General features: G+C 64.8%; 39 protein-coding genes. 19 read left to right on the plus strand and 20 right to left on the minus strand.

Features of this window, described 5'->3' with window-relative positions; translation table 11 throughout:
• The first annotated feature begins 1,107 nt into the window (after window positions 1-1,107).
• The 3 genes from CAG31_RS26845 to CAG31_RS26855 all read left to right on the plus strand — a co-directional run bounded on the left by CAG31_RS26845 (window position 1,108) and on the right by CAG31_RS26855 (window position 7,861).
• Entirely contained in the window at window positions 1,108-4,560 is a 3,453-nt protein-coding gene (locus tag CAG31_RS26845) for a GMC oxidoreductase (protein ID WP_085586766.1), read from the plus strand.
• A gap of 162 nt (window positions 4,561-4,722) precedes the next feature.
• The gene (locus CAG31_RS26850) at window positions 4,723-6,591 is read left to right on the plus strand and encodes a hypothetical protein (protein WP_085586767.1); all 1,869 of its coding nucleotides are present in this window, start codon (window positions 4,723-4,725) and stop codon (window positions 6,589-6,591) included.
• A 25-nt stretch (window positions 6,592-6,616) separates the two neighbouring features.
• Entirely contained in the window at window positions 6,617-7,861 is a 1,245-nt protein-coding gene (locus CAG31_RS26855) for a metallophosphoesterase (protein WP_085586768.1), read from the plus strand.
• A gap of 107 nt (window positions 7,862-7,968) precedes the next feature.
• On the opposite strand, the gene gbcA is transcribed toward CAG31_RS26855, so the two are convergent.
• A complete protein-coding gene (gene gbcA, locus CAG31_RS26860) occupies window positions 7,969-9,261 on the minus strand; it encodes a glycine-betaine demethylase subunit GbcA (RefSeq protein ID WP_085586769.1) in 1,293 nt (430 codons plus the stop codon).
• A 281-nt stretch (window positions 9,262-9,542) separates the two neighbouring features.
• Here gbcA and gbcB point away from each other — a divergent pair, with 281 nt between their 5' ends.
• Window positions 9,543-10,643, plus strand: a complete 1,101-nt coding sequence (gene gbcB / locus CAG31_RS26870; RefSeq protein WP_085586806.1) for a glycine-betaine demethylase subunit GbcB — start codon at window positions 9,543-9,545, stop codon at window positions 10,641-10,643.
• A 62-nt stretch (window positions 10,644-10,705) separates the two neighbouring features.
• Here the strand turns inward: gbcB and CAG31_RS26875 are convergent, their stop codons facing one another.
• The 5 genes from CAG31_RS26875 to CAG31_RS26895 form a co-directional block, all read right to left on the minus strand.
• Window positions 10,706-11,470 carry a hypothetical protein gene (locus CAG31_RS26875; protein WP_139831413.1) on the minus strand — a complete coding sequence of 255 codons (765 nt, stop codon included), beginning with the start codon at window positions 11,468-11,470 and terminating at the stop codon, window positions 10,706-10,708.
• Window positions 11,467-12,867: a hypothetical protein gene (locus tag CAG31_RS26880; RefSeq protein ID WP_256575600.1), complete on the minus strand. Its 1,401-nt coding sequence runs from the start codon at window positions 12,865-12,867 to the stop codon at window positions 11,467-11,469. The genes CAG31_RS26875 and CAG31_RS26880 overlap by 4 nt, the downstream gene beginning before the upstream one ends.
• Window positions 12,868-12,893: 26 nt before the next feature.
• Window positions 12,894-13,379, minus strand: coding sequence for an Hcp family type VI secretion system effector (locus CAG31_RS26885; RefSeq protein ID WP_085586773.1), 486 nt, complete (start codon window positions 13,377-13,379; stop codon window positions 12,894-12,896).
• Window positions 13,380-13,469: 90 nt separating this feature from the next.
• Window positions 13,470-14,294 (minus strand): NAD(P)-dependent oxidoreductase, encoded by an 825-nt coding sequence (locus tag CAG31_RS26890; protein ID WP_085586774.1) that lies wholly within the window; start codon window positions 14,292-14,294, stop codon window positions 13,470-13,472.
• 135 nt (window positions 14,295-14,429) lie between these two features.
• Window positions 14,430-15,470, minus strand: coding sequence for a low specificity L-threonine aldolase (locus CAG31_RS26895; protein ID WP_085586775.1), 1,041 nt, complete (start codon window positions 15,468-15,470; stop codon window positions 14,430-14,432).
• A 376-nt stretch (window positions 15,471-15,846) separates the two neighbouring features.
• On the opposite strand from CAG31_RS26895, the gene CAG31_RS26900 reads away from it, so the two are divergent.
• From CAG31_RS26900 to fdhA, 7 genes are all read left to right on the plus strand, one after another.
• Window positions 15,847-17,100 carry a serine hydroxymethyltransferase gene (locus CAG31_RS26900; protein ID WP_085586776.1) on the plus strand — a complete coding sequence of 418 codons (1,254 nt, stop codon included), beginning with the start codon at window positions 15,847-15,849 and terminating at the stop codon, window positions 17,098-17,100.
• A gap of 20 nt (window positions 17,101-17,120) precedes the next feature.
• Complete coding sequence (locus CAG31_RS26905) at window positions 17,121-18,371, plus strand: sarcosine oxidase subunit beta (RefSeq protein WP_085586777.1); 1,251 nt, start codon at window positions 17,121-17,123, stop codon at window positions 18,369-18,371.
• 14 nt (window positions 18,372-18,385) lie between these two features.
• Window positions 18,386-18,715 (plus strand): sarcosine oxidase subunit delta, encoded by a 330-nt coding sequence (locus CAG31_RS26910; RefSeq protein WP_085586778.1) that lies wholly within the window; start codon window positions 18,386-18,388, stop codon window positions 18,713-18,715.
• Window positions 18,712-21,729, plus strand: coding sequence for a sarcosine oxidase subunit alpha (locus CAG31_RS26915; RefSeq protein WP_085586779.1), 3,018 nt, complete (start codon window positions 18,712-18,714; stop codon window positions 21,727-21,729). Before CAG31_RS26910 ends, CAG31_RS26915 begins: the two co-directional genes overlap by 4 nt.
• Before the next feature lie 127 nt (window positions 21,730-21,856).
• Window positions 21,857-22,489: a sarcosine oxidase subunit gamma gene (locus tag CAG31_RS26920; RefSeq protein ID WP_085586780.1), complete on the plus strand. Its 633-nt coding sequence runs from the start codon at window positions 21,857-21,859 to the stop codon at window positions 22,487-22,489.
• 79 nt (window positions 22,490-22,568) lie between these two features.
• A complete protein-coding gene (purU, locus tag CAG31_RS26925; RefSeq protein WP_085586781.1) occupies window positions 22,569-23,426 on the plus strand; it encodes a formyltetrahydrofolate deformylase in 858 nt (285 codons plus the stop codon).
• 215 nt (window positions 23,427-23,641) lie between these two features.
• Window positions 23,642-24,841 carry a formaldehyde dehydrogenase, glutathione-independent gene (fdhA, locus tag CAG31_RS26930; protein WP_085586782.1) on the plus strand — a complete coding sequence of 400 codons (1,200 nt, stop codon included), beginning with the start codon at window positions 23,642-23,644 and terminating at the stop codon, window positions 24,839-24,841.
• Between the two features lie 75 nt (window positions 24,842-24,916).
• Here the strand turns inward: fdhA and CAG31_RS26935 are convergent, their stop codons facing one another.
• Together CAG31_RS26935 and CAG31_RS26940 are read right to left on the minus strand one after the other, a co-directional pair.
• Window positions 24,917-25,177 carry a hypothetical protein gene (locus CAG31_RS26935; protein ID WP_085586783.1) on the minus strand — a complete coding sequence of 87 codons (261 nt, stop codon included), beginning with the start codon at window positions 25,175-25,177 and terminating at the stop codon, window positions 24,917-24,919.
• Between the two features lie 75 nt (window positions 25,178-25,252).
• Entirely contained in the window at window positions 25,253-25,465 is a 213-nt protein-coding gene (locus CAG31_RS26940) for a cold-shock protein (RefSeq protein WP_085586784.1), read from the minus strand.
• Between the two features lie 327 nt (window positions 25,466-25,792).
• On the opposite strand from CAG31_RS26940, the gene CAG31_RS26945 reads away from it, so the two are divergent.
• Entirely contained in the window at window positions 25,793-26,347 is a 555-nt protein-coding gene (locus CAG31_RS26945) for a DUF2780 domain-containing protein (protein ID WP_085586785.1), read from the plus strand.
• 1 nt (window position 26,348) lies between these two features.
• Here the strand turns inward: CAG31_RS26945 and CAG31_RS26950 are convergent, their stop codons facing one another.
• Window positions 26,349-27,236, minus strand: a complete 888-nt coding sequence (locus CAG31_RS26950; RefSeq protein ID WP_085586786.1) for an acyltransferase — start codon at window positions 27,234-27,236, stop codon at window positions 26,349-26,351.
• A gap of 261 nt (window positions 27,237-27,497) precedes the next feature.
• On the opposite strand from CAG31_RS26950, the gene CAG31_RS26955 reads away from it, so the two are divergent.
• From CAG31_RS26955 to creD, 4 genes are all read left to right on the plus strand, one after another.
• The gene (locus CAG31_RS26955) at window positions 27,498-28,004 is read left to right on the plus strand and encodes an ATP-dependent zinc protease (protein WP_085586787.1); all 507 of its coding nucleotides are present in this window, start codon (window positions 27,498-27,500) and stop codon (window positions 28,002-28,004) included.
• 74 nt (window positions 28,005-28,078) lie between these two features.
• Window positions 28,079-28,759, plus strand: coding sequence for a two-component system response regulator CreB (gene creB / locus CAG31_RS26960; protein ID WP_085586788.1), 681 nt, complete (start codon window positions 28,079-28,081; stop codon window positions 28,757-28,759).
• Window positions 28,759-30,177: a two-component system sensor histidine kinase CreC gene (gene creC / locus CAG31_RS26965; RefSeq protein ID WP_085586789.1), complete on the plus strand. Its 1,419-nt coding sequence runs from the start codon at window positions 28,759-28,761 to the stop codon at window positions 30,175-30,177. Before creB ends, creC begins: the two co-directional genes overlap by 1 nt.
• Before the next feature lie 147 nt (window positions 30,178-30,324).
• Entirely contained in the window at window positions 30,325-31,692 is a 1,368-nt protein-coding gene (creD, locus tag CAG31_RS26970; protein WP_085586790.1) for a cell envelope integrity protein CreD, read from the plus strand.
• A 175-nt stretch (window positions 31,693-31,867) separates the two neighbouring features.
• Here the strand turns inward: creD and CAG31_RS26980 are convergent, their stop codons facing one another.
• The 6 genes from CAG31_RS26980 to CAG31_RS27005 all read right to left on the minus strand — a co-directional run bounded on the left by CAG31_RS26980 (window position 31,868) and on the right by CAG31_RS27005 (window position 38,140).
• On the minus strand, window positions 31,868-32,497 hold the full coding sequence (locus CAG31_RS26980; RefSeq protein WP_085586792.1) for a glutathione S-transferase family protein: 630 nt from the start codon (window positions 32,495-32,497) through the stop codon (window positions 31,868-31,870).
• 132 nt (window positions 32,498-32,629) lie between these two features.
• On the minus strand, window positions 32,630-32,809 hold the full coding sequence (locus tag CAG31_RS26985; RefSeq protein WP_085586793.1) for a hypothetical protein: 180 nt from the start codon (window positions 32,807-32,809) through the stop codon (window positions 32,630-32,632).
• A complete protein-coding gene (locus tag CAG31_RS26990) occupies window positions 32,806-33,936 on the minus strand; it encodes a PepSY domain-containing protein (RefSeq protein ID WP_085586794.1) in 1,131 nt (376 codons plus the stop codon). Before CAG31_RS26990 ends, CAG31_RS26985 begins: the two co-directional genes overlap by 4 nt.
• 74 nt (window positions 33,937-34,010) lie before the next feature.
• Window positions 34,011-36,437 carry a TonB-dependent siderophore receptor gene (locus tag CAG31_RS26995; RefSeq protein WP_085586795.1) on the minus strand — a complete coding sequence of 809 codons (2,427 nt, stop codon included), beginning with the start codon at window positions 36,435-36,437 and terminating at the stop codon, window positions 34,011-34,013.
• A 216-nt stretch (window positions 36,438-36,653) separates the two neighbouring features.
• A complete protein-coding gene (locus CAG31_RS27000) occupies window positions 36,654-37,625 on the minus strand; it encodes a FecR domain-containing protein (protein ID WP_085586796.1) in 972 nt (323 codons plus the stop codon).
• Complete coding sequence (locus CAG31_RS27005) at window positions 37,622-38,140, minus strand: RNA polymerase sigma factor (protein ID WP_085586797.1); 519 nt, start codon at window positions 38,138-38,140, stop codon at window positions 37,622-37,624. Before CAG31_RS27005 ends, CAG31_RS27000 begins: the two co-directional genes overlap by 4 nt.
• A 302-nt stretch (window positions 38,141-38,442) precedes the next feature.
• On the opposite strand from CAG31_RS27005, the gene CAG31_RS27010 reads away from it, so the two are divergent.
• On the plus strand, window positions 38,443-38,769 hold the full coding sequence (locus CAG31_RS27010) for a hypothetical protein (protein ID WP_085586798.1): 327 nt from the start codon (window positions 38,443-38,445) through the stop codon (window positions 38,767-38,769).
• Window positions 38,770-38,822: 53 nt separating this feature from the next.
• On the opposite strand, the gene CAG31_RS27015 is transcribed toward CAG31_RS27010, so the two are convergent.
• Window positions 38,823-39,530, minus strand: a complete 708-nt coding sequence (locus CAG31_RS27015; RefSeq protein ID WP_085586799.1) for a PolC-type DNA polymerase III — start codon at window positions 39,528-39,530, stop codon at window positions 38,823-38,825.
• Window positions 39,527-41,461: a putative nucleotidyltransferase substrate binding domain-containing protein gene (locus CAG31_RS27020; RefSeq protein ID WP_305881754.1), complete on the minus strand. Its 1,935-nt coding sequence runs from the start codon at window positions 41,459-41,461 to the stop codon at window positions 39,527-39,529. Before CAG31_RS27020 ends, CAG31_RS27015 begins: the two co-directional genes overlap by 4 nt.
• Before the next feature lie 255 nt (window positions 41,462-41,716).
• Between CAG31_RS27020 and CAG31_RS27025 the strand changes: the two genes are divergently transcribed.
• Entirely contained in the window at window positions 41,717-42,175 is a 459-nt protein-coding gene (locus CAG31_RS27025) for a response regulator (RefSeq protein ID WP_085586801.1), read from the plus strand.
• A 281-nt stretch (window positions 42,176-42,456) separates the two neighbouring features.
• On the opposite strand, the gene CAG31_RS27030 is transcribed toward CAG31_RS27025, so the two are convergent.
• On the minus strand, window positions 42,457-44,634 hold the full coding sequence (locus tag CAG31_RS27030) for a malate synthase G (RefSeq protein ID WP_085586802.1): 2,178 nt from the start codon (window positions 44,632-44,634) through the stop codon (window positions 42,457-42,459).
• Window positions 44,635-45,198: 564 nt separating this feature from the next.
• Here CAG31_RS27030 and CAG31_RS27035 point away from each other — a divergent pair.
• On the plus strand, window positions 45,199-45,717 hold the full coding sequence (locus tag CAG31_RS27035) for a glycine cleavage system protein R (protein ID WP_085586803.1): 519 nt from the start codon (window positions 45,199-45,201) through the stop codon (window positions 45,715-45,717).
• Between the two features lie 223 nt (window positions 45,718-45,940).
• Here CAG31_RS27035 and rarD read toward each other — a convergent pair whose 3' ends face one another.
• Both rarD and CAG31_RS27045 read right to left on the minus strand, forming a co-directional pair.
• Window positions 45,941-46,828, minus strand: coding sequence for an EamA family transporter RarD (gene rarD / locus CAG31_RS27040; protein ID WP_085586804.1), 888 nt, complete (start codon window positions 46,826-46,828; stop codon window positions 45,941-45,943).
• Window positions 46,829-46,979: 151 nt separating this feature from the next.
• Window positions 46,980-47,954 carry a serine/threonine protein kinase gene (locus tag CAG31_RS27045; protein ID WP_085586805.1) on the minus strand — a complete coding sequence of 325 codons (975 nt, stop codon included), beginning with the start codon at window positions 47,952-47,954 and terminating at the stop codon, window positions 46,980-46,982.
• Window positions 47,955-48,162: the final 208 nt, after the last annotated feature.

Raw genomic sequence — 48,162 nt, forward strand, 5'->3', positions numbered from 1 at the left:
GAGGAAGGGGCGAAATCTCCCACGGTCTGTACTGCGTCAACAGTCAGAATCCAGCCTAGTCCCTCCTCCTCCCTTCAAGTACCAGCATACAAGCCAGCCTGCTGGCGATGAGGCCGACGAGACATTTGCTCCCACAGGCTTTACCCACAATCCCTGTTGGCGATTCTGTGGATAACATGTTCGCCCCTCCACAGACCCCACGCCAATCAAGCCCTGCAGCCCTGTGATCAAAAAACGATCAGCCTAAGTCACGGTTTTTTCGGCCTTTTTCCCATGACGCCGACGAAAGTTTCCCCCAATCTCTGTTGGCCCTTTTGTGGATAAGATGTTCGCTCTCGGCTGAAAGCCCCACAGAACGTGGCTTGCAAGGTGCTGATCAAAAAACGTTCAATTCAGCCTTCGCCGACACAAAACGCCTTCAACGGCCGGTTTATTCAACAGCCTGGACGCTTTTCCACAGCGATCTCAAAGTTACCCCCGAACTCTGTTGGCGCTTCTGTGGATAAGGTGTTTGCCATACGCTGAAAGCCACGTTCTGCTTGGCTTTCAATGGTTTGATCAAAAAATGATCATTGCGCACGCTCGCGTATCGTCCTGAATAATCCACGGTTTTTCCTCGCCGAAAGCCCCCGTTTCTGTGCGGATTGTCCGCAGTTGTCCCCATTTGCTGTGGGTGGTCATGTGGATAACTTGTTCGCCAAACCGCGAAAGGCCCGCCGGGCTTAGTCCAAACGGCAATTGCTCAGATTTCATACAGTTCTAAGGGCCTGCCTTGACTTCGATCCGGCGGCTGTCTTCACTCCAATGGCACAAGGACAGCCGTCACTTATCCACATCCGGTTCAGGGAGAACGCCGTGATGGATAGCCATTCACCCCGCCCGCTCCCCGTTCCCTGTGTGCCGCGCACTGCGTGGCCGGCACCCCGGCCGCGCAAACGCACGCTGCGCCGCGCCGCCAACCAGCGCGCCCGTCTTTAGCGCTTTTGCAATGCCCACTGCCCAAACCGCCGTACTGCCGCCGGCTCCGTCCGGAGGCCAGGTGCCGTTCGCCCCATGATCGCAGGCAGCCGCAGAGTTGCCCCGTCAGCCTGAGAGAGGAACCTACCCATGTCACGGATCGCAACGCCCATCAGTGAGATCAAGGAACACTACGACGTGATCGTCATCGGTTCGGGGTACGGCGGCGGCATCGCCGCCTCGCGCCTGTCCCGGGCCGGCAAGAAGGTCTGCCTGCTGGAGCGCGGCCGGGAAATCCGCCCCGGCGAGTACCCCAACACCATGATCGCCGCCACCGAAGAGCTGCAGGTGCACGACCCCGACGGCCACATCGGCTCGCGCACCGGGCTGTTCGACCTGCACGTCAACGCCCAGCAGAACGTGGTGGTCGGCTGCGGCCTGGGCGGCACGTCGCTGATCAACGCCAACGTCTCCCTGGAGCCTGAGCCGGGCGTGTTCGAGGATCCGCGCTGGCCGCCGGAAGTGCGCGCGCACCGCGACACCCTGCTCAAGGACGGCTACGCCCGGGCCCGCGAGATGCTCAAGCCCAACCCTTACCCCGCCTCCGCACCGAATCTGCCCAAGCTCGACGCCAACAAGAAGTCCGCCGATTTCCTCAAGCAGGGCGCGCATTTCTACAAGCCGCCGATCAACGTGACCTTCGACAAGCTGCCCAACAACACCAACCATGTCGGCGTCGAGCAGCTGCCTTGCAACCACTGCGGCGACTGCGTGTCGGGCTGCAACAACAAGGCCAAGAACACCACGCTGATGAACTACCTGCCGGACGCCTGGAACCACGGCGCGGAGATCTTCTGCCAGGCCCAGGTGCGGCACCTGGAGCGCGACGGCGACGGCTGGATCGTGCACTTCCAGTACCTGGACAGCGGCCGCGAGAAGTTCTCGGCGCCGACCCTGTTCGTCAAGGCCGACATCGTCGTGGTGTCCGCCGGCACCCTGGGTTCCACCGAAATCCTGCTGCGTTCGCGCGACAAGGGGCTGGTGATGTCCGGTCAGCTCGGCGAGAACATGAGCGGCAACGGCGACATCCTTGGCTTCGGCCACAACTGCGAGCAGACCGTCAACGGCATCGGCTTCGGCGCGCACTCGGCCAAGGAACTCAAGCCGGTGGGGCCGTGCATCACCTCGATCATCGACATGCGCACCGAAGGCGACGTCAGCAGCCGCATGGTCATCGAGGAAGGCTCGATCCCCGGTGCCCTGGGCCGGCCGATGGTGCCGGCGATGGCCGGGTTCGCCGAAGCGCTAGGCAAACCCACCGACGACAGCTTCAGCGGCAAGGTGAAATACAAGGAACGCGAAACCGAAAGCTTCCTGCGCGGCCCGTACCATGGCGCGCTGCACAACATGCAGACGTACCTGATCATGAGCCACGACAGCGGCCAGGGGCGGATGGTGCTCGACAGCAAGGATCAGCTGCGCATCGACTGGCCCGGCGTCGGCGAGCAGGACAACTTCAAGATCGGCAACGAGCGCCTGCACCAGAGCACCAAGGCCCTGGGCGGGATCTGGGTGGAGAACCCGATCTGGACCAAGCTGCTCAAGCACAGCATTGTGTCGGTGCACCCGCTGGGCGGCTGCGTGATGGGCCAGGACGCGGCGCAAGGGGTGGTCAACCACAAGGGCCAGGTGTTCAGCGGCGCCAGCGGCACCGACGTCTACGCCAACCTGTACGTGACCGACGGCGCGGTGATCCCCACCTCTCTGGCGGTCAACCCGCTGCTGACCATCTCCGCCGTGAGCGAGCGCAACATGGGCCTGCTGGCCGCCGACCGCGGCTGGCACATCGACTACACCTTGCCGTCGGCGCCGCGCAAGCAAGTGGCGCCGCCGACCCTCGGCGTGCAGTTCACCGAGACCATGAAAGGCTACTTCTCCCGGGCGTTCACCGCGGCGCAGAGCACGGACCTGAAAGTCTACGAGGCGGCGGCCAAGCGCGGCGAGGCGGACAACTCGCCGATCGACTTCACCCTGACCATCACCGCCAACGACCTCAACCGGATGATCAAGGAGCCGACGCACGCCGCGACGATCGTCGGCACGGTGATCGCCCCGGCGCTGTCGCCCGAGCCGCTGACCGCCAGCAATGGCGTGTTCAACCTGTTCGAACAGTTCGAGCAGCAGGTCGACACACGGCACATGAAATACGACATGAAGCTCACCGCCGAGGACGGCAACGACTACTTCTTCAGCGCGTTCAAGACCGTGCCGGAGGACAACGGCGTGCTGAACATCTGGCACGACACCAGCACCCTGTACGTCACCCTTTACCGCGGGCCGGACAAGTCCGGCGAGGTGATCGGCTCCGGGGTGATGCACATCAAGCCGGCGGACTTCGCCAAGCAGATGACCACCATGAAAGTGCTCAACGCGCGCAACGAGCGTGAGCGCATCGAGGGCCTGGCGCGGTTCGGCAAGTTCTTCGCCGGGATCCTCTGGGAAAGCTACGGCGGGGTGTTCGCCGGGGACATCTACTTCAACCCCGACGCGCCGCCGCGGCTGAAGCGGCCGCTGGACGCGCCGACCCCGGAGGTGCATTTCTTCCCCACCGAGGATGGCGTCCAGCTGCGCCTGACCCGCTACCGGGCCGGCAGCAAGGGTCCGGTGATGCTGGTGCACGGGCTGGGCGTGGGATCGAACATCTTCTCCACCGACACCATCCAGACCAACCTGCTGGAGTTCCTCTGCAAGCACGACTACGACGTGTGGCTGCTGGATTTCCGGGTGAGCATCCTGCTGCCGGCGAGCAAGAAGGAATGGAACGGCGACCAGATCGCCCAGTACGACTTCAAGGCCGCCATCGGCCAGATCCGCCGCGAGACCGGGGCCAAGGACGTGCAGTGCGTGGTGCACTGCTACGGCGCGACCACGTTCTTCATGTCGCTGCTGGCCGGCCTTCAGGACGTGCGCTCGGTGGTCTGCTCGCAGATCGCCGCCGACACGGTGGTCGCCACCGCCACGGGGCTCAAGGCCGGGCTGCACCTGCCGGGCATGCTCGACGCCATCGGCGTCAAATCCCTCACGGCCTACGCCGACAGCAAGGAGAACTGGTTCAACAAGCTGTACGACAAGGCCCTCAACGGCTACGCCAGGATCGAGGCCCAGGGCTACTGCACCAACCCGGTGTGCCACCGCATCACGTTCATGTACGCCTCGCTGTACCGCCACGACACCTTGAACGAAACCCTGCACGAGAACCTGCATGAGCTGTTCGGCGAGTCGAACATGCAGACCTTCGAGCACCTGGCGCTGATCGTGCGCAAGGGCCACCTGGTGGACTTCAAGGGGCACGACGTGTACATGCCGCACTTCGAGCGGCTGAGCATGCCGATCTGCTTCATCAGCGGCGCCGACAACCAGTGCTACCTGCCGGAAAGCACGCTCAAGACCTACGAGCGGGTGTGCAAGGTGCATGGGCCGGAGCGCTACAGCCGGCATGTGGTGCCGGGCTACGGTCACATCGACTGCATGTTCGGCAAGAACGCCGTGGTGGACGTGTACCCGATCATCCTTGAACACCTGGAGAAGACCGCCCTCGGTTGACGGGGCCGCATCGGCCGCTTCGCGGGCAAGCCCGCTCCCACAGGGATCTGCGCCGAGCGCAGATCCCGAGTGAGGCTCCGCGCTCCTGCGGGAGCGGGCTCGCACGCGAAGGCGGCGCATCAGGCGCTGCACCTTCGGGATCCGCACAAGGAAATGGATGATATGGACAGCTATCTGCGCTGGTTTCAACGCTTCATCTGGCTCGGCATTCTGATGAACATGGTGTTCGCGATCCCGGCGCTGTTCGCGCCGGGGCTGCTGACATCCGTGGTCGGCCTGCCGCCCCAGCTCTCCGACCCGTGGCTGGAGAACGCCGGGATGCTGCTGGTGGGCATCAGCGTGTTCTACATGCCGTCGGGCTTCAACGCGCCACGCTATGTGGTGCACTCCTGGCTGTGCGTGCTGACGCGGCTGATCGCCGTGGCGTTCTGGATCTACCTGATCAACACCAGCAGCCAAGGCTCGGTGTTCGTGCCGATGCTGATGGGCGACCTGAGCTTCTTCCTGATCCTGGGCATCCTGCTGTACCTGGGCAGCGCCCCGGAGAACCGGCCGCTACCGCTGCTGTGCGCCGGCTGGCGGGAATGGCGGGCGGGCTGGGCCCGGCGCTGGCAGAACCACGGGTTCAAGGTGGCCACGTTCGTGGTCGTGGCGCTGCTGGCGTTCATCGGCTACCAGACCTGGTACCAGATGCTGCGGGTGGTGCCGGAGCAGGAGTACGCCTCCGACGAAGACCACTACAAGTACGCCGCCATCGGCCTGGGCATCGAGGCGCGGATCCCGTACTACCTGTTTTCCGTGCTGCCGCAGATGTGCCCCGAGAAGATGCCGAAACCCGGCGGCTGGGAAGTCTTCGGCTTCCTGTTCGAGAACGGCAAGGACTTGCCCATCGGCATGGCCAAGCGGCAGATCGGCTACCCGACCGTCGAACCCAACTGCGCGCTGTGCCACACCGGCTCCTACCGGGCCAACGCCAGCGACGTGGCGATCAACGTGCCGAGCGCACCGGCCAACACCCTGCAGCTGCAGGCGTTCCAGTGGTTCGCCTACGATTGCGCCAGCGACCCGAAATTCACCACCGACGCGGTGATGGCGGCGATCAACGCCAAGTTCCAGCTGGGCTTCTTCGAGCGCCTCTACAACCGCTTCCTGATCATCCCGATGGCCAAGACCGCGTTGCTCAAGCAGAAGCAGGCCTACGCCTGGCAGAAACTGCGTCCGGCCCAGGGGCCGGGGCGCACCGACACCTTCAACCCGACGAAGATGGTGGTGTTCGGCTTCCCGGACGACTCGACCATCGGCACCGTCGACCTGCCGCAGGTGTGGAACCAGAAGCCGCGCGAGTCGATGTACCTGCATTGGGACGGCAACAACAACAAGATCCACGAGCGCAACTACGCGGCGGCGATGGCCGTGGGCGCGACGCCGCAATCCGTGCTGCCGCCCAGCTTCAACCGCGTGACCAATTGGCTGCTCGGGCACAAGGCGCCGGCCTGGCCGTGGGCGCTGGATCAGGCCAAGGTCGCCCAGGGCAAACCGATCTGGGAAACCAACTGCGCCGGTTGCCATGACTTCGGCCGCACCGACACAGGCCAGGTCACCACCAACATCGACCAGCTGGGCACCGACCCGCACCGCCTCGACTCGTTCACCACGGGGCTGGTCGCCGCGTTCCACACCTTCAAGACACCGCCGTTCGACTTCGGCGCCTACCGCAAGACCCAGAGCTACAGCAACACACCCACCGACGGCATCTGGCTGCGGGCGCCGTACCTGCACAACGGTTCGGTGCCGACCCTGTGGGACCTGCTGCAGCCGCCTGAGAAACGGCCGCAGGTGTTCTACACCGGCTCCGACGTCTACGACCCGGTCAACGTCGGCTTCGTCACCAGCGGCGCGCAGATGAAGGCCTCGGCGGACTTCAAGTACGACACGCGCCTGGAGGGCAACCACAACAGCGGCCACCTGTACGGCACGCAACTGTCGGACGTGGACAAGCGCGCCCTGATCGAATTCATGAAAACCCTGTGAACCCTTACGGATAGAGGATTTCGCCATGTCAGCGGTCGGTCATCTGAAGCACGAGTACGACAAGGTCAAGGTGCGCCTGCACGGCTTGCTCACGCGCATGGAAATGGCCTGGATGAAGCTGGTCAGCGAGCTGGAGCCCAAGGAGTTCGAGGCGATCATCACGCTGCTCAAGCGCGGCCACGATCAGGCGCAGTACGTGCTCAAGCACGGCGAGTTGCCGGACGACGAGCCGGCCGTGCCGTGGGAACTGGCCCACGGCTTGTCGATCCTGCGCATCGGCAACGCCACGCCGCTGCCGCAGTCCACCGATCAATTGCAGACCCGCGTGCTCAAGGACGGCACGCTGCTGGGGTGCCGCAAGTGGGAACTGCTGGATCTGCTGTGGAGCGAGGCGCTGCTCAAGTGGATCGAGAACCTGCGCCATCACGCGACCTTCGGCACCGACCCGGCCATGGTGAAAATGGAGCGCGACGTGACCCTGGCGATCGCCGGCGACTGGGGCACCGGGCCGTTCAACAGCCATGCGCCGGCGGTGTCGGTCGCCAACCAGATGCAACTGGCCAATGCCGATTTCACCATCCACCTGGGGGATGTGTACTACGCCGGCACCCACTCCCAGGAAGACACCGACATGGCCGGCTGGCCGATGGGCACCCACGGCTCGTTCACGCTCAATTCCAACCACGAGATGTACAGCGGCGCCCACGGTTACTTCAAGGAACTGGCGCACCGCTTCCCCGGGCAACAGGGCACCAGCTACTTCGCGATGTACAACGATGACTGGCTGATCGTCGGGCTGGACACGGCGTATGCGTCCGACGTGATGAACCTGTACATGGACGGCACCCTGAACAAGCCGCAGATCGAGTGGATGAAAGGCCTGCCCAAACGCAAGAAGCTGATGGTGCTCAGTCACCACCAGGGCTTCGACATCACCGGGCATCACAAGACCGCGCTGTACCAACCGGTCTGCGATGCGCTCGGCCGTGAACCGGACTACTGGTATTGGGGGCATCTGCACAACGGCATCGTCTACGCGCCCCAGGGCGGGCTGCATGCGCGCTGCGCCGGGCACGGAGCGATTCCGTACGGGGTGACCAGCCAGCTGGACGGGCATTCGCGGGTGCTGTTTTCCGAGACCAAGAACGCCCAGGATCCGTCGTACCCGCTGCGGGTGCTGAACGGTTATGCGAGGGTGCGGTTGGTGGGCGAGGAGATCTTCGAGGAGTTCATCGGTGAGGATGGCTCGGTGAGGTGGTCATCCAGGTGATGCGGTGAGGGGGAGGGGCCCATCGCCAGCAGGCTGGCTCCCACCGGGGATTCTCTGTGCATCGGAGATCCCCTGTGGAAGACGGCCTGCCAGCGATGCTTTTGCCTTTAGCCTTGCACCGGCACGCCTTTGAGGTACGGCGCAGGCTCGGCGCCGAGGTTGCTCAGCATGCGCTCGCTGTACCAGTCCACGAAGTTCACCACGCCGAACTCGTAGGTCTTGGAGTACGGGCCCGGCTGGTAGGCCGTGGAATTGATCCCGCGCTGGTTCTCTTCGGCCAGGCGCCGGTCCTGGTCGTTGGTGGCGTCCCACACCTTGCGCATGCGCTCGACGTCGTAGTCCACGCCTTCGACCGCGTCCTTGTGCACGATCCACTTGGTGGTGACCATGGTCTCCTGGGCGCTGATCGGCCACACGGTGAACACGATGATGTGGTCGCCCATGCAGTGGTTCCACGAGTGCGGCAGGTGCAGGATGCGCATCGAGCCCAGGTCCGGGTTCTTGATCCGGCCCATCAGCTTGGCGCAGCCCTGCTTGCCGTCCATGGTCATCGACACGGTGCCCTTGAGCAGCGGCATGCGCACGATGCGGTTGCGCAGGCCGAAGCTGGCGTGGGCGTAAGGGATCTTCTCGGCTTCCCAGGCGGCGGCGGAGGCGGCGACATGGTCCTTGAACGCCTGGTCGGCGCGGGGGTCGGTGACGTCGTCCCATTCCAGCAGGGTTTTGAGCAGCTCAGGGTGCGAACCGTTGCAGTGGTAGCACTCGCGGTTGTTTTCCAGCACCAGTTTCCAGTTGGCCTTCTCCATCAAGGTGGTCTGCACCGCCACCTTGGTGTTCTCCATGTCGTAGGGTTCCATGTAGTGGTTCAGGGTCGACAGGAAGTCGTCGATGGCCGGCGGGTTCTCCGCCAGGCTGATGAAGATGTAGCCGCCGGCGGTCTTCACGTTCACCGGCTTGAGGCCGTACTGGTTCATGTCGAAGTCGGCGCCCATCTCGGTGCCGGCGAACAGCAGGCGGCCGTCCAGCTCGTAGGTCCACTGGTGGTAGTGGCAGACCAGTTTGGCGACCTTGCCCTTGTCGCTGGTGCACAGGCGCGAGCCGCGGTGGCGGCAGACGTTGTGGAACGCATGCACCACGCCCTCGGCGCCGCGGATCACGATGATCGGGTTCTTGCCGATCTGCAGGGTCAGGTAGTTGCCCTTGGCCGGGATCTCGCAGGTCATGCCGGCGATCAGCCATTCCTTCTGGAAGATCTCCTGCATGTCGATGTCGAACAGGCGCTCGTCGCTGTAGAACGGCTGCGGCAGCGAGAAGGTGCGCTCGCGTTCCTGAAGCATTTGCGCGGTGGCCTTGCGTGCGGGTTCCAGCGGATCGCCCAGGCTGAGTTTTGCGGTGTCCATCGATTCGTCCTCATGGCCATTCTGCGGGCCGGTGAAAGTGGCTGATCAGGTGTGCTGCGCAAGGTGCTGCAAATCGTCGTTATGTGGAGCCGAGTGTGGGGCCGGCGCAGCCCGCAACCTTATCCATGGGCGACATGGCGCAATCTGATCCCGACGCGCAAGCCCCGGTGGTTGGGGGCTGGTCGCGATAAGCATGTGAATGTCGCGGATAGGTAAACGCACGGTTTGCGCCATGCGCAGAATCGCCACATGAAGGCCGACCGTCGGCCGTGGAGAACAGCATGTCCAACAACTTCCTGAATCCGGTCACCACCCAGACCTGGGCCAATGGCCGGCACATAGTCCGTTGCGTCAAAGTCATCCAGGAAACCTGGGATGTGCGCACGTTCTGCTTCATGGCCGACCAGCCGATCATGTTCTTCTTCAAGCCGGGCCAGTTCGTGACCCTGGAGCTTGAGATCGACGGCCAGCCGATCATGCGTTCCTACACCATCTCCAGTTCGCCGTCGGTGCCCTACAGCTTCTCGGTGACCATCAAGCGCGTGCCGGGGGGCAAGGTCTCCAACTGGCTGCACGACACCCTGCACGAAGGCCAGGAACTGGCGGTGCACGGGCCGGTCGGGCTGTTCAACGCCATCGACTTCCCAAGCCCGAAAGTGCTGTACCTGAGCGGCGGCGTCGGCATCACCCCGTGCATGTCCATGGCGCGCTGGTTCTACGACACCAACGGCAACGTCGACATGTCGTTCATCCACAGCGCCCGCTCGCCCAAGGACATCATCTATCACCGCGAGCTGGAGCACATGGCCTCGCGGATCGACAACTTCAGCCTGCACCTGATCTGCGAGAAGCACGGGCTGGGCGAGCCGTGGGCCGGCTACCGCGGCTACCTGAACCACAAGATGCTCGAACTGATGGTGCCGGACTTCCTGGAGCGCGAAGTGTTCTGCTGCGGCCCGACGCCGTACATGAACGCGGTCAAGCGTCTGCTGGAAAACGCCGGCTACGACATGAAGCGCTACCACGAGGAGTCCTTCGGCGCCACACCGCCGGAAGCCCAGGCCGACGCCGTGGAACAGGCCGAACAGGCAGCGGAAGCGCCGGCGGTCGATGCGGCGGACCTGCACCTGGTGGAGTTCACCTCCTCGGACAAGAGCATTCGCGTGGCCCCGGGCGAAACCGTGCACGCGGCGGCGGCCAAGGTCGGCCTGATGATCCCCAAGGCCTGCGGCATGGGCATCTGCGGCACCTGCAAGGTGCTCAAGCTCGGCGGCGAGGTGGAGATGGACCACAACGGCGGGATCACCGAGGACGACGAGGCCGAGGGGTACATCCTGTCGTGCTGCAGCGTGCCGAAGGGGGATGTGCGGATTGAGTTTTAAGTCGGATTGTTTGCACTTGGGCCGATCTCCTCAGCGAGGAGGTCGGCTGGAATACTGCGACTTCAAACCAGTTCGGACATGGCGAGCAAGGCAAAGCCCACGAACGTAAAACCAAATATTCGCTGGTATTTGTTCAGTCTAAGCAGGACGCGTTTGAGCTTTGGGGGAAAACTCTTAACGTCTCTTGCGCTTACTTTGCCTTGGGATATATATCGTGAGGGGTTTTTGAGGATGCCAAAGATCTCTCCTAACATATAGATACGCCCCCCTAAACCCGACTGCCATAACATGAGCAGAGACGAGGTGATCGAGCTTCTTTTAAGGCTGCTGAGGATTAGTTCCAGCTTTCTCTTGGCGACATAAAGCAAAATTCCATTGACTAATAGAAGGCCTATGAAACTCACCATGGCCATAATCACTATTGGGTCTTTTACGATGTCGTGCATGTGCTCTGTGGATGCGAATAGTCCCAGGCACATCATCATTGCGAAAAAAATTAAAACGAGTCTGTATAAGGTGATTAAGTCTTTCTTGAGTTTTTTGGGGAAGTTTTCGAAGTCCTTCGCGCAAAGTGTTCCGGTGTGAATATAAAACGCTGGGTTTCTCATGATGGCGAACACTTCGCCCATCATGCGAATTCTGCTCCAGGTTCCTCCTTGCCAAAGTATTATTATTTTGCTCGAAATCGAACTGTTTGTTAGGTGGCCTAGTATAGTTTCGGTTTTTGTTTTGGCGATATATAACATTGCCCCTGTCAGGGTAAATAGGCCGATGAAGTCTACAATGCCAACAAGCAAAAATATTAAATCTGAAGTGCGGAGGGTCATTTAACCGCCTCGTATACTTTCTCTGCGATCCGATCACCGCCTTTCTCGCCCAAAGTCCCGCCGGCATAATTTCCGACTCCTGCCAATAGAGCAGCGCAAAGGACAGTGCCGAGTCCGCCAGTCGGGAGACCAACTCCTACGCAGATCGTTGAGGCACTCAAACTCACGAGCGCGCCGGCGGCTATTCCGCCACCCACTCCACCCAAAAAGCTTCCGGTCTCCGTGAACTTCACTTTTTCACACGCTTCGATGCTTCCATTCGCGCAAACTTCCTGAACCTTCATCACCGACGCACTACCTCCCACCGCCGTGCCGATCCAACCGCCATATTTGACGTATTGCGACGCGTTGGTGACGGCCTGGAAATGAGTGGCGTAACCGGGAATCTGGCTGATGCCGCCGGCCTTTCTCCAGCGATGGATCAGGTGTGGGTTATCGATACCTAAGGCGGTTTTCAGGTTTGGGTAGTCAGGGAGGTTGAGGGTTTCTCTGGTGAGTCGGGTCAGTTGGCCATCAAGACCTTTGAGCAATTGCGCCCGCTGTTTTTTGAAGTCTTTTGAATTCAGGCTCCCATTCGCCTCAAGGGTATTGGTATGCAAGATCTCGATGTCGTTCAGAATGCTTTTTATACCGTTGGCCGCTATGGCCGTGACGACGCCAATCACTTTCGATTGATCCGAGAGTGCGCCCTGAATAACGCCGTAGTTCTGCGCCATGAAATCCGCCTCTTCCACCGTCAACGGTGCTAGCGCCGTGCTCACGGTACGTGCGGTCTCCATCAGCAACGATTCCTCATAGGTGCACTGCTGATTGCCCGGATCGCTCAAAACAATCAGTGACCCGGCCTTCACCACGTCCTCCAGCGGATTCAGGCGTTTGAAGGTGGCGATGACATTGGGCTTGGGCGACGGGAACAGGCGCGCCTGCAGCGCCTCGGCGGGCAAGCTTTTGGGCACGATGTAGAACCCCGGCTCAACAGGCGCCGGCACCTCCTGCGGCCAGAGCTCGCTGGGGAAGAACCGCAGGTCGTTGACGGGGTGCGGGGACGGGCCGGACATCGCAGCCAGGCGCGACACGTTCAGGTTCTGCCGGTGGACGGCCCGCAGCAGGCGTTGCGGGTCGGAATGGGCTGCGGGCTGCGCGGACAACGACCTGGCCCTCGCCGGGCGGGGGTTGCGCGACAGGATCCGGGACTGGTTCAGCAAGTCCCGCTGTTCCTGCGCAAGGGCCAGGATCCCTTGCTCCGGGTTCAGGTGGCCGGCGGCCACTTCATCGGCGATGCGCTTGGCGTAGCGTGCGACCTGTTGGGTGAACCGCACGCGCGCCATGCCGAAGGCCAGATGGCGGGCGCCGCTGGTCAGGGCCTGGCCCAGCAAGCGGCCGGCGGCGTCCTGCACGTCACTGGGATCGGATGGCCGTGGGCTCAACCCATTTCGCCCCACGAGGTGGTGCCGGTGGTGCCGGCGATGTGGTGCACCCAGCTGATGCCGCGGTAACGGATGGCCAGCTGTTCCTGGGGCTGGGCGTCGTTCTGCAGGATGATATGCGGCACATCCTGCGAGAGCTCGGCGAGGACGGCGCCGTCGAGGGCGATCGTATAGAACTTTTCCTGCTGGCCTTGGGGCGAGGTGCGATACAGGCTGATCGTGCACTCCAGCTCTTCGCTGTTCGAATGGGCCTGGGCCAGCAGCGGGGAGGACTTGTCCAACGCTTTAGTGATGATCACCGGTTGGTGGACGGCTTTGCCGAGGTTGTTGTCGCGGCGCATTTCATGGCTCAAGGCAAGCACCATGATTTCGTCGGTATGGGCGGATTGGTAGCTGTTGCCCACGGACTCCGGGGTCGAGCAGCCCGCTGAAATGAGGCCTTGTGTCTTGCCGGTGATGGTCATGTAGGCAGGGTTCGCCATAGCCTTCGCTCCTTGAATGTGGAGCGGGCAGTCTATGAGGAACCCTGTTTACTTGATGTCGGACGAGGTGTAGTCCGATTCTGAAATTGATCAGTCGATGAACAGGTCGGGCATCAGTTTGGCGTCGCTGTCCGGTTCGAAGCGGTAGTGGCCGAATTCGGTCGCGCCGTGCTCGCGCAGGATCTCCTCATCGATCAGCAGGCGCCCGGTGATCTGCCGCCCGCTGCTGCTCAAGATGGCGTGGGCCGCGTCCGCCATGATCGCCGGGGTACGCGCATGCTTGAACGACTCGCGGTTGCCCAGCTGAAACTCGATGGCCGCCGTGGCGATCATGGTCTGCGGCCACAGGGAGTTGACGCTGATGCCGTGGGCGGCGAATTCCTCGCTCATGCCCAGGGTGAGCATGCTCATGCCGTACTTGGTGACGGTGTAGGGGCTGTACTGGGCGAACCACTTGCTCGCCAGGTTCAGCGGCGGCGACAGGTTGAGGATGTGCCCGGCGGATTTTTTCAGGTAGGGCAGGGCGGCCTGGCTGCACAGCAGCACCGCGCGGGTGTTGATCTGGTGCATCAGGTCGAAGCGCTTGAGCTCGATGTGGGCCACGCCGGTGAGCTTGATCGCCCCGGCGTTGTTCACCAGGGCATCGATGGCGCCGAAGCGTTCGTTGGCCTGGGTCAGCGCCTGGCGCACGGCGTCTTCGTCGCGCACATCCACTTGCAGGGCCAGCGCCTGGCCGCCGGCCGCCTCGACTTCCCTGGCCACGCTGTGGATGGTGCCGGGCAGTTTCGGGTGGGGCTCGGCGCTCTTGGCCGCGATCACGATGTTGGCCCCGTCCTTCGCGGCCCGCAGCGCGATCTCGCGCCCGATGCCACGGCTGGCGCCGGTGATGAACAGGGTCTTGCCTTTGAGGGACATGCGTTCGCTCCTGCTTGTTGTTATGTGAGCGGAAAGGCTCGACACACACTGTAGACCAGGCAGGAGGGCGTGCAGGGGCGGGCGCGGGGGCAGGGCTTGCGGCGAGGGAGCAGGCTCCCCCGCCACAGGGGCGTGTTACGCGGTCATCACCTCGCGGATGTCCCGCGCCAGCTCGCGCACCCGCTCTTCTTCGGTGTCCCACGAGCACATGAACCGTGCGCCGCCCTTGCCGATGAAGGTGTAGAAGCGCCAGCCCCGGGCGGTCAGCGCGGCGAGGGCCGGCTCCGACAGTTGCAGGAACACGCCGTTGGCCTGCACGGGAAACATCAGTTCGACACCCGGGATGTCGCTGACCAGCTCCGCCAGCAACTGCGCGCAGCGGTTGGCGTGGCGGGCGTACTTGAGCCAGGCGTCGTTCTCCAGGATGCCGACCCACGGCGCCGACAGGAAGCGCATCTTCGAGGCCAGCTGGCCGGCCTGCTTGCAGCGGTAGTCGAAGTCTTCGGCCAGTTCGTGGTTGAAGAACAGGATCGCCTCGCCGACCGCCATGCCGTTCTTCGTGCCGCCGAAGCACAGCACGTCGACGCCGGCCTTCCAGGTCAGGTCCGCCGGCGAGCAGCCCAGGAACGCGCAGGCGTTGGAGAAGCGGGCGCCGTCCATGTGCAGGTTCAGGCCCAGTTCCTTGCAGGTGGCGCTGATGGCGCGCACTTCGTCCGGGGTGTAGACGCTGCCGACCTCGGTGGCCTGGGTCAGGGTCACGACGCGGGGCTTGGGGTAGTGGATGTCCTGGCGCTTGAGGGCGATCTCGCGGATCGAGGCCGGGGTCAGCTTGCCGTTCTCGGTGCCGGCGATCAGCAGCTTGGAGCCGTTGGAGAAGAACTCCGGCGCGCCGCACTCGTCGGTCTCGACGTGGGCGGTCTCCGAGCAGATCACGCTGTGGTAGCTCTGGCACATCGAGGCCAGGGCCAGGGAGTTGGCGGCGGTGCCGTTGAAGGCGAAGAACACCTCGCAATCGGTCTCGAACAGCCTGCGGAAATGGTCCGAGGCGCGGGCGGTCCATTCATCGTCGCCGTAGGCGCGCTGGTGGCCCTGGTTGGCCTGTTCCATGGCGGCCCAGGCCTCGGGGCAGATGCCGGAATAGTTGTCGCTGGCGAATTGTTGGCTCTTGTCGGTCATGGCCGGCTTCCGTGATCGGGGCACTTGTGGTGACCCGTTGGTCAATGAGGGTACGCACTGTACCGAAGATCGTCCGGGGCGCGCACGGGATGTCGCTTGCGGAACTGTACAGCGATGCCGTCCGGCCTGCACCACCGATCCATGTGGGAGCCAGCAGGCCGGCTGCCACAGGTCGGCGGTGCGGCGGGCATCGCCAGGCGTCGGGCCTTGCGTCTGGCCCGCCGGTTTCGCGCCATGTCGTAAACGCGCCTTTGCGTGGCGTCCGTAGGCATTTGACGTGTCCGAACCGGTCATACCATCGCATCCAAAGGGCACCGCCGAAACGCCGGTGCCTGACCGAGACGAATGGCGCACAGACGCCGCTGGGAGAGACGCGATGTTCAGCAAGCAAGACCGGATCCAGGGTTACGACGATGCACTGCTGGCGGCGATGAATGCCGAGGAGCAACGTCAGGAAGATCACATCGAGCTGATCGCGTCCGAGAACTACACCAGCAAGCGCGTCATGGAGGCCCAGGGCAGCGGCCTGACCAACAAGTACGCCGAAGGCTATCCGGGCAAGCGCTACTACGGCGGCTGCGAGCACGTGGACAAGGTCGAGGCCCTGGCCATCGAGCGCGCCAAGCAACTGTTCGGCGCCGACTACGCCAACGTCCAGCCGCACTCCGGCTCCTCGGCCAACAGCGCCGTGTACCTGGCCCTGCTGCAGGCCGGCGACACGATCCTGGGCATGAGCCTGGCCCACGGCGGCCACCTGACCCACGGCGCCAAGGTGTCGTCCTCGGGCAAGCTGTACAACGCCGTGCAGTACGGCATCGACACCGCCACCGGCCTGATCGACTACGACGAAGTCGAGCGCCTGGCCGTCGAGCACAAGCCGAAGATGATCGTCGCCGGCTTCTCGGCGTACTCCAAGACCCTCGACTTCCCGCGTTTCCGCCAGATCGCCGACAAGGTCGGTGCGCTGCTGTTCGTCGACATGGCCCACGTGGCCGGTCTGGTGGCGGCGGGCCTGTACCCGAACCCGATCCCGTTCGCCGACGTGGTCACCACCACCACCCACAAGACCCTGCGCGGCCCGCGCGGCGGCCTGATCCTGGCCAAGGCCAACGAAGAGATCGAGAAGAAGCTCAACGCCGCCGTGTTCCCCGGCGCCCAGGGCGGCCCGCTGATGCACGTCATCGCCGCCAAGGCCGTGTGCTTCAAGGAAGCGCTGGAGCCCGGCTTCAAGGCGTACCAGCAGCAGGTGATCGAGAACGCCCAGGCGATGGCGGGCGTATTCGTCAAACGTGGCTACGATGTAGTGTCCGGCGGCACCGACAACCATCTGTTCCTGGTCAGCCTGATCCGTCAGGGCCTCACCGGCAAGGACGCGGATGCGGCGCTGGGCCGTGCCCACATCACCGTGAACAAGAACGCCGTGCCGAACGACCCGCAGTCGCCGTTCGTCACTTCGGGCCTGCGCATCGGCACCCCGGCGGTGACCACCCGCGGCTTCAAGGTGACCCAGTGCGTGACGCTGGCCGGCTGGATCTGCGACATCCTCGACAACCTCGGCGACGCCGACGTCGAGGCCAACGTCGCCCAGCAGGTCTCGGCCCTGTGCGCTGACTTCCCGGTTTATCGCTGAGCGGTTCTGGAGTAATGACTATGCAACGCTATTCGGGCTTCGGCCTCTTCAAGCACTCCCTCAGCCACCATGAGAACTGGCAGCGCATGTGGCGCACGCCGACCCCGAAAAAGGTCTACGACGTGGTCATCGTCGGCGGCGGCGGGCACGGCCTGGCGACCGCCTACTACCTGGCCAAGGAGCACGGCATCACCAACGTGGCCGTGGTCGAGAAGGGTTGGCTGGGCGGCGGCAACACCGCCCGCAACACCACCATCGTGCGTTCCAACTACCTGTGGGACGAGTCGGCGCATCTGTACGAGCACGCGATGAAACTGTGGGAAGGCCTGTCCCAGGACCTGAACTACAACGTGATGTTCTCCCAGCGCGGCGTCTACAACCTGTGCCACACCCTGCAGGACATCCGCGACTCCGAGCGCCGGGTCAGCGCCAACCGCCTCAACGGCATCGACGGCGAACTGCTCGACGCCAAACAGGTGGCGGACGAGATCCCGTACCTGGACTGCTCCAAGAACACCCGCTACCCGGTGATGGGCGCCACCGTCCAGCGCCGCGGCGGCGTGGCCCGCCACGATGCCGTGGCCTGGGGCTTCGCCCGTGCGGCCGACGCCCTGGGCGTGGACCTGATCCAGCAGACCGAAGTGATCGGTTTCCGCAAGGAAAACGGCGTGTGCATCGGCGTGGAGACCAACAAGGGCTTCATCGGCGCCAAGCGCGTCGGCGTGGTCACCGCCGGCAACTCCGGCCACATGGCCAAGCTCGCCGGCTTCCGCCTGCCGCTCGAATCCCACCCGCTGCAAGCGCTGGTGTCCGAGCCGATCAAGCCGATCATCGACAGCGTGATCATGTCCAACGCCGTGCACGGCTACATCAGCCAGTCCGACAAGGGCGACCTTGTGATCGGCGCCGGCATCGACGGCTACAACGGCTACGGCCAGCGCGGCTCGTACCCGGTGATCGAGCACACCATCCAGGCCATCGTCGAGATGTTCCCGGTGCTGTCCCGCGTGCGCATGAACCGCCAGTGGGGCGGCATCGTCGACACCACCCCGGACGCCTGCCCGATCATTTCGAAAACCCCGGTGCCGAACATGTTCTTCAACTGCGGTTGGGGCACCGGTGGCTTCAAGGCAACACCTGGCTCGGGCAACGTGTTTGCCGCGAGTCTGGCCAAGGGTGAGATGCACCCGCTGGCCGCACCTTTCTCCATCGACCGTTTCCACAACGGTGCGTTGATCGACGAACACGGCGCTGCGGCTGTCGCCCACTAACAGGAGAAATCCCCATGTTGCACATCTTCTGTCCTCACTGCGGCGAACTGCGCTCCGAAGAGGAATTCCACGCTTCCGGCCAGGCGCACATCCCGCGTCCGCTGGATCCGAACGCCTGCACCGACGAGCAGTGGGGCGACTACATGTTCTTCCGCGACAACCCACGCGGCCTGCACCATGAGCTGTGGGACCACGTCGCCGGTTGCCGCCAGTACTTCAACGTCACCCGCGACACCGTGACCTACGAGATCCTCGAAACCTACAAGATCGGCGCCAAGCCGCAATTCACCGACAAGGCCGACAGTCCGAAAGCGGCCGCGCAGGCTCTGGGAGAGAAGGTATGAGCCAGATCAATCGCCTGTCCAACGGTGGACGGATCGACCGCAACAAAGTGCTGAGCTTCACCTTCAACGGCCAGAGCTACAAGGGTTTCGAGGGCGACTCCCTAGCGTCGGCGCTGATCGCCAACGGCGTCGACATCATCGGCCGCAGCTTCAAGTATTCCCGGCCGCGCGGCATCTTCGCCGCCGGTGCCGAAGAGCCGAACGCGGTGCTGCAGATCGGCGCCACCGAAGCCACCCAGATCCCCAACGTGCGCGCCACCCAACAGGCGCTGTACCAGGGCCTGGTCGCCACCAGCACCAACGGTTGGCCGAGCGTGAACAACGACATGATGGGGATCCTCGGCAAGGTCGGCGGCAAGCTGATGCCGCCGGGCTTCTACTACAAGACGTTCATGTATCCGCAGTCGTTCTGGATGACCTACGAGAAGTACATCCGCAAGGCCGCCGGCCTCGGCCGCTCGCCGACCGAGAACGATCCGGACAGCTACGACTACATGAACCAGCACTGCGACGTGCTGGTCGTCGGCGCCGGCCCCGCAGGCCTGGCCGCCGCGCTGGCCGCTGCGCGCAGCGGCGCCCGGGTGATCCTGGCCGACGAGCAGGAAGAGTTCGGCGGCAGCCTGCTCGACTCCCGCGAAAGCCTCGACGGCAAGCCTGCCGTGGAGTGGGTCGCCGGCGTCATCGCCGAGCTGAAGAACACCCCGGACGTGCTGCTGTTGCCGCGCGCCACGGTCAACGGCTACCACGACCACAACTTCCTGACCATTCACGAACGCCTCACCGATCATCTCGGTGACCGTGCGCCGATCGGCCAGGTGCGCCAGCGCATCCACCGGGTGCGCGCCAAGCGCGTGGTGCTGGCCACCGGCGCCCATGAGCGTCCGCTGGTCTACGGCAACAACGACGTGCCGGGCAACATGCTGGCCGGCGCGGTCTCGACCTACGTGCGCCGTTACGGCGTGGCGCCGGGCAAGAAGCTGGTCCTGAGCACCAACAACGACCACGCCTACCGCGTGGCGCTGGACTGGCTCGACGCCAGCCTGCAAGTGGTGGCGATCGCCGACGCCCGCAGCAACCCGCGCGGTGCGCTGGTGGAAGAGGCACGCGCCAAAGGCATCCGCATCCTCACCGGCAGCGCCGTGATCGAGGCCCGGGGCAGCAAGCGCGTGACGGCCGCCCGCGTGGCCGCCATCGATGTGAAAGCCCATGCCGTGACCAGTCCCGGCGAATGGCTGGACTGCGACGTGATCGCCAGCTCCGGCGGCTACAGCCCGGTGGTTCACCTGGCGTCGCACCTGGGCGGCAAGCCGGTCTGGCGTGACGACATCCTCGGCTTCGTGCCGGGCGAAGCGCCGCAGAAACGCGTTTGCGTCGGCGGCATTAACGGTGTCTACGGCCTCGGCGATTCGCTGGCCGACGGTTTCGAGGGCGGCGCCCGCGCCGCCAGCGAGGCCGGTTTCACGGTGGTCGAAGGCACCTTGCCCAAGGCCCTGAGCCGTCTGGAGGAAGCGACCCTGGCGCTGTTCCAGGTGCCCCACGAGAAAGGCACCGCCCGTGCGCCGAAGCAGTTCGTCGACCTGCAGAACGACGTCACCGCCGCCGCCATCGAACTGGCGACCCGCGAGGGCTTCGAGTCGGTCGAGCACGTCAAGCGCTACACCGCGCTGGGCTTCGGCACCGACCAGGGCAAGCTGGGCAACATCAACGGCCTGGCCATCGCCGCCCGTTCGATGAACATCACCATCCCGCAGATGGGCACCACGATGTTCCGTCCGAACTACACGCCGATCACCTTCGGCGCCGTGGCCGGCCGGCACTGCGGGCACCTCTTCGAGCCGGTGCGCTTCACCGCGCTGCACGCCTGGCACCTGAAGAACGGCGCCGAGTTCGAGGACGTCGGCCAGTGGAAACGCCCTTGGTACTTCCCGAAGAACGGCGAAGACCTGCACGCGGCGGTCAAGCGCGAGTGCAAGGCCGTGCGCGACAGCGTCGGCCTGCTGGACGCCTCGACCCTGGGCAAGATCGACATCCAGGGCCCGGACGCCCGTGAGTTCCTCAACCGCGTGTACACCAACGCCTGGACCAAGCTCGACGTGGGCAAGGCCCGCTACGGCCTGATGTGCAAGGAAGACGGCATGGTCTTCGACGACGGCGTGACGGCGTGTCTGGCCGACAACCATTTCGTCATGACCACCACCACCGGCGGCGCGGCCCGCGTGCTGCAGTGGCTGGAGCTGTACCACCAGACCGAGTGGCCGGACATGAAGGTGTACTTCACCTCCGTCACCGACCACTGGGCGACCATGACCCTGTCGGGCCCCAACAGCCGCAAGCTGCTGAGCGAAGTCACCGACATCGACCTGGACCGCGACGGCTTCCCGTTCATGACCTGGAAGGAAGGCCTGGTCGGCGGCGTGCCGGCCCGGGTGTTCCGGATCTCGTTCACCGGCGAGCTGTCGTACGAAGTCAACGTGCAGGCCGACTACGCCATGGGCGTGCTGGAAAAGATCGTCGAGGCCGGCAAGAAGTACAACCTGACCCCGTACGGCACCGAGACCATGCACGTGCTGCGGGCCGAGAAGGGCTTCATCATCGTCGGCCAGGACACCGACGGCTCGATGACCCCGGACGACCTGAACATGGGCTGGTGCGTCGGCCGCACCAAGCCGTTCTCGTGGATCGGCCAGCGCGGCATGAACCGTGAGGACTGCGTGCGCGAGCAGCGCAAGCAACTGGTGGGCCTCAAGCCGATCGACCCGAACCAATGGCTGCCGGAGGGCGCGCAACTGGTGTTCAACACCAAGCAGGCGATCCCGATGACCATGGTCGGCCACGTGACCTCCAGCTACGCGCACAACTCCCTGGGCTATTCGTTTGCCATGGGCGTGGTCAAGGGCGGCCTCAAGCGCCTGGGCGAGCGGGTGTTCGCGCCATTGGCCGACGGCCGCGTGATCGAGGCGGAGATCGTTTCTTCGGTGTTCTTCGATCCGAAAGGCGATCGCCAGAACATTTGAGACACCACAGTCCCTGTGGGAGTGGGCTTGTCGGCCCGCGGCATCGCCGCGATAGCGTCAGACCGACACACCGCTATCGCTGGCAAGCCAGCTCCCACAGGAACACAGAATTCAGAAAGGGTGCTTTATGACCGCAGCCAATGTGTACCAACAACGCCCGACCACCGGGGCCAAGGCCGAGTCGTCGCTGCATCATGCCGACCTCGCCGGACTGGTGGGCAAGGGCCGCAAGAACGCCGGCGTGACCGTGCGCGAAAAGAAACTCCTGGGCCACCTGACCCTGCGCGGCGACGGCCATGACGCCGCCTTCGCCGCCGGCGTGCACAAGGCCCTGGGCATCGAGCTGCCGGGCGCCCTGAGCGTCATCGTCAAGGGCGAGACCAGCCTGCAGTGGATGGGCCCGGACGAGTGGCTGCTGATCGTGCCGAGCGGCGAAGAGTTCGCCGCCGAGCAGAAGCTGCGCGAGGCGCTGGGCGACCTGCACATCGCCATCGTCAACGTCAGCGGCGGCCAGCAACTGCTCGAACTGAGCGGGCCGAACGTGCGTCAGGTGCTGATGAAGTCCACCAGCTACGACGTGCACCCGAACAACTTCCCGGTGGGCAAGGCGGTCGGCACGGTGTTCGCCAAGTCGCAGCTGATGATCCGCCACACCGCCGAAGACACCTGGGAGCTTTTGATCCGCCGCAGCTTCTCGGACTACTGGTGGCTGTGGCTGCAGGATGCCGCCGCCGAATACGGCCTGAGCGTCCAGGCCTGATCGTCATCCCCCTGCGGAAGCGGGCTTGCCCGCTTTCGCAGGGGAACAACGATTATCAAAGTTTCAGGAGCGATCCCTTATGAGCCGCGCCCCGGATACATGGATTCTGACCGCCGACTGCCCCAGCGTCCTCGGCACGGTGGACGCGGTCACGCGTTTTCTCTACGAGCAGGGCTGCTACGTCACCGAGCACCATTCGTTCGATGACCGGCTCTCGGGCCGGTTCTTCATCCGCGTGGAGTTCCGCCAGCCCGACGGCTTCGACGAGCAGTCGTTCCGCGCCGGCCTCGCCGAGCGCGGCCAGGCCTTCGGCATGGTCTTCGAGCTGACGGCGCCGAACTACCGGCCAAAAGTGGTGATCATGGTCTCCAAGGCCGACCACTGCCTCAACGACCTGCTCTACCGCCAGCGCATCGGCCAGTTGTCGATGGACGTGGCGGCGGTGGTGTCCAACCACCCGGACCTCAAGCCGCTGGCCGACTGGCACCAGATTCCCTACTACCATTTCCCCCTCGACCCCAACGACAAACCGGCCCAGGAGCGCCAGGTGTGGCAGGTGATCGAGGAGGCCGGCGCCGAACTGGTGATCCTCGCCCGCTACATGCAGGTGCTGTCGCCGGAACTGTGCCGCAAGCTCGACGGCAAGGCGATCAACATCCACCACTCGCTGCTGCCGGGCTTCAAGGGCGCCAAACCGTACCACCAGGCCTACAACAAGGGCGTGAAGCTGGTCGGTGCCACGGCGCACTACATCAACAACGACCTGGACGAGGGGCCGATCATCGCCCAGGGCGTCGAGGCCGTGGACCACAGCCATTACCCCGAAGACCTGATCGCCAAGGGGCGCGACATCGAGGGCCTGACCCTGGCGCGGGCCGTGGGCTATCACATCGAGCGGAGGGTGTTCCTCAACGCCAACCGCACGGTCGTTCTTTAGATTGGTTTCGCTGCGTTGCGGCGGTCCGACAAGCCAGCTCCTACAGGGATTTGTGTCGTACACAGATCTTGAACCCATCAGGGATCCTGTGGGAGCTGGCTTGCCAGCGATGAGGCCATAACAGGCGACACAAGATTCAGCATCTGTACCCGAGCACTCAACGCGCGGCCTGCCTGGGCGGCGCGGTTCCATAAAAACAACAGCGAGGTGAAAGCATGTCTGGCAATCGTGGTGTGGTGTATCTCGGCGCTGGCAAGGTCGAAGTGCAGAAGATCGACTATCCGAAAATGCAGGATCCGCGCGGCAGGAAAATCGAGCACGGTGTCATCCTGCGTGTGGTTTCCACCAACATCTGCGGCTCCGACCAGCACATGGTGCGCGGTCGCACCACCGCCCAGGTCGGGCTGGTGCTGGGCCATGAGATCACCGGCGAGGTGATCGAGAAGGGCAGCGACGTCGAGAGCCTGAAGATCGGCGACCTGGTGTCCGTTCCGTTCAACGTGGCCTGCGGGCGCTGCCGTTCCTGCAAGGAACAGCACACCGGCGTCTGCCTGACCGTCAACCCGGCCCGCGCCGGCGGTGCCTACGGCTACGTCGACATGGGCGACTGGACCGGCGGCCAGGCCGAGTACGTGCTGGTGCCGTACGCCGACTTCAACCTGCTGAAGCTGCCGGACCGCGACAAGGCCATGGAGAAGATCCGCGACCTGACCTGCCTCTCCGACATCCTGCCGACCGGCTACCACGGTGCCGTGACCGCCGGCGTAGGGCCGGGCAGCACCGTGTACATCGCCGGCGCCGGCCCCGTCGGCCTGGCTTCGGCCGCCTCGGCGCGCCTGCTGGGCGCGGCGGTGGTGATCGTCGGCGACGTCAACCCGATCCGCCTGGCCCACGCCAAGGCCCAGGGCTTCGAGATCGTCGACCTGTCCAAGGACGCGCCGCTGCATGAGCAGATCGCTGCGCTGCTGGGTGAGCCGGAAGTCGATTGCGCGGTGGACTGCGTCGGCTTCGAAGCCCGTGGTCATGGCCACGACGGCGTGAAACAGGAAGCCCCGGCCACGGTGCTCAACTCGTTGATGGGCGTGGTGCGCGTGGCCGGCAAGATCGGCATTCCGGGCCTGTACGTGACCGAGGATCCGGGCGCGGTGGACGCGGCGGCGAAGATGGGCAGCCTAAGCATCCGCTTCGGTCTGGGCTGGGCCAAGTCCCACAGCTTCCACACAGGGCAGACCCCGGTGATGAAGTACAACCGTCAGCTGATGCAGGCGATCATGTGGGACCGCATCAACATCGCCGAAGTGGTGGGCGTGCAGGTCATCAGCCTCGACCAGGCACCGGAAGGCTACGGCGAGTTCGACGCCGGCGTGCCGAAGAAGTTTGTGATCGATCCGCACAAGCTGTTCAGCGCGGCCTGAGGCCAGAGCGGCAAAAGGAAAACGGCGCCTGAGGGGCGCCGTTTTTTGTTTGTCGACGGAAAATGGGAGCAGGCGTCAGGCGGTGTCAAAGTTGTCTTCCTCTGTCGCGTCAGACTCCAGCCGGATATCGATGGCATACCACTGACCGTTGTCTCCGCGCACCAGTTCGTACGTGACGGTTTGCCCGGCCTTGATCCGCTTCATCAACGGATCCGACGGGTCGATGCAAAAGATGATGGAAGGGGAGGACAGATTGGCCTGCATCGCCCACTCCTCTGGCGCGTCCGTCATCTCGGCCTTGTTCGGTTCATCGCAGTCGCGCCAACGTCTCTCCATCGCCGCCTCTCCCGTATGGGTTACCCGCGCCTGCGGTGGGACAGACGCGGAGTGGTGCGCCGGTTCAAGGGTGCCTCAGTCTTTGACTTGAACCTTGTCCGCTTGCATGCCTTTTTGTCCTTGTACGGCCTCAAACGTTACTTTCTGACCTTCTTTGAGGCTTTTGAAGCCGCTGCCCTCAATGGCTCTGAAATGCACGAAGAGATCCGGGCCGGATTCCGGGGTGATGAACCCGTAACCCTTTTCATCGTTGAACCATTTGACTGTACCGTCCTGTCTGATTGCCATGCTCTGCACTTCCCGCTCGCTTGACTGAATAACGGGTCGGCCGCCTTCGTCAGGCGGGCGTACCCTTTCCGAGACCGCAGATTCAATGTAGGTGAGGATCCGCCATCGGGTAACTGTCAGATATGACAGTCCTTTAGTGCATTTCTTGATAGTCGCCGACGGTGTTATCGCTGACCGGCAGCGGCGCCCTGAGGTCCTTTTCACGATGTATGGACACCGGCACGCGGAATATGGCCGCACCGCCCCGGAACATGCCGGCGGATGCCCGGTCAAACCGGCAGTTTCGCTGCCTGTCGGGCGGCTTTGATGCCACAAGAGGATGTCTGAATGAAGATTTCGCGCGGTATTGCCCTGGCCTCGCTGATGGCGCTGGCCGGCCCCGTGTTCGCCGGTTTCAGCCTGAACGACGTGGCGGGCGCGGTGGCGGGCATGCAGGGCGGCGACAAGGCCGCGGATGCTGCGCCGACCTCGCAGACCGCCGGCCTGCTCAACGCCCTGGGCGCGTTGAACGTCACCCCGCAACAGGCGGTGGGCGGCACCAGCGCCATGCTGGGGCTGGCGAAGAACCAGCTCAGCAACACCGACTACTCGGAGCTGGCCAAGAGCGTGCCGGGCATCGACCAGCTGTCGGGCGGGGCGGGCAACCTGGCCATGCTGAGCGGGCTGTTGGGTTCTTCGGGCAAGTCCGCCGGGCTGGACAACGCCCTGGGCAACGTCAAGGACACCAACGACCTGAACAACGCCTTCGGTGCCTTGGGCATGGACAGCGGCATGGTCGGCCAGTTTGCCCCGGTGCTGCTGCAGTTCCTCGGTCAGCAGGGCGTCGGCGGCCCGCTGCTGCAGAGCCTGGGCAGTATCTGGGGCACCGGCGCCGGCAGTTGAGTCAGCGGCGTTCGTTCTTCAGTTCGGCGATGCGCCGATCCTTCAAGGTCCAGAGCTGGTTGACCCAGCCCTGGACCTTTTCGCGAAAGGCCGGGTCGTTCTCGTAGTCGCCCTGCCACAGGGTCGGATCCAGCTCGCGGGTCTGGATGTCGATGATCACGCGGGGCACGTTGCCGCTGATCAGATCCCAGAACCCCGGGATCTTCTCTTGCGGGTAGACCACGGTCACGTCGAGGATCGCGTCCAGCTGTTCGCCCATCGCCGCCAGCACGAACGCCACGCCGCCGGCCTTGGGCTTGAGCAGGTGGCTGAACGGCGATTGCTGCTGGGCGCTCTTGGCCGCGGTGAAGCGGGTGCCTTCCAGGTAGTTGACCACGGTCACCGGCTGGCGCTTGAACAGTTCGCACGCGGCCTTGGTGATCTCCAGGTCCTTGCCGGCCAGTTCCGGGTGCTTGGCCAGGAACGCCTTGGTGTAGCGCTTCATGAAGGGGTAGTCCAGCGCCCACCAGGCGAGGCCCAGGAACGGCACCCAGATCAGCTCTTTCTTGAGGAAGAACTTGAAGAACGGCGTGCGCCGGTTGAGGGTCTGGATCAGCGCCGGGATGTCGACCCAGGACTGGTGGTTGCTGACCACCAGGTACGAGGTGTCGCCGCGCAGGTCGCCGCCGCCGCGGATGTCCCACTGCGTGGGGATGCACAGGCGGAAGATCAGCTTGTCGATCTCCGCCCAGGTCTCGGCGATCCACATCACCGCCCCCGAAGCGACGTCGCGCAGGCGTCCCGGCAGGATCAGCTTGAGCAAGGCGAACACCATCAGCGGGCCGAACAGCGCCAGGGTGTTGAGCAACAGCAGCAGGGTGACGAGACAGCCGGTGAGCAGGCGGCGCATAAGCGACTCTATGAAAGCGGATGGGCGCGCCATGATAAGTGGCTTCGGGCGACAGGCCAAATCGTCGGTGACAAATGTTTCACCTGTGCGCGGGTAGGGTTGATCCCTGGTGGCGAGGGCGCCTGCCTCCGCCGGCTGCGCAACCGTCCCGGCGCCAGCAGGCGCCCTCGCCGCAGAGGCCGGCGCGTGATCAACTATTGTGATTTTCAGCGGTCTAGAGTTCGGCGTCTGACGCCCCCATTTCCCAAGGAAGCCCTCAACGTGAAATCCCTCCTTGCATTGCTTTCCCTGGTGGCCTTGCCGGTCATGGCCGCCGAACCGACCCTGTACGGTCGCTACGAATACATCGCGCTGCCGGAAATCGGCGGCCAAGTGCTCAAGGCGAAGATGGATACCGGCGCACTGACCGCGTCGCTGTCGGCCAAGGACATCGAGACCTTCACCCGCGACGGCGACGAGTGGGTGCGCTTTCGCCTCGCCACCAAAGGCGCCGACAACAAGGTCTACGAGCACAAGGTGGCGCGGATCAGCAAGATCAAGAACCGCTCCGAGGAGGAAGGCGAAGAGGGCGACAGCGTCGAGGTCGCCAAGCGTCCGGTGGTCGACCTGGAGCTGTGCCTGGGCAACGTCAAACGCACCGTGGAGGTCAACCTGACCGACCGCAGCAGCTTCAACTATCCGTTGCTGATCGGGGCCAAGGCCTTGCGCGAGTTCGGCGCGGCGGTGAACCCGGCGCGGCGCTTCACCGCCGACAAGCCCGATTGCTGATGCCGAAGTGGTCTCATTGACGTAAGGCGAGGCTTGGGGCACCGTTCGCGCACCAATCCACAGGCTCGGACGCCATGCCTCACATTCTGATTGTCGAAGACGAAGCGGCGATTGCCGACACGCTGATCTTTGCCCTGCAAGGCGAGGGGTTCACCACCACGTGGCTGAGCCTCGGCGCCGCCGCGCTCGCCCATCAGCGCCAGACCCCGGCCGACCTGATCATCCTCGACATCGGCCTGCCGGACATCAGCGGTTTCGAGACCTGCCGGCAACTGCGCAGGTTCTCGGAAGTGCCGGTGCTGTTCCTCAGCGCCCGGGACGCCGAGATCGACCGGGTGGTGGGCCTGGAGATCGGCGCCGACGACTATGTGGTCAAGCCGTTCAGCCCCCGGGAAGTCGCGGCGCGGGTACGGGCAATCCTCAAGCGCATGGCCCCGCGCCCGGCCGTCGAGGCCGCCTCGGCCCTGTTCCGCATCGATGCCGAGCGCGTGCAGATCTGCTACCGAGGCCAGGCCCTGAGCCTGACCCGCCATGAGTTCCGCCTGCTGCAATGCCTGCTCGAACAGCCGGAGCGGGTGTTCAGCCGCGAACAGCTGCTCGATGCCCTGGGCGTGGCCGCCGATGCCGGCTACGAGCGCAGCATCGACAGCCACATCAAGAGCGTGCGCGCCAAGCTGCGCCTGGTGCGCGCCGACGCCGAGCCGATCCAGACCCATCGCGGCCTCGGCTACAGCTACAGTCCGGGGCACAGCTGATGCCGCTGGGGCTGCGGATCTTTCTGGTGTACGTGCTGTTCATCGGCCTGACCGGCTATTTCGTGCTCAACACCGTCATGGAAGAGATCCGCCCCGGCGTGCGCCAGTCCACCGAAGAGACCCTGGTGGACACCGCCAACCTGATGGCGGAGATCCTGCGCGACGACTTCAAGGCCGGCACCCTCAACCAGAACCGCTGGCCGCAGCTGCTGCGCGCCTATGGCGAGCGCCAGCCGAAGGCGACGATCTGGGGCCTGCCGAAGAACCAGGTCAACCACCGCATCTACGTCACCGACGCCAACGGCATCGTGGTGCTGGACTCCAGCGGCGCCGCAGTGGGCCAGGACTATTCGCGCTGGAACGACGTCTACCTGACCCTGCGCGGCGAGTACGGCGCCCGCTCCAGCCGCAGCGACCCGGACGACCCGGCCTCGTCGGTGATGCACGTCGGCGCGCCGATCCGCGACAGCGGGCAAATCATCGGCGTGGTGACGGTGGCCAAGCCCAACAGCTCCCTGCAACCGTACGTGGACCGCACCGAGCGCCGGTTGCTGGGCTACGGCGCCGCGCTGATCGGCCTCGGCCTGCTGTTCGGCGCGTTGCTGTCGTGGTGGCTGAGCCGGGCCCTGCACCGTTTGACCGGCTACGCCCAGGCCGTGAGCGAGGGCCGCCGGGCGCAAGTGCCGCACTATCGCGGCGGCGAGCTGGCGCAACTGGCCACGGCCGTGGAGCAGATGCGCACCCAGCTCGAAGGCAAGGCCTATGTCGAACGCTATGTGCACACCCTGACCCACGAACTGAAGAGCCCGTTGGCGGCGATCCGCGGGGCGGCGGAGCTGTTGCAGGGGGACATGCCGGCGGAGCACCGGCAACGCTTCGTCGGCAACATCGACAGCGAAAGCGCGCGGATGCAGCAGTTGATCGAACGGCTGCTGAACCTGGCCCAGGTGGAACAGCGCCAGACCCTGGAGGAACAGGTGACGGTGCCGTTGGCGGAACTGGTGGACGGACTGTTGCAGGCCCAGGTCGCCCGGATCGAGGGCCGGCGATTGCGCGTCGAACAGGCCGTCCCGGCGGATTTGGCGTTGACCGGCGAGCCGTTCCTGTTGCGCCAGGCGCTGGCCAACCTGCTGGAGAATGCGTTGGACTTCACGCCGGCCGGCGGTTTGCTGCGCTTGAGCGCCGAACGTGACGGCGGGCAGGTGGTGGTTCGCCTGTTCAATGAGGCCGAGCCGATTCCCGATTACGCCTTGCCGCGCCTGAGCGAGCGGTTCTATTCGTTGCCCCGCCCGGACAGCGGGCGCAAAAGCACGGGGTTGGGGCTGAACTTCGTCGAAGAGGTGGTCAAACTGCACGGCGGCTCGATGGCGGTCGGCAATGCCGAGAACGGCGTGGAAGTGATCCTGCGCCTGCCTTGAGCGCGTGTCGCTGTCTTTGCTGTCTTTGTGCAGGCGCGAGCCTGCTCGCGATCAGGCAGGCCAAATCTCCACACAAACTCCACACATCCCCCACATTCCCCCCACACCGCCCAACCAGACTCTGCCCACCGAAACAGGGAGAGTCCCATGAACAAGAACCTTGCATTGAAACTCGGGGCGATCGCCCTGCTGATCCTGCTGTTGCTGGTGCCTTTGCTGATGATCGAAGGCGTGATCGACGAGCGCCAGCAGTTGCGTGACGGGGTGCTGGAAGACATCGCCCGCAGTTCCAGCTACAGCCAGCAGGTGAGCGGGCCGGTGATGGTGGTGCCGTACCGCAAGACTGTCCGTATCTGGAAGACCAACGAGAAGACCAACCAGCGCTATGAAGAGCTCAGCGAAGCCCGCGGACGGCTGTACTTCCTGCCGGAGCGCTTCGAGCTCGACGGCCAGGTGCAGACCGAACTGCGTGCCCGCGGCATCTACGAGGCCAGGCTGTTCCATGCCGACAACCGCCTCAGCGGGCATTTCTCGCTGCCGGCGCAATTGGGCATCAAGGAAGACTTCGCCGACTACCGGTTCGAGGCGCCGTTCCTGGCCGTGGCCATCAGCGACATCCGCGGCATCGAAAACGCGCTGAAGCTGGAACTCGACGGCCAGCGCCTGGACTTCGTGCCCGGCACCGAAGTGGGCTGGCTCGGCGAAGGCGTGCGGGTGACGCTGCCGCCGCTGGACGCCGGCAAGGCCACGCAGCTGACGTTCGGCTTCGACCTGCGCCTGCAAGGCACCGGCTCGCTGCAGGTGCTGCCGGTGGGCAAGACCAGCCGTGTGAGCCTGGCCGCGAACTGGCCGCATCCCAGCTTCGTCGGCAACTTCCTGCCGGCCAAACGGGAGATCACCGATCAGGGCTTCACCGCCGACTGGCAGACCTCGTTCTTCTCCACCAACCTGCAGGAGGCCATGCAGCACTGCGTGGCGGGGGATTGCGAAGGGTTCAACGGGCGCCGCTTCGGCGTGAGCTTCATCGATCCGGTGGATCAATACCTCAAGAGCGACCGGGCGATCAAATATGCGCTGCTGTTCATCGTCCTGACCTTCGCCGGCTTCTTCCTGTTCGAGGTGCTCAAAGGCCTGGCGGTGCACCCGGTGCAATATGCGCTGGTGGGCGTGGCGCTGGCGTTCTTCTATCTGTTGCTGCTGTCGTTGTCGGAGCACATCGGCTTTGCCCTGGCGTATCTGCTGTCGGCCGGCGCCTGTGTGCTGCTGATCGGTTTCTACGTGTGCCATGTGCTGCGCAGCGTGCGCCACGGCCTGAGTTTCTCGGCGGGGCTGGCGGCGCTGTACGGCCTGCTCTACGGCTTGCTGAGCGCCGAGGACTACGCGCTGCTGATGGGCTCGCTGCTGTTGTTCGGGCTGCTGGGCGTGTTCATGGTGCTGACCCGCAAGCTGGACTGGTACGGGATCGGGCAGAAACCGGCCAAGCCGCTGGAGTTCGACCTGGGGGCGGTGCAATGAGCCGGTCGTTGGGGTTGCGCGAGGACCGGCGCGAGGCGCAGGTTTTGGTGACGCTGATTCTTGGGTGGTTGCCGGAGCAGCCGAGGTGGCGCCGTCGCGAGCAGGCTCGCTCCCGCACGGAGCCGCAGACACGTGTGGGAGAAAGGCCGCTCGCGGTGAGGCCCGGACGGCCGGCCTAGGCCTTGGGCATCGTCGCGATCATCGAAGGCCGCTGGCTCACCTCGAAGTACCAGTTGGCCAGTTGCGGGTTGGCCGTGCGCCAGTCCATGTCCGGGAAGCGCAGGTCGAGGTAGCCCAAGGCGCAGGCCAGGCTGATCGCGGCGATGTCGAAGTGGCTGGTGAGTTCGGCGATGGCGTCGCGCTCCAGCAGGGCGAGGGTGCGGCGGATCTTGTCGCGCTGGGCGTCGAGCCATTCTTCCCAGTGCTTTTCCGGGGCGCGCAGGGCCTGTTCGTAGCGCACCGTGACGGCGGCGTCCATGATCCCGTCGGCCATCGAGGCCAGGGTCAGGCGCCGCCAGCGGGCCGAGCCGTCGCGGGGGATCAGCGGGTTGCCGACGTGCTGATGGTCGAGGTAGTCGAGGATCACCCGGCTGTCATGGATGACGTTGCCGTCGGCCAGGCGCAGGGCCGGGATCTTGCCCAGGGGGTTGTCGTGGTTCAGCGCCGCGTCCGGGCTGACGGGGCTGAGGACGCAATCGTGCAGGGCCACGCGGTTCTGCTGGCCGGTCTCGTGCAGCAGCACCATGATCTTGCGCACGAATGGGGACAGGGTGTTGTGGAACAGGGTCATGCTGGGGGCGGACATGGGCAAACCTCGGCAATCGGCGAAAATGCAGAGGTCTAGCCTAGAGAGTTCCGGCGCGGCTGGCGAGGGCTTGATGGTGTCTGGTTGGGCCCTTTCGATTTGCCCGCGATGAGGCCCGACAGGCCTGCACGCTCACCGGCGCGCGAGCAATCCCCTCATCCCCAGCCACGCCGGCACGCCCAGGCCGATCCAGCTCAAGGCGTCCCAGATCCCGTCCCCCAGCAGCGCCGCGAACAGCCCGGCGGCGCTGAGCAGTGCGATCACCAGCGGCGTGCTGAAGACTTTCCAGAAATTCGACCGGCGCGGCTTCATGCTGACGCCTCCGTCGCTTGCGGCAGGGCCTTGGCCGCCTTGCGCCGCACCACCCACAGGTACACGCCGCTGCCGAGCACGATGATGGTCAGCACATCGAGGGTGGCCCAGAGGATTTTCATCGGCATGCCGCCGTAGTCGCCGAAGTGCAGCGGCTGCGACATGCCCATGGCGTCCATGTACCACGGCCGCTCGGCCACGGCCGTGACCTCAAGGGTGCTGGCGTCGATCAGCACCGGCGTCAGCAGGTGCGAGGTCAGGTGGGTGCCGCCCTTCATGAACACCGCGTAATGGTGCTCGCTGGAGAACCGCGTGCCGGGGAAGGCGATGAAGTCCGGCTGCATGTCCGGCGCGACTTCGGCGGCGATGTCGAGCAGGCGGGTGGCCGGTGCCCGCAGGGTCAGCGGCGGCGCGTCGCGGTAGGGCTCGACCAGGGCGGCGAGCGCGTCGTTGCGCCAGGCGGAGATGAGCAGGTCGGCGCAGGCGCTGATGACGCCGGTGACCCCCACCACCAGCGCCCAGGTCAGGGTGACGACGCCGATCAGGTTGTGCAGGTCGAGCCAGCGCAGGCGGGCGGACTTGTCCCGGCGCACGGTGGCGAACTCCAGCCGGCGCATGAACGGCAGGTACAGCACCGTGCCGGAGACGATCGCCACCACGAACAACACCCCCATGAACGCCAGCAGCAGCTTGCCCGGCAGGCCGGCGAACATGTCCACGTGCAGGCGCAGGATGAACAGCATCAGGCCGCCGTTGGCCGCCGGCGTCTCCACGGCTTCGCCGGTGCGGGCATCGAGCATGAAGGAGTGCGACGAGTTGGGCTCGGTGCCGGCGGTCTTCGCCATGATCGCCAGTACGCCGTTGGGTTCGTCCTCTTCGAAACCGAAGTACTGCACGACTTCGTCGGGACGATGGCGTTCGGCGGCCTCCACCAGTTGCGCCAGGTTCAGGCGCGGGGTGTCGGCGGGCATTTCGCGAAACTCCGGCGCGTCGCCGAGCAGGTGTTCGATCTCGTGGTGGAACACCAGCGGCAGGCCGGTCAGGGCCAACAGCAGCAGGAACACGGTGCAGATTAGGCTGGTCCAGGTGTGCACGAACGACCAGCGACGAATTGTTTTGCTTTTCATTTCATGACCTTCAGAAACGCCAAAGCCGTCCCCGGGGGGACGGCCTGGCTGCGGGGCCGGTTCAGCTCAGTCGCTTACCACTTGTAGGTGGCGCTGGCGACGACGCTGCGCTGGTCGCCGTAGTAGCAGTAGAAGCTGTCGCAGGTGGAGATGTAGTCCTTGTCCAGCAGGTTGGTGGCGTTGATGGCCACCGACGCGCCCTTGAGGCTGTTGTCCAGGCGGCCGAGGTCGTAGTGCACGGCGGCGTCGAACACGGTGTAGGCGTCGGCCTTGCCCAGCCAGGTGTTGGCCTTGTCGCCGTAGGTATTGCCGGTGTAGCGGGCGCCGGCGCCGATGCCGAAGCCGTCGAGCACGCCGGTGTGCCAGGTGTAGTCGGCCCACAGGGACGCCTGTTGGTTCGGCATCAGTTGCAGGCGGTTGCCCTTGTCGTCACCTTTCTGCACTTCGGACTTGGCCAGGGTGTAGGCGGCGATCACCTTCAGGTTGTCGGTGACGTCGGAGACCGCTTCCAGCTCCAGGCCCTTGACCTTCACTTCGCCGGTCTGGCTGGTGAGCGGGATGTTGTTGACGGTGGTGGTGACCGACACGTTTTTCTGGGTCAGGTCATACACGGCGGCCGTCAGCAGGGTCTTGCTGCCGGGCGGCTGGTACTTGATGCCCATTTCCCACTGCTTGCCTTCGGTCGGCTTGAGCGATTCGGTGGAGCTGGAATCGGCGCCGCTGGTGGGCTGGAAGGACTCGGCGTAGGAGATGTACGGCACGAAGCCGTTGTCGAACACGTAGCTTAGCGCCGCGTTGCCGCTGAAGGCCTTGTCGCGGTCGGTGCTGGTGGCGTTGCCCTTGTTGAAGAACTTGGTGCCGGTGTGCACCCAGTCCTCGCGGCCGCCGAGGGTCAGGCGCCATTGGTCGAGGGCCATCTGGTCCTGCACGTACAGGCCGGTCTGGTGGGTCTTCTGGTCGTAGTCGTAGAACGCGGTGGAGCGCGCCGGACGGGTGATCGGCAACCCGTGGATCGGGTTGTTCACGTTGATCGACGGCGCGCTGCCGAAGATCGAGGTGTAGTTGGTGTTGCTGCGCTGGTGATCCAGGCCCAGCAGCAGGGTGTGGCGGATGTCGCCGGTGGCGAAGTCGGCCTGGAAGTTGTTGTCCACGGCGAACTGGCTGATGTCTTCGTCGACGATGGTGGTCGAGCGGCCGACGTTGCCTTCGTTGTCCACCTGGGTGAACGGGTAGGAGCCGACGGTGATGCCCTGGAACGACAGGTCCGACTTGGTGTAGCGCAGGTTCTGCTTGAACTGCCACACGTCGTTGAGGCGGTGCTCGAAGGCATAGCCCAGCGCGTAGTAGGTGCGGTCGTAGTATTCCCAGTCCGGATCGCCCAGGTTCTTGTGGTGCGAGACCTTGCCGAACGGCATGTCGATCTTGGTGCCCTGCACCGGCAGGAACTGGCTGGTGATGCCGGTATCGTCGCGGGTGAACTGGGTCAGCAGGGTGAACTTGGTGTCGTCGTCGATGTTCCAGGTCAGGCTCGGCGCGATGTTGTAGCGCTTGTTGTCGACGTGGTCGATCTGGGTGCCGCTGTCGCGCACCACGCCGCTGATGCCGTAGAGGAACTGACCGGCGTCGTCGATCTTGCCGGTGCTGGCGAAGTTGATCTGGCGGTGGTTGTCGCTGCCGTACTGCAGTTGGATCTCGCTGCTGGCGATGTCGCTGGGACGCCGGCTGACCATGTCCAGCAGGCCGCCCGGCGGGGTCTGGCCGTAGACGGACGAGGCCGGGCCGCGCAGCAGGGCGAGGCGGTCCAGGTTCCAGGTTTCCTGTTTCGGGTTGGCGTAGACGCCTTTGGGCAGCGGCAGGCCGTCGAGGAACTGGGTCGGTTCGAAGCCGCGCACGCGCAGCCAGTCGGCGCGGGTGTCGCTGCCGTAGCTGCTGGCGGTGATGCCGGGCATGTAGCGCACGGCGTCATCGAGGCTGTGCACGCTGCGGTCGTCCATCTGCTGGCGGGTGGCGACGGAGATCGAGCGCGGGGCTTCGACCAGCGCGGTGTCGGTCTTGGTGCCGGCGGCGGTGCGGGTGGCGGTGTAGCCTTCGACCGGGCCCCAGGCGCTTTCCGTGTTCTCGACGCCGATCACCGAGGTTTCCGGCAGGGCCATCACGCCGTCCGGCACGGCCACCAGGGTGTAGGTGCCGGTGCCGCTCTGCTCCAGTTGCAGGCCGGTGCCGCGCAGGGCCGCGCGCAGGGCGCCGGCCGCATCGTACTGGCCGTTGACCGGCGCCGAGGTCTTGCCGGCCGCCAGCGCGGGATCCAGCGACAGCGCGAGGCCGCCCTGGCTGGCGATCTGGTTCAGGGTGGTGGACAGCGGCGCCGCCGGCAGGTTGTACGCGCGTACGTTCGACGCCTGTTCAGCGGCGATCAGTTGGCTGCTGGCCAGCGGGGTGCAGAGGGCGATGGCGACCGCCAGCAAACTGGGGCGCAACAAGGTGTCTAGCGAACGGGACATACGGCGGCTCCTGAATGGAAATATTTCTCAATTGCCTGTGTGCCGGACGAGATTCGAAAAGTGATAGGGCTGGGTGAAATTTTTTCGGGCGGCGGGGTCAGCCCTCTTCGGTGCGGCGGATGGCCCTGTCGCGAGCAGCCCGCTCCCCCAGGTTTGCGGGTGTTCTCGGGATTCCATGTGGGGGCGCGATGGCGAACGTGCGGACAACGCGATTCTTCAGGGCTTGGCATCGGCCTTGGCGACGGTGACCCACCACGGCGTGTGGTGTTCGATCTGCACCGGCAGGGTCGGCAGCAGGGCGCTCAAGGCCTTGTCGGTGTCGTGCAGCGGGAAGCTGCCGGTGATGCGCAGGTCGGCGACCTCCGGCGCGGTGCCCAGATGGCCGCGGCGGTAGCGGCCGATCTCGCGCACCAGGTCTTCCAGCCGGGCATTGTCCACCACCAGCATGCCGCGGGTCCAGGCATCGGCGCCGGGGTCGAGCGTCGCCACCGGATCCAGGCCGTCGCGGCGGATCAGCACCTGCTGGCCTTCGCGCAGGATGCGCTCCTGCAGGTCGCTCTGCGGATGGGCGGCCACCGCCGACTGCAGCACGCTCAGGCGCGTGCCGTGTTCTTCGCGCTTGACCAGGAACCGCGTGCCCAGCGCCCGCATGCTGCCTTCGCGGGTCTCGACGATGAACGGCCGGGCATCGCCGTGGCCGGTCTCGATGAGGACTTCGCCTTCCTGCAGCACGATCAGCCGTTGCCGCTGATCGAAGCGCACATCCACCGCGCTGTGGGTGTTGAGGTTGAGCAAGGTGCCGTCCGTCAGGCGCACGGTGCGCTGTTCGCCGGTGGCGGTGCGCTGGTCGGCCAGCCAGTAGTCCAGCGGCAGGTAGCGCTCGCTGGCGAACAGGGCCAGGCCGACCACCGCCACCATCCCGGCCAGGCCGCTGCCCAGCTTGCGCACCCGGCGGCGGATGCCTGCGCGCGATTGCAGCAGGGCCGTGCGCGCCGGCCCCTTGGCTACGCTGAAACGCTGGTCGAGCATGCCCAATTGGCGCCAGGCGCGGGCGTGCTCTTCGCTGGCGGCGTGCCATTTGGCGAACTCTTCGCGCTCCAGCGGACTGCTGGAATCCAGGGTCAGTTGCCAGGCGATGGCCGCGTCCAGCACATGGGCCGGCACCGGCCGGGAACCGGCGGGGCTCATGTCGGTTCACCGTACAGGGCGATGTAGCACTGGCGGATGCCCTGGGCCAGGTACTGGCGCACACGGGGCACCGACACGCCGAGCTTCTCGGCGATCTCGGCGTGGCCGAGGCCGTCGAGGCGGTTATAGAGGAAGGCGGCGCGGGCCTTGGTCGACAGTTGGCCGAGCATCCGGTCGATGGCCTTGAGGTCTTCGAGGATCAGTTGCTGTTCTTCCACCGACGGCTGTTCGCCTTCGGGGATCAGCATCAGTTCGGTCAGGTAGGCCTGTTCCAGCGCGGCGCGGCGGAAATAGTCGAACAGCAGGCCCTTGGCGATGGCCACCAGGAAGGCCCGGGGCTCGCGGGGCACCGGCAGCTCGTCGCGGCCGAGCAGGCGCACGAAGGTGTCCTGGCTCAGATCCTCCGCCCGCTGCGGACACGCCACATTGCGCCGCAACCAGGCCAGCAGCCAACTGCGGTGGTCGCGATACAACGCACCGACGAGCTCACTGTGGGGGCTTTGGGCTGACGACACGATGTATCACCGACTGGGAAGTGTTAACCAACGAGAATTGTTCGCGATTGTGTCAGAGGTGGGAATCGTTAGCAATTGGCCACCGGTCGGGTAATCCCGAGGCGCCGTTGCCTGTGGATGGGATCGCCGGGCGATCAATCCCGTCGACGGCGTAAGTGAGACGGATGATGAAACTTGATCCGGGCGGTGCCGAACGGGTGGGCAACAAGGTAGGATAGCCGGAGTTTATGGCGATATGATGTCATTCGCCTTTCGTTCGTTCGCTTGCAGACGATCGGACGCCGACCCGGAGAAACACCCTGATGAAACTGATTTACCTCGCATTGCCCAGCCTGATTTTCATGGCGGCATGGATTGGCGCATTACTGCTGGGCGAGGCAGGGCGAGTCGGCTGGAACTGGATCGACGACAACGAGCGGCCCATCGAGCGCAATCCCGTGATGGCCCTGGTGCTCAAAACGTTCTTCCGCGAAGGCGGGGACATGCTGGATGTGTGGCTGCAAGTCGTGCTCATTACGTTGTGGCCCCTCTATCTGGCCGGGGCGCTGGTTTACTTCGTCGGATTGCACGCACGCCAACGGCGCCGTCTCGCCAAGCAAAAAAGCCGGGACGGCGTCGCCGTACAATGAGCCTGTGAACAGGCCTGCCCTGCGTCTCCCCGCCCTGCGTCGCGGAGCGGGGATCAGAACGACGGCGCCTGTTGCCGGCGCCTCCACTGGCCCAGGCGCTGCTGCAGGTTCAGCGGGCTGTGGATCTGCTGTTGCCGGGCACGGCTGAACAGGATCAGCGCCAGTTCGGCGGTGGCCAGGGCATCGGCGCTGGCGTGATGGCGCTCGAACACCTCCAGCCGGAACCAGCCGATCCAGTCGTCCAGCCCGGCTTCACGCAAATGCGCCTGCGGACACAGCAGCGGCGCGAGGTCCGCCACGTCGAGAAACACCGACTGCAACTTGTGGCCCAGGTGTTCCTTCACGGCCCGGCCCAGCATGTGCCGGTCGAACGGCGCATGGAAGGCCAGCACCGGGCTGTCGCCGATGAACTCCAGAAGATCGAGCAGCGCCTCGGCCGGATCGCTGCCGGCGGCGATCGCGCTCGGCCCCAGGCCGTGGATCAGCACGCTGGGCCCCAGCTTCATTTCGCGGCATTGCAGGGTGCGTTCGAACTGTTGGCCGAAGTCCACCGCGCCGTCCTCGATCACCACCGCGCCGATCGACAGCACGCGGTCCTTGTTCAGGTTCAGCCCGGTGGTTTCCAGGTCCAGCACCACCCAGCGCTGTTCGCGCAGGCTGCATTCATCCAGCTCGCGGGGCGGCGGCAGCTTCGCCAGCCGTTGCCGCAACGGATCCGGCAGGTCGGGCCCGGCCGGTCGCAGCCACGAGAACAGGTTCATAGCTGATACCGCAACGTCAGGCTGCTTTGCAGGCGTTGGGCCTGGCGCAGGGACTCGCGCAGGATGCGCCGGTCCAAGTGGTTGAGGCTGTCGGGATCGACCCGGTTGGAGTACGGCAGGTTTTCCCGGGTCTGGATCTGATGCTGCTGGAGGCGGGTCTGCTGGATGAAGTGGTAGGCCTCCTCGTAGGCTGCGCCGTCCAGGCGGTCGATGACGTCCTTTTCCACCAGGCTGCGGAAGCGTTCCAGGGTGTTGTTGGCGTCGATGCCGTGGGCAAGCGCCAACAGACGCGCGCCGTCGACGAACGGGGTCAGGCCCTGGACCTTCAGATCCAGCGTGGCCTTTTCGCCGCCCTTGCGCGTCAGCACGAACTCGCGCAGGCGCCCCACGGGCGGACGGTTGCGCAGGGCGTTCTCGGCCATCATGCGCTGGAACAGGCGGTTGTCGCCGACCTGCTCGAGAATGCCGCGGCGCAGTTGCTCGCAGCCTTGCCCGTCGCCCCAGACCACCCGCAGGTCGAAATAGATGCTCGATCCCAGTAGGTTCTCGGGTGTCGCCTCGCGGATGAACGCGGCGAAGCGCCGGGCCCATTCGGCGCGGGACAGGCACAGCTGCGGGTTGCCGGCCATGATGTTGCCCTTGCACAACGCGAAACCGCACTGCGCGAGGCTGTGGTTGATCTGCTGGGCGAACGGCAGCAGCTTGCCGCGGATCTCGGCGGCGTGCGCCGCGTCGCGGGCCTCGAACAGGATGCCGTTGTCCTGGTCGGTGTGCAGGGTCTGTTCGCGTCGGCCCTCGCTGCCGAAGCACAGCCAACTGAAGGGCACGCCGGGATCGCCCTTGTCGGCCAGGGTCAGTTCGATCACCCGGCACACGGTGTGGTCGTTGAGCAGCGTGATGATATGGGTGATCTGGGTGGACGACGCGCCGTGGGCCAGCATCCGCTCCACCAGTTGGCCGATCTCGCCGCGCAGGGCCACCAGTTGCTCGACGCGCTGGGCGCTGCGGATCGTGCGCGCCAGGTGCACCAGGTCGACCCGCTGCAGGGAAAACAGGTCGCGCTCGGACACCACGCCGCACAGGCGCTGCTCCTTGACCAGGCAGACATGGGCGATGTGCCGCTCGGTCATGGCGATGGCCGCGTCGAACGCGCTGTGGTCCGGCGACAGGCAGAAGGGCGACGGGGTCATGTGGCGTTCGATGGGTTCGCTCAGGTCGCCGACGCCTTCGGCCACCACGTGGCGCAGGTCGCGCAGGGTGAAGATCCCCAGCGGCGCCTTGTGCCCGTCCACGGCGACGATGCTGCCGACCTGCTGCTCGTGCATCAGCTTCACCGCGTCGCGCAACGGCGTGGCCGGGGCGCAGGTCACCGGATGCCGCATCGCCAGTTCGCCGAGGCGGGTGTTCAGCGAGTATTGGGTGCCGAGGGTCTCCACGGCCTTTTGCTGGACCTGCTGGTTGACCTGGTCCAGCAGGCTGCTGACGCCGCGCAGGGCGAAATCGCGGAACGGCCCGGAGAGCGCGAACAGTTTGATGAACGCCGGTTTGTTCAGTTGCAGGCAGAAGGTGTCTTCGCCGGCCAGGTGTTCGGTGCGGGTCGCCCGTTCGCCGAGCAGGGCGGCGAGGGGAAAGCACTCGCCGGCGGTGATTTCGAACGTGGTTTCGGTGCCGCCCTTGGCGGTATGGGGCCGTTCGCCGACCACCTGGCCCTGCTTGACGATGTAGAAGTGTTCGACCGGCCCGTCGGCGGGTTTGACGATGCTCTCGCCCTGGCCGTAGAAGCGCAGTTGGCACTGCTCCACCAGGTAGGCCAGGTGGGCATGTTCCATCTGATTGAAGGGCGGGAAGCGCTGAAGGAATTGCAGGGTGCCCTGGATGTTCTGCAATACGGCGGTTTTCCCTGCCTGGGTGAAGGCGTCCGCTTTACTCATGACCATGACCGCAGTTTCTTTGAATTGTTGTTGGAGCGTTGTCGCCATGGTCGGCCCCTGCGGCCGGGGTGCCCATTGGACGTAAGTCTAGGTGGGCAATGCCGTTCGGGGCATTTCGGAAATGCCCTACGTTATCAGTCGGATTTTCTTTTTCCGGCCCCTTGGAAAACAATCCGACGAAGTGCACATTGAAGCTCTGTCCAACGATGTCTGACCACTGTGCCAGGGGAACGACTTGCCTACGTAGAGAACGCCATGTCCGATCACGATATTTTGAGCGACGCCGAACAGGAGGCGCTGCGGGACGTCATGCTCGAGCCCGCGCTGCCGCCTCAACGGGCATTGATCGTCGACGACGACAAGGACGCCCGGGAGTTGCTGGCGGAGATCCTCGCCTTGGACGGCATCGATTGCGTGACCGCCTCCAGCGGCGAAGAGGCGCTCAGGATGCTGATGCCCGACACGGACAACAAACGGCGGATCGGGTTGGTGATCACCGACCTGCGCATGGAGCACGTGGGGGGGCTTGAGCTGATTCGTCGGGTGCGCGAGTCGGAGCGCGCGGCCCTGCCGATCATCATCGTGTCCGGCGACGCCTCGGTGAAGGACGCCATCGCCGCCATGCACCTGAGCGTGGTGGACTTTCTGCTCAAGCCCATCGACACCGCCAAGCTGCTGCAGTTGGCGAGGCGTGAATTGGGGATGGCGCCCTGACCTTGCTGTGAAGGTTTGTGAGGCCGGTATCTGCTCCCCCCCTCTTTTGAACCCGGTTACTTTCCCGTTGCGGTAGTGACAGTCTTGATCTGCGGTGTTTTTGCTGACGCCATCGCCAGCAGGCTGGCTCCCACACGGAATCTTGGGTGAATGCGGTACCTGCGAACGCTGCAAGACCAGGTGGGAGCCAGCCTGCTGGCGATGGCGTCAGCCAAGGCGCACCCCAAAAAAAAGCCCTGACCGCAAGATCAGGGCTTTTTCGTCTCCGGCGTCAGCGCGGGTTACAGGCCGTTGGCCTTCTTGAACTCGCGGCGGCGACGGTGCAGCACCGGCTCGGTGTAGCCGTTAGGCTGTCGGGTGCCTTCGATCACCAGTTCGACCGCCGCCTGGAAGGCGATGTTGCGGTCGAAGTCCGGCGCCAGCGGACGGTACAGCGGGTCGTTGGCGTTCTGACGGTCCACCACCGGCGCCATGCGCTTGAGGCTTTCCATCACCTGGGCCTCGGTGACGACGCCGTGGCGCAGCCAGTTGGCGATGTGCTGGCTGGAGATGCGCAGCGTCGCGCGGTCTTCCATCAGGCCGACGTCATTGATGTCCGGCACCTTCGAGCAGCCCACGCCCTGGTCGATCCAGCGCACCACGTAACCGAGGATGCCCTGGGCGTTGTTGTCCAGTTCGTGCTTGATCTGCTCCGGCGTCCAGGTCGGATTGACCGCCAGCGGGATGGTCAGGATGTCGTCCACCGACGCACGTTCGCGCTTGGCCAGTTCGGCCTGGCGGGCGAACACGTCGACCTTGTGGTAGTGCAGCGCGTGCAGCGCGGCGGCGGTCGGCGACGGCACCCAGGCGGTGTTGGCGCCGGCCAGCGGGTGGGCGATCTTCTGTTCGAGCATCGCCGCCATCAGGTCGGGCATCGCCCACATGCCTTTGCCGATCTGCGCACGGCCTTGCAGGCCGGCGCGCAGGCCGATGTCGACGTTCCAGTTCTCGTAGGCGCCGATCCACTTCTCGGCCTTCATGTCGGCCTTGCGCACGACGGGGCCGGCTTCCATGGAGGTGTGGATCTCATCGCCGGTGCGGTCGAGGAAACCGGTGTTGATGAACACCACGCGCTCGCTGGCCGCCTGGATGCACGCCTTGAGGTTGACCGTGGTGCGGCGCTCCTCGTCCATGATCCCGACCTTCAGGGTGTTGCGCGCAAGGCCCAGCACGTCTTCGATGCGGCCGAACAGCTCGTTGGTGAACGCCGCTTCTTCCGGGCCGTGCATCTTCGGCTTGACGATGTAGATCGAGCCGGTGCGGGTGTTCTTGCGCGAGGTGTTGCCGTTGAGGTTGTGCATCGCCGCCAGGCAAGTCACCAGACCGTCGAGGATGCCTTCCGGCACTTCGTTGCCGTGCCGGTCGAGGATCGCGTCGATGGTCATCAGGTGGCCGACGTTGCGCACGAACAGCAACGAGCGGCCGTGCAGGGTCAGTTCGCTGCCGTCGGCCTTCGTGTAGGTGCGGTCGGGGTTCATGGTGCGGGTGAAGGTCTGGCCGCCCTTGGCCACTTCTTCGGCCAGGTCGCCCTTCATCAGGCCGAGCCAGTTGCGGTAGATCACCACTTTGTCGTCGGCGTCGACGGCGGCCACGGAGTCTTCGCAGTCCATGATGGTGGTCAGCGCCGCTTCCATCAGGATGTCTTTGACGCCGGCGGCGTCGGTCTGGCCGACCGGGGTGGCGGCGTCGACCTGGATCTCGAAGTGCAGGCCGTTGTTTTTCAGCAGGATGGCGAGCGGGGCGTTGGTGTCGCCCTGGAAGCCGATCAGCTGCGCCGGGTTGCGCAGGCCGGTCTCGCTGCCGTTCTTGAGCGAGACGGCCAGTTTGCCGTCAACGATCCTGTAGCCGGTGGAATCGACGTGGGAGCCGGACGCCAGCGGCGCGGCTTCGTCGAGGAAGGCGCGGGCGAAGGCGATGACCTTGTCGCCGCGCACCTTGTTGTAGCCTTTGCCTTTTTCCGCGCCGCCGGCTTCGCTGATGGCGTCGGTGCCGTACAGGGCGTCATACAGCGAACCCCAGCGGGCGTTCGAGGCGTTGAGGGCGAAGCGGGCATTCATCACCGGCACGACCAGTTGCGGGCCTGCGGTGCGGGCGATCTCGTCGTCGACGTTTTGCGTCGTTGCCTGGAAATCGGCGGCTTCGGGCAGCAGGTAGCCGATCTCTTGCAGGAAGGCTTTGTAGGCCGCGGCGTCGTGAGGCTGACCGGCACGGGATTGGTGCCAGCCGTCGATACGGGCCTGGAAATCATCGCGTTTGGCGAGTAGGGCTTTGTTCTTCGGCGCCAGGTCGTGGATGACCTTGTCGGCGCCTTCCCAGAACTGCTCGGCGGTGAGGCCGGAACCGGGAATGGCTTCGTTGTTCACGAAGTCGAACAGGACTTTGGCGACCTGAAGGCCACCGACTTGAACGTGTTCAGTCATTGCTTGCCTCACTCTGCTCAGCTATTTCGCTTTTCAGCTCTTCGAATTGACGATGAAGCCACTGGCCATTTAAACCACAAACCCCTCTACCAGTACATGCCGTCGCCGGCGGCTGGGTTGGCATCCAATCAACGGCTTGGGGCCTTGCTGACGGGGCTTTCGGGGTTGCGGACGTGCCTTGGGCAGACATCGGTCCAACATTATGTAGTGCGCGCTGCGGCATACTACATGATGACCTGCGGTTGTGAAAATCAGACTAATTACGTCGTTCTGCGACCCCATGACGCATTGCGGTCACGGCGCGGAACGGGATGTTCTCAAAAAAGTGCTGGATTGTTCCAGCTAAATATAAAAAGTTGTACACGATTTGTTCTGTGGCCGGGATCGGCGGCGCCTGGGTTCGCGGGCAGGCCCGCTCCCGCAGAAGCTGGGGCGCCCTGGCGGGCGCCATCGCCAGCAGGCTGGCTCCCACCGTTCTGTCGGTGTCGACGACCCCGCCGCACAGTCTGCCCGCTTGCCTATACTTGCCTTTCCATCACAAAAGTCACGACAGAGGGCTGCGCCATGGATCACCTCGTACTCACCGTCTTCGCCCCGGACAAGCCGGGCCAGGTCGAGCGCATCGCCCAATGCATCGCCGAGCACGGCGGCAACTGGCTGGAGAGCCGCATGTCGCGGATGGCCGGGCAGTTCGCCGGGATCCTGCGGGTGGGCGTGCCGGCGGAGGCTTACGAAGCTTTAGTCGATTCCCTACAGGCGCTGTCGGCCCTGGGCATCCGCGTGCAGATCGCCGAGAGCGGCATCGAGCAGGCCTGCACCTGGAAACCGATCGCCATGGAACTGGTGGGCAACGACCGCCCCGGCATCGTGCGGGACATCACCCGGTTGCTGAGCGAGCAGGGGGTGAACCTGGAGCGGCTGGTGACCGAAGTGCGTCCTGCTCCGATGAGCAGTGAGCCGCTGTTCCACGCCGAGGCGATCCTGGCCGTGCCGCTGACCCTGTCGCTGGATGTGCTGCAGTCGCGGCTGGAGACCCTGGCCGACGACCTGATGGTGGAACTGGTGCTGCGCACAGACCCTTGAGCGCCGGACAGGTTATCCCGTGAAAAACTGAACCTGGCTGTGGATAACCTGTAGAGACCGCGCGCCAGGCCACGCCGGCCGTGGCTTGGCGAAGATTGATCAAAAAATCACCGCCAATCACCGACTTGCGCACAATCGGCGGGGATCACGCTGTGGATAACCTTGGGAAGGAACGGTGCAGGCCACGAGAACCGTGGCCTGCGCAGGGGTGTTCGTTTTTTGATCAGGCGCGCCGGCGCAGGCTCAGCCAGGCATCGACGCTGTACACCGCCAGACCCGCCCAGATGAACATGAACGCCACGAGGGTGCTCGACGACAGGTGCTCGCCGAACAGCAGCACCGCCTGCAGCAGCACCAGGGTCGGCGCCAGGTACTGGAGAAAGCCCAGGGTGGTGTAGGGCAGGTGCCGCGCGGCGGCGTTGAAGCACACCAGCGGCACCAGCGTCACGGGCCCGGCCGCCACCAGCCACCAGGCTTGGGACGTGCTCCAGAATTCGGCCTGGGCGCTGGCCGCGGTCGGGTTGAGCAGCAGCCAGGCGAGCGCGATCGGCACCAGCATCCAGGTCTCCACCACCAGCCCCGGCAACGCCTTGACCGGCGCCTGCTTGCGGATCAGTCCGTAGAAGCCGAAGGACAACGCCAGCGCCAGGGACACCCACGGCAGGCTGCCGACCTGCCACACCTGCTGCGCCACGCCGATGGCCGCCAGCGCCACCGCCAGCCACTGCATGCGCCGCAGGCGTTCGCCGAGGATCAGCATGCCCAGCAGCACGTTCACCAGCGGGTTGATGTAGTAGCCCAGGCTGGCCTCCAGCATGCGGCCGTTGTTCACCGACCACACGTAAGTCAGCCAGTTGGCCGCGATCAGGGTGCCGCTCAGCGCGAGGATGGCCAGGCGCTTGGGGTTTTCCCGCAGTTCGCGCCACCAGCCCGGGTGTTTCCACACCAGCAGCAACAGCGCGCCGAACAGGGCCGACCAGAGCACCCGGTGGATGATGATCTCGACGGCCGGCACGGCGGCGATGGCTTTGAAGTAGAGCGGGAACAGGCCCCAGATGATGTAGGCGCTCAGTCCCAGGATGTACCCGCGGCGCGGGTTGGCGGCTTGCATGCAGAGTCCTTGCTTAGGCAGCTAACAAAGGGGGGATTGTAAGGAGTTTCGCCCTGGAATGTCGCAGTCGATCGCTCAGGAATTCGCGCACAAAAAACGGTGGGAGCGAGCCTGCTCCCACAGGGGAACCTTCCAGGTCGAGGGGGCGGGATCAGAACAGTTTCAGCGGCTCTTCATCCAGCGCCGCCGTTTGCTCGCGCAGCGCCAGCACCTGATCGCCCCAGTAGCGCTCGCTGCCGAACCACGGGAAGCTGCGGGGGAACGCCGGGTCGTCCCAGCGCCGGGCCAGCCAGGCGCTGTAGTGCATCAGGCGCAGGGCCCGCAGCGGCTCGATCAGCGCCAGTTCGCGCGGGTCGAAGTCGTGGAACTCGTTGTAGCCGTCCATCAGCTCGGCCAGTTGTCCGAGGCGTTCCTGGCGGTCGCCGGCCAGCATCATCCAGAGATCCTGCACCGCCGGCCCCATGCGGCAGTCGTCGAGGTCGACGATGTGGAACACGTCGTCGCGGCACAACAGGTTGCCGGGGTGGCAGTCGCCGTGCAGGCGGATGTTGCGGTGCGGGGTGGCGGCGTAAAGGTCTTCGACGCGCTTGAGCAGGTCGCGGGCGACGGATTCGTACGCCGGCAGCAGGCTCTTGGGGATGAAATTGCCTTGCAGCAGCGTGTTCAGCGAATCATGGCCGAAGTTGTTCACGGCCAGGGCTTCGCGGTGTTCGAACGGTTGGGTCGCGCCCACGGCATGCAGGCGCCCGAGCAGTTGGCCGAGGCGGTACAACTGATCGAGGTTGCCCGGCTCCGGCGCCCGGCCGCCGCGACGGGGGAACAGGGTGAAGCGGAAACCCTGGTGTTCGTGCAGGGTGTCGTCGTTGTGGATCAACGGCGCCACCACCGGGATCTCGCGTTCGGTCAGTTCCAGGGTGAAGCGGTGCTCTTCCAGGATTGCCGCATCGCTCCAGCGCTGCGGGCGGTAGAACTTGGCGATCAGCGGCTCGCTGCCTTCGATGCCGACCTGGTACACGCGGTTTTCGTAGCTGTTGAGCGCCAGGATGCGCGCGTCGCTGAGGAAACCGATGCTCTCGACGGCGTCGAGCACGAGGTCTGGGGTGAGGGTTTCAAACGGGTGGGCCATGCTGACTCCTGCGCGCGGCAGGCGGCCGCGTCCGGCCCGGCATGGTAACGCAGGTGGGCGGTGGGTGTCTGTGCTGACGCCATCGCGGGCAGGCTGGCGCCCCCGTTTCCTGTGGGAGATTCTATGGTTGAGGCAAAGCCCTCAGCCTGCTTTCGGTTCATATTCGCTTTGTCCTTTGAGCAGGGCGAATACGATCCGGGCCAGTTTG

Source organism: Pseudomonas sp. R25(2017) (genome assembly GCF_002112565.1).
GTDB classification, from domain to species: Bacteria; Pseudomonadota; Gammaproteobacteria; order Pseudomonadales; family Pseudomonadaceae; genus Aquipseudomonas; species Aquipseudomonas ekonensis.

Excerpts from the sequence above, each read along its gene's own strand:
- CAG31_RS27020 (WP_305881754.1), bottom strand. The coding sequence starts at position 41,461 with ATGAGTAAAGCGGACGCCTTCACCCAGGCAGGGAAAACCGCCGTATTG.
- CAG31_RS27025 (WP_085586801.1), top strand. The coding sequence starts at position 41,717 with ATGTCCGATCACGATATTTTGAGCGACGCCGAACAGGAGGCGCTGCGG.
- CAG31_RS26990 (WP_085586794.1), bottom strand. The coding sequence starts at position 33,936 with ATGAAAAGCAAAACAATTCGTCGCTGGTCGTTCGTGCACACCTGGACC.
- CAG31_RS26895 (WP_085586775.1), bottom strand. The coding sequence starts at position 15,470 with ATGACCGACAAGAGCCAACAATTCGCCAGCGACAACTATTCCGGCATC.
- CAG31_RS26890 (WP_085586774.1), bottom strand. The coding sequence starts at position 14,294 with ATGTCCCTCAAAGGCAAGACCCTGTTCATCACCGGCGCCAGCCGTGGC.
- CAG31_RS26850 (WP_085586767.1), top strand. The coding sequence starts at position 4,723 with ATGGACAGCTATCTGCGCTGGTTTCAACGCTTCATCTGGCTCGGCATT.
- creD (WP_085586790.1), top strand. The coding sequence starts at position 30,325 with ATGAACAAGAACCTTGCATTGAAACTCGGGGCGATCGCCCTGCTGATC.
- CAG31_RS26945 (WP_085586785.1), top strand. The coding sequence starts at position 25,793 with ATGAAGATTTCGCGCGGTATTGCCCTGGCCTCGCTGATGGCGCTGGCC.
- CAG31_RS26915 (WP_085586779.1), top strand. The coding sequence starts at position 18,712 with ATGAGCCAGATCAATCGCCTGTCCAACGGTGGACGGATCGACCGCAAC.
- CAG31_RS26995 (WP_085586795.1), bottom strand. The coding sequence starts at position 36,437 with ATGTCCCGTTCGCTAGACACCTTGTTGCGCCCCAGTTTGCTGGCGGTC.
- CAG31_RS27015 (WP_085586799.1), bottom strand. The coding sequence starts at position 39,530 with ATGAACCTGTTCTCGTGGCTGCGACCGGCCGGGCCCGACCTGCCGGAT.
- CAG31_RS26980 (WP_085586792.1), bottom strand. The coding sequence starts at position 32,497 with ATGTCCGCCCCCAGCATGACCCTGTTCCACAACACCCTGTCCCCATTC.
- CAG31_RS27030 (WP_085586802.1), bottom strand. The coding sequence starts at position 44,634 with ATGACTGAACACGTTCAAGTCGGTGGCCTTCAGGTCGCCAAAGTCCTG.
- CAG31_RS27000 (WP_085586796.1), bottom strand. The coding sequence starts at position 37,625 with ATGAGCCCCGCCGGTTCCCGGCCGGTGCCGGCCCATGTGCTGGACGCG.
- CAG31_RS26985 (WP_085586793.1), bottom strand. The coding sequence starts at position 32,809 with ATGAAGCCGCGCCGGTCGAATTTCTGGAAAGTCTTCAGCACGCCGCTG.
- creB (WP_085586788.1), top strand. The coding sequence starts at position 28,079 with ATGCCTCACATTCTGATTGTCGAAGACGAAGCGGCGATTGCCGACACG.
- CAG31_RS26940 (WP_085586784.1), bottom strand. The coding sequence starts at position 25,465 with ATGGCAATCAGACAGGACGGTACAGTCAAATGGTTCAACGATGAAAAG.
- fdhA (WP_085586782.1), top strand. The coding sequence starts at position 23,642 with ATGTCTGGCAATCGTGGTGTGGTGTATCTCGGCGCTGGCAAGGTCGAA.
- CAG31_RS26855 (WP_085586768.1), top strand. The coding sequence starts at position 6,617 with ATGTCAGCGGTCGGTCATCTGAAGCACGAGTACGACAAGGTCAAGGTG.
- CAG31_RS26910 (WP_085586778.1), top strand. The coding sequence starts at position 18,386 with ATGTTGCACATCTTCTGTCCTCACTGCGGCGAACTGCGCTCCGAAGAG.
- rarD (WP_085586804.1), bottom strand. The coding sequence starts at position 46,828 with ATGCAAGCCGCCAACCCGCGCCGCGGGTACATCCTGGGACTGAGCGCC.
- CAG31_RS27010 (WP_085586798.1), top strand. The coding sequence starts at position 38,443 with ATGAAACTGATTTACCTCGCATTGCCCAGCCTGATTTTCATGGCGGCA.
- CAG31_RS26950 (WP_085586786.1), bottom strand. The coding sequence starts at position 27,236 with ATGCGCCGCCTGCTCACCGGCTGTCTCGTCACCCTGCTGCTGTTGCTC.
- purU (WP_085586781.1), top strand. The coding sequence starts at position 22,569 with ATGAGCCGCGCCCCGGATACATGGATTCTGACCGCCGACTGCCCCAGC.
- CAG31_RS26935 (WP_085586783.1), bottom strand. The coding sequence starts at position 25,177 with ATGGAGAGACGTTGGCGCGACTGCGATGAACCGAACAAGGCCGAGATG.
- gbcB (WP_085586806.1), top strand. The coding sequence starts at position 9,543 with ATGTCCAACAACTTCCTGAATCCGGTCACCACCCAGACCTGGGCCAAT.
- creC (WP_085586789.1), top strand. The coding sequence starts at position 28,759 with ATGCCGCTGGGGCTGCGGATCTTTCTGGTGTACGTGCTGTTCATCGGC.
- CAG31_RS27035 (WP_085586803.1), top strand. The coding sequence starts at position 45,199 with ATGGATCACCTCGTACTCACCGTCTTCGCCCCGGACAAGCCGGGCCAG.
- CAG31_RS26845 (WP_085586766.1), top strand. The coding sequence starts at position 1,108 with ATGTCACGGATCGCAACGCCCATCAGTGAGATCAAGGAACACTACGAC.
- CAG31_RS26905 (WP_085586777.1), top strand. The coding sequence starts at position 17,121 with ATGCAACGCTATTCGGGCTTCGGCCTCTTCAAGCACTCCCTCAGCCAC.
- gbcA (WP_085586769.1), bottom strand. The coding sequence starts at position 9,261 with ATGGACACCGCAAAACTCAGCCTGGGCGATCCGCTGGAACCCGCACGC.
- CAG31_RS26885 (WP_085586773.1), bottom strand. The coding sequence starts at position 13,379 with ATGGCGAACCCTGCCTACATGACCATCACCGGCAAGACACAAGGCCTC.
- CAG31_RS27045 (WP_085586805.1), bottom strand. The coding sequence starts at position 47,954 with ATGGCCCACCCGTTTGAAACCCTCACCCCAGACCTCGTGCTCGACGCC.
- CAG31_RS26920 (WP_085586780.1), top strand. The coding sequence starts at position 21,857 with ATGACCGCAGCCAATGTGTACCAACAACGCCCGACCACCGGGGCCAAG.
- CAG31_RS26900 (WP_085586776.1), top strand. The coding sequence starts at position 15,847 with ATGTTCAGCAAGCAAGACCGGATCCAGGGTTACGACGATGCACTGCTG.
- CAG31_RS26875 (WP_139831413.1), bottom strand. The coding sequence starts at position 11,470 with ATGACCCTCCGCACTTCAGATTTAATATTTTTGCTTGTTGGCATTGTA.